49 protein-coding genes, 2 tRNA genes, 1 pseudogene and 1 riboswitch (1 of these 53 running past the window's edge) are annotated in these 55,656 nt (G+C 74.2%); of the genes and pseudogenes, 14 read left to right on the plus strand and 38 right to left on the minus strand.

Translation table 11 applies throughout. From position 1 onward, the window contains the following. Positions 1–59: riboswitch (guanidine-III (ykkC-III) riboswitch) on the minus strand (it extends 6 nt beyond the left edge of the window). Between the two features lie 14 nt (positions 60–73). From QOZ88_RS13715 to lepA, 3 genes are all read right to left on the minus strand, one after another. Further along, on the minus strand, positions 74–1,822 hold the full coding sequence (locus QOZ88_RS13715) for an MFS transporter (RefSeq protein ID WP_306000309.1): 1,749 nt from the start codon (positions 1,820–1,822) through the stop codon (positions 74–76). Further along, positions 1,791–2,495 carry an LppX_LprAFG lipoprotein gene (locus tag QOZ88_RS13720; protein ID WP_139206296.1) on the minus strand — a complete coding sequence of 235 codons (705 nt, stop codon included), beginning with the start codon at positions 2,493–2,495 and terminating at the stop codon, positions 1,791–1,793. Before QOZ88_RS13720 ends, QOZ88_RS13715 begins: the two co-directional genes overlap by 32 nt. A 139-nt stretch (positions 2,496–2,634) precedes the next feature. Continuing rightward, positions 2,635–4,485 carry a translation elongation factor 4 gene (lepA, locus tag QOZ88_RS13725; RefSeq protein WP_306000310.1) on the minus strand — a complete coding sequence of 617 codons (1,851 nt, stop codon included), beginning with the start codon at positions 4,483–4,485 and terminating at the stop codon, positions 2,635–2,637. Positions 4,486–4,695: 210 nt separating this feature from the next. On the opposite strand from lepA, the gene rpsT reads away from it, so the two are divergent. Next, positions 4,696–4,956 carry a 30S ribosomal protein S20 gene (gene rpsT / locus QOZ88_RS13730; RefSeq protein WP_306000311.1) on the plus strand — a complete coding sequence of 87 codons (261 nt, stop codon included), beginning with the start codon at positions 4,696–4,698 and terminating at the stop codon, positions 4,954–4,956. A gap of 167 nt (positions 4,957–5,123) precedes the next feature. On the opposite strand, the gene holA is transcribed toward rpsT, so the two are convergent. The 10 genes and pseudogenes from holA to QOZ88_RS13780 form a co-directional block, all read right to left on the minus strand. Next, positions 5,124–6,125: a DNA polymerase III subunit delta gene (gene holA, locus QOZ88_RS23200; protein ID WP_406568226.1), complete on the minus strand. Its 1,002-nt coding sequence runs from the start codon at positions 6,123–6,125 to the stop codon at positions 5,124–5,126. A gap of 385 nt (positions 6,126–6,510) precedes the next feature. Beyond that, positions 6,511–7,869 (minus strand): annotated as a pseudogene (locus tag QOZ88_RS23205) (ComEC/Rec2 family competence protein); the annotation flags it as partial. A 689-nt stretch (positions 7,870–8,558) separates the two neighbouring features. Further along, complete coding sequence (locus QOZ88_RS13745; protein ID WP_306000314.1) at positions 8,559–9,404, minus strand: ComEA family DNA-binding protein; 846 nt, start codon at positions 9,402–9,404, stop codon at positions 8,559–8,561. Positions 9,405–9,541: 137 nt separating this feature from the next. Continuing rightward, positions 9,542–10,435, minus strand: coding sequence for a DegV family protein (locus QOZ88_RS13750; RefSeq protein WP_306000315.1), 894 nt, complete (start codon positions 10,433–10,435; stop codon positions 9,542–9,544). A 55-nt stretch (positions 10,436–10,490) separates the two neighbouring features. Further along, the gene (locus tag QOZ88_RS13755) at positions 10,491–11,252 is read right to left on the minus strand and encodes a histidine phosphatase family protein (RefSeq protein ID WP_306000316.1); all 762 of its coding nucleotides are present in this window, start codon (positions 11,250–11,252) and stop codon (positions 10,491–10,493) included. Further along, on the minus strand, positions 11,249–11,680 hold the full coding sequence (gene rsfS, locus QOZ88_RS13760; RefSeq protein ID WP_306000317.1) for a ribosome silencing factor: 432 nt from the start codon (positions 11,678–11,680) through the stop codon (positions 11,249–11,251). Before rsfS ends, QOZ88_RS13755 begins: the two co-directional genes overlap by 4 nt. Continuing rightward, a complete protein-coding gene (gene nadD, locus QOZ88_RS13765; protein WP_306000318.1) occupies positions 11,677–12,420 on the minus strand; it encodes a nicotinate-nucleotide adenylyltransferase in 744 nt (247 codons plus the stop codon). Before nadD ends, rsfS begins: the two co-directional genes overlap by 4 nt. 261 nt (positions 12,421–12,681) lie before the next feature. Further along, positions 12,682–14,109, minus strand: a complete 1,428-nt coding sequence (locus QOZ88_RS13770; RefSeq protein WP_306000319.1) for a vWA domain-containing protein — start codon at positions 14,107–14,109, stop codon at positions 12,682–12,684. Further along, positions 14,109–14,996 carry an AAA family ATPase gene (locus QOZ88_RS13775; protein WP_091933046.1) on the minus strand — a complete coding sequence of 296 codons (888 nt, stop codon included), beginning with the start codon at positions 14,994–14,996 and terminating at the stop codon, positions 14,109–14,111. The genes QOZ88_RS13770 and QOZ88_RS13775 overlap by 1 nt, the downstream gene beginning before the upstream one ends. 24 nt (positions 14,997–15,020) lie before the next feature. Then, positions 15,021–16,274: a glutamate-5-semialdehyde dehydrogenase gene (locus tag QOZ88_RS13780; RefSeq protein ID WP_306000320.1), complete on the minus strand. Its 1,254-nt coding sequence runs from the start codon at positions 16,272–16,274 to the stop codon at positions 15,021–15,023. Between the two features lie 91 nt (positions 16,275–16,365). Here QOZ88_RS13780 and QOZ88_RS13785 point away from each other — a divergent pair, with 91 nt between their 5' ends. Genes QOZ88_RS13785 through QOZ88_RS13800 form a run of 4 tightly spaced genes read left to right on the plus strand, consistent with a single transcriptional unit; the run spans position 16,366 to position 19,604 of the window. After that, positions 16,366–17,313 carry a metal ABC transporter substrate-binding protein gene (locus QOZ88_RS13785; protein ID WP_306000321.1) on the plus strand — a complete coding sequence of 316 codons (948 nt, stop codon included), beginning with the start codon at positions 16,366–16,368 and terminating at the stop codon, positions 17,311–17,313. Continuing rightward, entirely contained in the window at positions 17,310–18,161 is an 852-nt protein-coding gene (locus QOZ88_RS13790; RefSeq protein WP_306000322.1) for a metal ABC transporter ATP-binding protein, read from the plus strand. Before QOZ88_RS13785 ends, QOZ88_RS13790 begins: the two co-directional genes overlap by 4 nt. Position 18,162: 1 nt before the next feature. Next, on the plus strand, positions 18,163–19,191 hold the full coding sequence (locus tag QOZ88_RS13795; protein WP_306000323.1) for a metal ABC transporter permease: 1,029 nt from the start codon (positions 18,163–18,165) through the stop codon (positions 19,189–19,191). Continuing rightward, complete coding sequence (locus QOZ88_RS13800) at positions 19,188–19,604, plus strand: Fur family transcriptional regulator (protein ID WP_306000324.1); 417 nt, start codon at positions 19,188–19,190, stop codon at positions 19,602–19,604. The genes QOZ88_RS13795 and QOZ88_RS13800 overlap by 4 nt, the downstream gene beginning before the upstream one ends. Positions 19,605–19,734: 130 nt before the next feature. Here QOZ88_RS13800 and QOZ88_RS13805 read toward each other — a convergent pair whose 3' ends face one another. The 8 genes from QOZ88_RS13805 to QOZ88_RS13840 form a co-directional block, all read right to left on the minus strand. Then, positions 19,735–20,217 carry a peptide deformylase gene (locus QOZ88_RS13805; protein WP_306000325.1) on the minus strand — a complete coding sequence of 161 codons (483 nt, stop codon included), beginning with the start codon at positions 20,215–20,217 and terminating at the stop codon, positions 19,735–19,737. Positions 20,218–20,247: 30 nt separating this feature from the next. Further along, complete coding sequence (proB, locus tag QOZ88_RS13810) at positions 20,248–21,372, minus strand: glutamate 5-kinase (RefSeq protein ID WP_306000326.1); 1,125 nt, start codon at positions 21,370–21,372, stop codon at positions 20,248–20,250. Further along, the gene (gene obgE / locus QOZ88_RS13815) at positions 21,369–22,904 is read right to left on the minus strand and encodes a GTPase ObgE (RefSeq protein ID WP_306000327.1); all 1,536 of its coding nucleotides are present in this window, start codon (positions 22,902–22,904) and stop codon (positions 21,369–21,371) included. Before obgE ends, proB begins: the two co-directional genes overlap by 4 nt. Before the next feature lie 86 nt (positions 22,905–22,990). Further along, complete coding sequence (gene rpmA, locus QOZ88_RS13820; RefSeq protein ID WP_091933064.1) at positions 22,991–23,248, minus strand: 50S ribosomal protein L27; 258 nt, start codon at positions 23,246–23,248, stop codon at positions 22,991–22,993. Between the two features lie 7 nt (positions 23,249–23,255). Then, positions 23,256–23,567 (minus strand): 50S ribosomal protein L21, encoded by a 312-nt coding sequence (rplU, locus tag QOZ88_RS13825; RefSeq protein WP_306000328.1) that lies wholly within the window; start codon positions 23,565–23,567, stop codon positions 23,256–23,258. Between the two features lie 260 nt (positions 23,568–23,827). Beyond that, complete coding sequence (locus QOZ88_RS13830) at positions 23,828–27,019, minus strand: Rne/Rng family ribonuclease (protein WP_306000329.1); 3,192 nt, start codon at positions 27,017–27,019, stop codon at positions 23,828–23,830. Positions 27,020–27,340: 321 nt separating this feature from the next. Then, the gene (locus QOZ88_RS13835; RefSeq protein ID WP_306000330.1) at positions 27,341–28,108 is read right to left on the minus strand and encodes a TIGR03936 family radical SAM-associated protein; all 768 of its coding nucleotides are present in this window, start codon (positions 28,106–28,108) and stop codon (positions 27,341–27,343) included. Continuing rightward, a complete protein-coding gene (locus QOZ88_RS13840; protein WP_306000331.1) occupies positions 28,108–30,030 on the minus strand; it encodes a TIGR03960 family B12-binding radical SAM protein in 1,923 nt (640 codons plus the stop codon). The genes QOZ88_RS13835 and QOZ88_RS13840 overlap by 1 nt, the downstream gene beginning before the upstream one ends. A gap of 161 nt (positions 30,031–30,191) precedes the next feature. Here QOZ88_RS13840 and QOZ88_RS13845 point away from each other — a divergent pair, with 161 nt between their 5' ends. Together QOZ88_RS13845 and QOZ88_RS13850 are read left to right on the plus strand one after the other, a co-directional pair. Then, a complete protein-coding gene (locus QOZ88_RS13845; RefSeq protein WP_306000332.1) occupies positions 30,192–30,458 on the plus strand; it encodes a helix-turn-helix transcriptional regulator in 267 nt (88 codons plus the stop codon). Continuing rightward, positions 30,455–30,958: a hypothetical protein gene (locus QOZ88_RS13850; RefSeq protein WP_306000333.1), complete on the plus strand. Its 504-nt coding sequence runs from the start codon at positions 30,455–30,457 to the stop codon at positions 30,956–30,958. The genes QOZ88_RS13845 and QOZ88_RS13850 overlap by 4 nt, the downstream gene beginning before the upstream one ends. Positions 30,959–31,067: 109 nt before the next feature. Here the strand turns inward: QOZ88_RS13850 and ndk are convergent, their stop codons facing one another. From ndk to QOZ88_RS13870, 4 genes are read right to left on the minus strand one after another with little or no spacing between them, the layout of a single operon-like run. Then, the gene (gene ndk / locus QOZ88_RS13855; protein WP_306000334.1) at positions 31,068–31,478 is read right to left on the minus strand and encodes a nucleoside-diphosphate kinase; all 411 of its coding nucleotides are present in this window, start codon (positions 31,476–31,478) and stop codon (positions 31,068–31,070) included. Between the two features lie 11 nt (positions 31,479–31,489). Then, on the minus strand, positions 31,490–31,897 hold the full coding sequence (locus QOZ88_RS13860; protein ID WP_306000335.1) for a DUF4233 domain-containing protein: 408 nt from the start codon (positions 31,895–31,897) through the stop codon (positions 31,490–31,492). Then, a complete protein-coding gene (locus QOZ88_RS13865; RefSeq protein ID WP_306000336.1) occupies positions 31,894–33,246 on the minus strand; it encodes a bifunctional folylpolyglutamate synthase/dihydrofolate synthase in 1,353 nt (450 codons plus the stop codon). The genes QOZ88_RS13860 and QOZ88_RS13865 overlap by 4 nt, the downstream gene beginning before the upstream one ends. A gap of 21 nt (positions 33,247–33,267) precedes the next feature. After that, positions 33,268–33,723, minus strand: a complete 456-nt coding sequence (locus QOZ88_RS13870; protein WP_306000337.1) for a YccF domain-containing protein — start codon at positions 33,721–33,723, stop codon at positions 33,268–33,270. A gap of 80 nt (positions 33,724–33,803) precedes the next feature. On the opposite strand from QOZ88_RS13870, the gene valS reads away from it, so the two are divergent. Continuing rightward, positions 33,804–36,389, plus strand: a complete 2,586-nt coding sequence (valS, locus tag QOZ88_RS13875; protein ID WP_306000338.1) for a valine--tRNA ligase — start codon at positions 33,804–33,806, stop codon at positions 36,387–36,389. A gap of 96 nt (positions 36,390–36,485) precedes the next feature. Here valS and QOZ88_RS13880 read toward each other — a convergent pair whose 3' ends face one another. Continuing rightward, on the minus strand, positions 36,486–37,013 hold the full coding sequence (locus tag QOZ88_RS13880) for a DUF1697 domain-containing protein (protein ID WP_306000339.1): 528 nt from the start codon (positions 37,011–37,013) through the stop codon (positions 36,486–36,488). A gap of 236 nt (positions 37,014–37,249) precedes the next feature. Between QOZ88_RS13880 and QOZ88_RS13885 the strand changes: the two genes are divergently transcribed. Then, a complete protein-coding gene (locus tag QOZ88_RS13885) occupies positions 37,250–38,176 on the plus strand; it encodes a DUF559 domain-containing protein (protein WP_306000340.1) in 927 nt (308 codons plus the stop codon). 276 nt (positions 38,177–38,452) lie between these two features. On the opposite strand, the gene clpX is transcribed toward QOZ88_RS13885, so the two are convergent. From clpX to QOZ88_RS13945, 12 genes are all read right to left on the minus strand, one after another. Next, complete coding sequence (gene clpX / locus QOZ88_RS13890) at positions 38,453–39,727, minus strand: ATP-dependent Clp protease ATP-binding subunit ClpX (protein ID WP_091935355.1); 1,275 nt, start codon at positions 39,725–39,727, stop codon at positions 38,453–38,455. Positions 39,728–40,025: 298 nt separating this feature from the next. After that, entirely contained in the window at positions 40,026–40,655 is a 630-nt protein-coding gene (locus QOZ88_RS13895; protein ID WP_306000341.1) for an ATP-dependent Clp protease proteolytic subunit, read from the minus strand. 20 nt (positions 40,656–40,675) lie between these two features. Continuing rightward, a complete protein-coding gene (locus QOZ88_RS13900) occupies positions 40,676–41,314 on the minus strand; it encodes an ATP-dependent Clp protease proteolytic subunit (RefSeq protein ID WP_374201379.1) in 639 nt (212 codons plus the stop codon). 255 nt (positions 41,315–41,569) lie between these two features. After that, positions 41,570–43,081: a trigger factor gene (gene tig / locus QOZ88_RS13905; protein ID WP_306000342.1), complete on the minus strand. Its 1,512-nt coding sequence runs from the start codon at positions 43,079–43,081 to the stop codon at positions 41,570–41,572. A gap of 133 nt (positions 43,082–43,214) precedes the next feature. After that, positions 43,215–43,288, minus strand: a tRNA-Pro gene (locus QOZ88_RS13910). A gap of 63 nt (positions 43,289–43,351) precedes the next feature. After that, on the minus strand, positions 43,352–43,657 hold the full coding sequence (locus QOZ88_RS13915; protein WP_306000343.1) for a YciI family protein: 306 nt from the start codon (positions 43,655–43,657) through the stop codon (positions 43,352–43,354). Next, entirely contained in the window at positions 43,654–45,120 is a 1,467-nt protein-coding gene (locus tag QOZ88_RS13920; protein ID WP_306000344.1) for an amidase, read from the minus strand. The genes QOZ88_RS13915 and QOZ88_RS13920 overlap by 4 nt, the downstream gene beginning before the upstream one ends. A gap of 96 nt (positions 45,121–45,216) precedes the next feature. Beyond that, positions 45,217–45,834, minus strand: coding sequence for an ABC transporter ATP-binding protein (locus tag QOZ88_RS13925; protein ID WP_306000345.1), 618 nt, complete (start codon positions 45,832–45,834; stop codon positions 45,217–45,219). Continuing rightward, entirely contained in the window at positions 45,834–46,640 is an 807-nt protein-coding gene (locus QOZ88_RS13930; protein WP_306000346.1) for an ATP-binding cassette domain-containing protein, read from the minus strand. The genes QOZ88_RS13925 and QOZ88_RS13930 overlap by 1 nt, the downstream gene beginning before the upstream one ends. Then, a complete protein-coding gene (locus tag QOZ88_RS13935; protein ID WP_306000347.1) occupies positions 46,637–47,497 on the minus strand; it encodes an ABC transporter permease in 861 nt (286 codons plus the stop codon). Before QOZ88_RS13935 ends, QOZ88_RS13930 begins: the two co-directional genes overlap by 4 nt. Next, positions 47,494–48,612, minus strand: a complete 1,119-nt coding sequence (locus QOZ88_RS13940; protein WP_306000348.1) for an ABC transporter permease — start codon at positions 48,610–48,612, stop codon at positions 47,494–47,496. The genes QOZ88_RS13935 and QOZ88_RS13940 overlap by 4 nt, the downstream gene beginning before the upstream one ends. Then, complete coding sequence (locus QOZ88_RS13945) at positions 48,600–50,219, minus strand: ABC transporter substrate-binding protein (RefSeq protein WP_306000349.1); 1,620 nt, start codon at positions 50,217–50,219, stop codon at positions 48,600–48,602. The genes QOZ88_RS13940 and QOZ88_RS13945 overlap by 13 nt, the downstream gene beginning before the upstream one ends. A gap of 241 nt (positions 50,220–50,460) precedes the next feature. Between QOZ88_RS13945 and QOZ88_RS13950 the strand changes: the two genes are divergently transcribed. The 5 genes from QOZ88_RS13950 (at position 50,461) to QOZ88_RS13970 (ending at position 55,606) form a co-directional block, all read left to right on the plus strand. Further along, positions 50,461–51,864: a hemolysin family protein gene (locus QOZ88_RS13950; protein WP_306000350.1), complete on the plus strand. Its 1,404-nt coding sequence runs from the start codon at positions 50,461–50,463 to the stop codon at positions 51,862–51,864. After that, positions 51,861–52,886 carry a hemolysin family protein gene (locus tag QOZ88_RS13955; protein ID WP_306000351.1) on the plus strand — a complete coding sequence of 342 codons (1,026 nt, stop codon included), beginning with the start codon at positions 51,861–51,863 and terminating at the stop codon, positions 52,884–52,886. The genes QOZ88_RS13950 and QOZ88_RS13955 overlap by 4 nt, the downstream gene beginning before the upstream one ends. 224 nt (positions 52,887–53,110) lie before the next feature. Continuing rightward, positions 53,111–53,184, plus strand: a tRNA-Gly gene (locus QOZ88_RS13960). A 620-nt stretch (positions 53,185–53,804) separates the two neighbouring features. Continuing rightward, positions 53,805–54,776 (plus strand): hypothetical protein, encoded by a 972-nt coding sequence (locus QOZ88_RS13965; RefSeq protein WP_306000352.1) that lies wholly within the window; start codon positions 53,805–53,807, stop codon positions 54,774–54,776. Between the two features lie 179 nt (positions 54,777–54,955). Next, positions 54,956–55,606 carry an 8-oxoguanine DNA glycosylase OGG fold protein gene (locus tag QOZ88_RS13970; protein ID WP_306000353.1) on the plus strand — a complete coding sequence of 217 codons (651 nt, stop codon included), beginning with the start codon at positions 54,956–54,958 and terminating at the stop codon, positions 55,604–55,606. Positions 55,607–55,656 lie beyond the last annotated feature (50 nt).

Genomic DNA, 55,656 nt, shown 5'->3' on the forward strand with positions numbered 1-55,656 from the left:
CCGTCTTGTCGCACACCGGGTACGGCACCGCTCGTCCGGGAGCCGGGGGGGCTCCCCTCCACCATGGCACACGTCAGCGAACGTGTGCCGTGCCCCTCACCGGAGCACCGCGCAGGAGGACCAGGGCCGCCACCGCGGCCAGCCCGGCCGTGACCGCGGCACCGGCGAACACTGTGTGCAGCTGGGTGAGCACCGCCGCCTCGGTGGCGGCGTCGTAGGCCGCGCAGTCGGCCGGGCTCGCGGGGCAGAGCTCCATGGGGGTGCCGATCGCCGCCACCTCGGCGGTGAACCGGCGCAGCGCGACGGCGGTGAGCAGCGACAGCCCGGCCAGCATGCCGACGGTGCGCGCCACGACGGCCAGCGAGCTCGCGCTCCCGTGCACCCGCGGCGGGGTGACCGCCAGCAGCACCGCGTTCACCGGCGCGATGGCGAGCCCGAACCCGAGGCCCGCCGCGACCAGGACGACGGTGGACCACGCGCCGTCCAGCGACCGCTCGTCCCACCCGGTCATCGCGACGAAGGCCGCCGCCGCCAGGGCCATCCCCGCCCCGGCCACGACCCGGGGGGCCACCACCCGGCACAGCCAGCCCCCGGCCACCGCACCCACCGGCACGGCGACCAGCAGCCGCAGGAGCACCAGCGCTGCCCCCAGCTGGTCGCCCGGCGTCGTGGTCGCCCGGGCGAACAGCGGGACGTCGACGAGCGCGGCGACCAGCGCGGCACCCACGAACAGGTTGACCAGCAGCGCCCCCCACGCCCCGACCGGCCGGAGCGCCGCCAGCGGCAGCACCGGCTCCGCGGTGCGCCGCTCGTGCAGCACGAACAGGGCACCGGCGACGACGGCCAGCGGCAGGAGCACCCACCCGTGGGCGACCACCTGGCGGGCCGGGTCGGCGGCGGCGAACGCCCACACCAGGGCGCCCAGCGAGACGACGGCCAGCAGCGAGCCGACGACGTCCACCTCCCGTGCCAGCCGGCCGGATCCGCGCAGCGGCAGCACCGCGCCCGCGGGGTGCAGCAGGCTGCGTGCGACCAGGAGCACCGCCAGCAGGACGGTGGCCAGCAGCAGGGGCGCCGTCCACGCCGCGCCGTCGAGCAGCGGCACGTAGAGCAGGCCGAGGGTGACGTCCTCGGCGAGCGCGGGCGGCTCGGCGAGCAGCAGCCCCAGCGCGGTGACGGCCAGCGCGGCGAGCACCAGTGCGGCCGGATCCGGTCGCCTGACCCGCCCGGTGACGACGACGCCGGCGGCCAGTGCCACCCCGAGCAGCAGGTTGAGCCAGAAGATCGCGCGCCAGTCAGCGACGGCGAGCACCGCCGCGCCGGCCAGCGGGCCGAGGACCGCACCCGCCTCCTGCACGGCGCCCACGACGCCGAGCGGGACCGCCCGGCGCTCGGGTGGCCACCGGTCGGCGACCAGCGCGAGCGTGGCGGGCACCAGGCCACCCGCGCCGATCCCCTGCAGCCCGCGGCCGGCCACGGCGGGGCCCAGCGTCTCCGCCGTCGCCGTCAGCAGCGAGCCGAGGGCGAACAGCAGCAGGCAGCCGATGAGCACCGGTGCCCGCCCGCGCAGGTCGGCGAGCCGGCCCAGCAGCGGCAGCGTGGCGGTGTAGCCGAGCAGGAAGCCGCCGACGATGGGGGTCGCCTTCTGCAGCTCGTCCAGCCCCACCCCGATCCCGGTGAGGATGTCGGGCAGTGCCAGGACGACGACGTAGGTGTCGGCGGCCGTGACCAGCACGGCGAGGGTGGCGAGGACGATCGCGGCGGCCCCGGGAACCGCCCGGGCGCCGGCCTCAGCCGGTGGCCGGTGCGGTGATCTCGACATCGGCCCCGAAGTCGCTGAGCTCGAGGGTGTAGGTGGCGTCGGTGCCGGCCTCGAAGAAGGGGCCGGTCAGCTCGGCGCGGCGCAGCTCACCGCCGTCGGTGGCGATGGAGAACCTGGCCTGCACGGGCTGGGACGGGTCCTGGCTGGTGAGGATCTGCTGCACCAGGTCGCCGGGCAGCTCGGCGGTCACCTCGCGGACGACCGTGCCGTCCACCCGCCGCTCCTCCCCCAGCTCGGCCGACTCCGCCTCGACGAGCAGCTGCGAGATGCCGGTCTCTGGGTCGAGCAGCGCGCCGGGGTCACCGATGCCGAACTGCGCGGGGTCGATGACGCTGAAGCCGCTGGTGAAGGGCAGCTGGGCGTAGACGGTGCCGTCGACCGAGACGACCTCGAGGTCGAGGCTCGACCCGAGCGCCAGCACCTGCAGCGTCCCGTCGAAGGACGCCGGCCGGGCGATGTCGCCCTCCCCGCCCACCAGCACGGTGCCGCTGCTCGGCGCCCCCTCGCTGCCCAGCACGAAGTGCGCGCTCTCCGCCTCGTCGAGGGTCCGCTTGGCCCGCTCGAGCAGGGCGTCCGCCGACTCGGCGGGCTCGTCGGAACCGCAGGCGGCGAGCACCGGGCCGGCGAGCAGTGCCAGCGCGAGCAGCGGCACGGCGGTCCGGCGCAGCAGCATGACGTCCTCCCGTCGCGGCGGGACTCCCCCGGCCGTCGCGGCGGACACTAGCGCGCCGATCTCCTCAGCCGGCGACGGCGCGGGCCTCGGCGCTCGCAGCGGCCTCCGGCCTGCTACTGGACGTCGCCGTCCACTCCGCTCACTTCGGCTTGGCCGACGCGGTGGACTCGTTGGTGGAGAGGGCGGCGACGAACGCCTCCTGGGGGACCTCGACGCGGCCGACCATCTTCATCCGCTTCTTGCCCTCCTTCTGCTTCTCCAGCAGCTTCCGCTTGCGGGTGATGTCACCGCCGTAACACTTGGCGAGGACGTCCTTGCGGATGGCGCGCACCGTCTCGCGGGCGATGACCCGGGAACCGACGGCGGCCTGGATCGGCACCTCGAACTGCTGCCGCGGGATCAGCTCGCGGAGCTTGCCGGCCATCATCACGCCGTAGCTGTAGGCCTTGTCCTTGTGGACGATCGCGCTGAACGCGTCGACGGCCTCGCCCTGCAGCAGGATGTCCACCTTGACCAGCGAGGACTCCTGCTCGCCGGCCTCCTGGTAGTCCAGCGAGGCGTAGCCGCGGGTGCGGGACTTCAGCGCGTCGAAGAAGTCGAAGATGATCTCGCCGAGCGGCAGCGTGTAGCGCAGCTCGACCCGGGACTCGCTCAGGTAGTCCATCCCGCCGAGCTGCCCGCGGCGGCCCTGGCAGAGCTCCATGATGGCGCCGGTGTAGTCGCTGGGCGCGATGACCGTGGCGTTGACGACCGGTTCGTAGACCTTGTCGATCTTGCCCTCGGGCCAGTCGCTGGGGTTGGTCACCGTGTGCTCGGTGCCGTCCTCCATGATCACGCGGTAGACGACATTGGGCGCCGTCGAGATCAGGCTGATGCCCGCCTCGCGCTCCAGCCGCTCGCGCACGATCTCCAGGTGGAGCAGGCCCAGGAAGCCGACGCGGAAGCCGAAGCCCAGAGCCGCCGAGGTCTCCGGCTCGTAGACCAGCGCGGCGTCGTTGAGCAGCAGCTTGTCCAGCGCCTCGCGCAGCAGCGGGTACTCGCTGCCGTCGATCGGGTAGAGGCCGGAGTAGACCATCGGCTTGGGATCGCGGTACCCACCGATGGACTCCGTCGCGGGCTTGTGCTGCAGCGTGACCGTGTCGCCGACGCGGGACTGGCGGACGTCCTTCACGCCGGTGATGAAGTAGCCGACCTCGCCGACGCCGAGGGAGCCGACCGGCTTGGGCTCGGGCGAGATGACGCCGATCTCCAGCAGCTCGTGCGTGGCGCCGGTGGACATCATCTTGATCTTCTCGCGGGCGGCGATGCGGCCGTCGACGACGCGGACGTAGGTGATGACGCCGCGGTAGATGTCGTAGACCGAGTCGAAGATCATCGCCCGCGCCGGCCCCTCGGCCTCGCCCGTCGGAGCGGGGATGTCGGTGACGATCCGGTCGAGCAGCTCGGGCACGCCCTCCCCGGTCTTGCCGCTGACCCGCATGACGTCGTCGGGGTCGCAGCCGATGATGTGCGCGATCTCCGCGGCGTACTTCTCCGGCTGGGCGGCCGGCAGGTCGATCTTGTTGAGCACCGGGATGATCGTGAGGTCGTTCTCCAGCGCCAGGTACAGGTTCGCCAGCGTCTGGGCCTCGATGCCCTGTGCCGCGTCGACCAGCAGCACCGCACCCTCGCAGGCGGCCAGCGACCGGGACACCTCGTAGGTGAAGTCGACGTGGCCCGGGGTGTCGATCATGTCGAGCACGAACTCGGTGCCGGTGTCCTCGCCGGTCCGCGGCGTCCACGGCAGACGGACGTTCTGCGCCTTGATGGTGATGCCGCGCTCGCGCTCGATGTCCATGCGATCGAGGTACTGGGCGCGCATGTTCCGGCCCTCGACGATTCCGGTGACCTCGAGCATCCGGTCGGCCAGCGTCGACTTGCCGTGGTCGATGTGGGCGATGATGCAGAAGTTCCGGATGCGGGCCGGATCGGTGGCAGCAGGAGTCGTCACAGTGCCGCCATCGTCCCACGTCCGCGCCCCGGGTCGTAGGCGGGCGCGGTCGCCGGGTCGCACGAGGTGTGCGGGACGTCGCCGGACGGCGGGTTGGGGTGGCCGACGGGACGCTGGTATCTTTGCAGGCCGGTCCTGTGGCGCACGCCGCCCGGACGCACGAACGACTGTCAGAAGTACTCCCTCCTGTCGAGACACCGAGGCTCACGCGTGGCGAACATCAAGTCCCAGATGAAGCGGATCAAGACCAACGAGAAGGCGCGCCAGCGCAACGTTGCCGTCAAGTCCGCCCTGAAGACGGCCGTCCGGCGGGTGCGCACCGCCGCCGAGTCGGGGGACGCCGCGGCTGCGACCGCTGCCTACCAGGCCGCCGCCAAGCAGCTGGACAAGGCCGCCAGCAAGGGCGTCATCCACAAGAACCAGGCCGCCAACCGCAAGTCGGGTCTGGCGAAGCTCACCGCCGATCTCTGACCGGCCCGCGCCCACCCGGGCGCGCTCGACGACGAGCCCCCTCCCCTCGCGGGGACGGGGGCTCGTCGCGTTCCAGCCCGCTGCCCTGACGGAGTGCCCGTGACCTCCCTCGGACGCCGCTTCCTCGTCCTGCACGGGGGCGCTCAGCCGGACGCGGCCGTACCGGTTCAGCGCCCGGCGCGCACCCGCCCGCGACCGGTCTCGGCGCGGATGGTGACGATGCGCCGGATGGCCCGCTCGAGCGCGTAGTCGGCGCTGGCCGCGACACCCTTGACGTCGGCGTTGAGGTCGGCGGCCACGCCGAGGGCCTGCTGCAGCCCCTCAATGCTCCAGCCGCGCGCCTGCGCCTGGGCCTTCTTGACCTTCCACGGCGGCATCTTGAGCGTGCGGGCGAGGTCACCGGGGTTGCTGGAGCTCAGCGAGGCCACCCGCGCGGCGGTGCGGACCCCGTCGGCGATCGCGTCGGCGATGAGCACGTGGGCGATGCCGCGCTCCAGGGCCCAGCGCAGCATCTCGATGGAGCCGGCACGGTCACCGGTCAGCACGCGCTCGGCCACGGTGAACCCGGTGACCTCGGCCTGGCCGCGGTGGAACCGGGCGACGTCGTCGGCGTCGATGCTGCCGCCGAAGTCGGAGACCAGCTGCCCGGCCGCGGCCGAGAGCGACCGCAGGTCGGCGCCGATCGCGTCGACGAGCGCCGTGACGGCGTCGGGGGTGATGCGACCGCCCAGCTGGCGCACCTCGTTGCGCACGAAGGCGATGCGGTCGCCGACGGAGGAGACCTTGGGGCACTCGTCGACCGCGGCACCGGCGGCCTTGAACGCCTTGACCAGCGCCTCGTTCCGCTTGCCGCCGGAGTGCACGACGACCAGCGTCAGATCGGGGTCGGGCTCCTTGGCGTAGCCGGCGAGGGCGTCGGCCAGCGCGGTGGCCGCCTCCTGCACCCCGGTGACGACGACGAGCCGGTGACCGCCGAACAGGGACGGCGCCAGCACGTCGGCCAGCTCGCCGACCGGCAGGCCCATCGCGGCCAGCTCGTGCACCTCGCCGTCGGGGTGGCGGGCGAGCACCGCCCGGCGCACGGCCGCGACGGCGCGGGAGCGCAGCAGCTCCTCCTCGCCGATCACCACCCGGAGGCGCGACGTGGGCTCGACGGGGGCGGCAGGCACCTCCGCATGGTCCCACGCGGCACCGACGGTCCGTGGCGACCGCCCGGGCTGACGGGAGCGCGTCCGGGAGTGCGTCCGGGAGCCTGGAGCCGGGCGGTGCGGCCTGGCCGCCGGGGTCCGTGCCGCGCGCGGCGATCCCCCAGTCGCCGGCCGTGCCGACCACCGCGAGGTCGCCGTCCCGGTCGGTGCGGTGCACGCGGATGCCGGCGTCAGCCAGCCAGCCGAGCAGGCGCGGTGCCGGGTGCCCGTAGCCGTTGCCGGTCCCGACGGAGATCAGCGCACTTCGGGCCCCGGTGGCTGCGAGGAAGTCCGGGTCGGCGTCGCCGCTGCCGTGGTGCGGCACCTTGAGCACGTCGGCCCGCAGGTCGGCGCCGGTGCGCAGCAGGGCGGCCTCCTCGTCGGCGCCGATGTCGCCGGTGAGCAGCAGCCGTAGCCCGCCGACGGTCACCCGGGCGACCAGGGAGATCCCGTTGGGGTCGGCCGCCGCGGTGGCCCGGCGCGGGTCCGGTGCGAGCACCTCCACGCCGACCCCGGCCACGCTGCGGCGATTCCCCGGGACGAGGACCTCGCGCGTGCCGCCGGCCCGCCGGACGAGGGCGTCGACGCCCGGGGCGCGGTCGTCGGCCGGGGACAGGGTGCCGGTGGCCACCACGCCCACCGTGCGGCCGTCGAGCGCGCCGGCGAGCCCGCCGACGTGGTCGGCGTCCAGGTGCGACAGCAGCACGAGGGGCAGCCCGTCGATGCCCAGCCGGTCGAGGCAGCGGTCGATCGGTGCCGGGTCCGGGCCGGCGTCGACGAGCACCCCCTGCCCGTCGCCGAGGGGGAGCACCAGCCCGTCGCCCTGCCCGACGTCGCAAGCCACGACCAGCGCCCCGTCCGGCGGCCAGCCGTCGAGGCCCTGGCGCAGCGGCCAGCCCACCACCACCAGCGCGACCAGGGCCGCCAGCGCGAGCGGCCGCACCCGCGGGAAGCGCCACAGCAGGCAACCGGCTCCCAGCAGGAGCACGGCGAGCAGCAGCGCCCCGACCGTGCCGGCCGGCCAGCCGGCGACGGCGTCCGGCGCCGCGGCGGCCCGCTGCGCCACGAGCACGATCCAGCGCACCGGCCACCCGGCGAGCCCGACCAGCGCGTCCCCGGCCCAGGGCAGCACCAGGCCGGCCGGGGCGGCGAGCAGCCCGAGGACCGTCGCCGCGGGCACCGCCGGCGCCGCAAGCAGGTTGGCCGGCAGCGACACCAGGCTCACCGTGCCGGTCAGACCGGCGAGCACCGGGGCGGTCGCGAGCCCGGCGGCCGCGCTCACGGCCACGGCGTCGGCCGGCCACGCGGGCCAGCCGTGGCCGCGGAGCCGGCGTGCCCACGGCGGGGCCAGCAACACGATGGCCGCCGTCGCCACCACGGACAACGTGAACCCCGGGTCCCTCGCCAGCCCGGGCTCGACCAGGAGCAGCACGGTCACCGCCGCACCGAGCGCCGGCAGCGCCGCACGCGGCCGGCCGGAGGCGAGGGCGAGCAGCGTGACCGCGCCCATGGCGGCCGCCCGGAGCACGCTCGCGCTCGGCCGGGCCAGCACCACGAAGCCGACCAGCGCCAGCCCGCCCACCAGCGCCTGGCCCCGTCGGTCGACGGCGCGGCGCCGCAGCGGGCGGAGCACCCCGGCGACCACGATCGCCACGTTGGCGCCGGAGACGGCGGTCAGGTGGGCCAGGCCGGCCCGCTGGAACTCCTCGTCCAGCACCGGGTCCATCCGGCTGGTGTCGCCGACCACCAGCCCCGGCAGCAGTCCACCCGCCCGGTCGTCGAGCACCCGCTCCGAGGCGGCACCCAGGGAGTGCCGGAGGTCGCCCGCCACGCGCTGGACCGTCCCCGGTCCGCCGACCGGTTCCGGCGGGCCGCGTGCGGACAGCACCGCCACCACGTCGTCGCCGACCCCGGGCAGCCCGAGGCCGGCGCGCACCCGCAGCTGCTGCCCGGGCAGCCGACCGGCCCAGCCCTCGGCGTCCGCGAACACCAGGACCGCGTCGTCCAGGTGGTGCACGGTGCCGCCGTCGAGGAGCTCCGTGACATCGGCCTCGAGGAGCACGCGCGGCCCACCGGCGCCGCCCGCCAGCACCCGGGGATCGCCGCGCACGGTGAGGACGACCTCCGCCTCCCGGCCCGCCTCGGCCGCCGCCTGCAGCGGGGAGGCCTCCCGGGCGGCTTCCCGCACGGCCGCGGTGCCGGAGCCGACCGCGACCCCGGCCAGGACGACGAGCGCGACGGTCGCCGCCGGGCCCCGGGTGCGCGCGAGGAGCGCCGCCGCACCGAGCGCGGCCCCCGCGATCAGCGCCAGCGCGGACCACCGCAGCAGGGGCGCCACCAGGCCCGTACCCCACACGGCACCCGCGAGCGGCCAGAGCCGCAGGTCCAGCACCCGCCGGCGGTCCGGCCCGGTGCTCACACCCGCACCAGCTCGGCGAGCTCCGCGGCCTTGGCCGGGCCGATGCCCGGCACCTCGTCGAGCTCCTCGACGCTGCCGAAGGCCCCGGTGCGCGTGCGGTGGTCGACGATCCGCTGGGCCAGGACCGGCCCGATGCCCGGGAGCGCGTCGAGCTCCGCGACCCCGGCGGTGTTCAGGTCCACGCGGCCCCCGGCACCCGCCGCACCGGGGGCCGCGGCCGTCTGCGGTCCCCCAGCCACCGCACCGGGCACCCCGACCGCGATCTGCTGCCCGTCGGAGAGGGGCGCGGCCAGGTTCACCGAGGCGGGATCGGCGTCGGGCAGCAGCCCGCCGACGGCTGCGATCGCGTCCGCGACCCGCGCGCCGGCGGGCAACGTCACCAGACCGGGCCGCGCCACCTGCCCGACCACGGCGACCACCACGGCCGAGGACGTACGGGCCGGCTCCCCCGCCGGCGGCCCGGTGGGGGCGGGAGTGCCCGGCGCGGCCGTCACGGGCGCGGGCGCCGCCGCCGGTTCCACCCGCGGCCGGTCCGCCCACGTCCAGGCCAGCAGGAGCAGGACCGCCACGACGGCAGCCGCCCAGACGGCCCGGCCGCCCATGCGGCCGGCGTCCCAGCGCGGCGTCGAGCCCGGTGCGCGGTGCCGTCCTCCCCCGGCCGGCCGGTCCCGCGGGAGATCGGGGTCCACCGGCACGGTGATCCGGTCGTCGGCCGGCCACCCGGGCCCGTCCTCGTCGTCGGGCAGCCAGCCGCCCGGGGCCGGCCGGGGCTCGGCCAGGACGGCGCGCAGCCGGGCGCGGATGACGTCGGCGTCGTCGTCGCGGCGGGCAAGGAGGCGCACCCCGGCGACGCTAGGGAGCCCCACCCCCGCCGCACCCGGTCACGGCGGATCTGTGGACGAGCGGCCCGGCTGTGGACGGACCGGGGCCCGATCCGCGGGCGGTTCGGCACCCTGTGCCGGTGCCGCCCCGTTCGCGATCAGCCCGCGCTCTCGCCCGCGTCGCCGGCCGGTGGCTCCGCCGGCTCGGGACCCGTGGAGACGACCACCCCGACAGCTCCGGGCCCCACGTGCGCGCCGATCGCGGCGCCGAGCTCGCTCACGTGCAGCTCGCGCAGCCGGGGCACGCGCGCCCGCAGCTCGGCCACCAGCCGGTCGGCGCGCTCGGCGGCGGCGAGGTGGTGCACGGCGAGGCGCACCTCCCGCTCCCCCGCGTGCTCGACGACGTGCTGCACGAGGTGGGCCAGCGCCCGCGCCGAGGTGCGCACCTTCTCCAGCGGCACCACCCGGCCGTCGACCACGTGCAGCACCGGCTTGACCGCCAGCGCCGAACCGAGGACGGCGGCCGCCGAGCCGATCCGCCCGCCGCGGCGCAGGTGCTCCAGCGTGTCGACCACGAACAGGGTGCGGGTGCGCGCGGCGGCGTCCACCGCGATCCGCCGCACCGTGTCGCCGTCGGCACCCCCGGCGGCCGCCCGGGCTGCTTCCAGCACCGCGAAGCCGGTGCCCATGGCCGCCGAGCGGGAGTCGACGACGGAGACGATGTGCTCCCCCACCTGCGAGGCGGCGACGCGGGCGGCGTCCCAGGTGCCGGAGAGCTCGGCGGACAGGTGCACCGACACGATCCGGTCGGCTCCCCCGTCCAGCGCGGCGCGGTAGGCGGCGACGAAGTCCCCCGGCGTGGGCCGCGACGTCGACACCCGCTGGCCCCGCGTCGACAGCGCCTTCGCCACGTCCTCGGAGCTGACGTCCTCGCCCTCGCGCCCCGACCGGCCGGCCAGGACGACGTAGAGCGGGACTACCCGGACGCCGAGCTCGTCCGCGAGCGCGCGCGGCAGGTAGGCCGTCGAATCGGCGAGGACGGCGACGGGCATTCGGCGAGGCTAACCGCCGCCGCGCCCCGGGGCCCTGCGCGGTGGCGCCGGCCGGTCAGCCGACCGCGTCGGCGTCCTGGGCCGGACCGTCGCCCGGCCGGTCACCGGCCGCGCCGGGAGCGCCCTGTTCGGGGTCGGCGCGGAGCCGCTCCGGGCCGGGTGCGGCCAGCCCCTCGGGGAGCGGACCGGCCGATGCGTTGTGCCGCAGCAGCCGCCACCGGCCGCTCTGCCGGGCCAGCTCGCTCCACGCGCAGTTGCCCAGCGGCCCGAACACCCGCCGGTGGTCGGGGCCCAGCTCCAGCAGCGTCTCGATCATCCGGCCGCTGGTACCACCGTGGGTCACCACCACGGCCAGGTCGGCCGGCGGCAGGTCGGCGAGCGCGGCCAGCACCCGGGCGACGACCGCCGGGGCCTCCTCACCGCCGCGGCCGCGCACCGGGCGCCCGGCCAGCCAGTCCGCGTACTGGTCGGGGTACCGGTCGGCGACCTCGTCCCTGGTCAGGCCCTCCCAGGAGCCCATGCCGTGCTCGCGCAGCCGGGAGTCCAGCCGCAGCGGCACGTCCAGCAGCGAGGTCAGGGCCCGGGCGGTGTCCGCCGCACGGCCGAGGTCGCTGGCGACCACCGCGGTGGACCGCTTCCCGAGCCCGGCGGCCGCCACGAGGTGCGGCGCGGCGTGGGCCGCCTGGGCCCGCCCGACGTCGTCCAGCGGCGGGTCGAGCTGCCCCTGGAACCGTCCGGCCGCATTCCACCCGGTCCGCCCGTGCCGCCAGACGACCAGTCGGGTCACCGGCAGCTCGGGCAGGGCCGGGGCCGTCACTGGCCGGCCGTCTCCGCGACGGACGGGGAGCCGGGGTCTGCCGCGTCACCCGTGCCGGACGCGGGACGGGCAGCGTCGGTGAAGGGGATGGCGGGGCAGTCCTTCCACAACCGCTCGAGGGCGTAGTAGGCCCGCTCCTCGGCGTGCTGCACGTGCACCACCACGTCGACGAAGTCCAGCAGCACCCAGCGGGCCTCGGCGACGCCCTCGCGGCGGACCGGCTTGACGCCGTGCTCCCGGAGCCGCTCCTCGACCTCGCCGACGATGGCCTGGACCTGCCGCTCGTTGGGTGCGGAGGCGAGGACGAACGCGTCGGTGATGGCGAGCCGATCGCTGACGTCGACGATGGTGACGTCGGTGGCCAGCTTGTCCGCGGCTGCCTGGGCGGCGCGCAGCGCGGTCTCCCGGGCCTCGGGCGAGGCGGTCATTCGGGCACCTCCTGGAGGTGGGACGTCGTGGGTGGGGTGCGCGAGCCGGACGGTCCGGGGGTGGTCCCCGGCCCGGCCGGCGGGCGATCGTAGGTGGGGCGGTCGCCCGCCGGGCGGTCGTCGCGGACGAGCCCGGTGGCCGGGCGCCGCGCGGTGCTCCGGTAGAGGCCGCGCTTCTCGATGTACTGGACGACGCCGTCGGGCACGAGGTACCAGACCGGCATCCCGCGGCCCACGCGATCGCGGCAGTCGCTGGAGCTGATCGCGAGCGCGGGGATCTCCACGAGGCTGACCCCGCCCTCGGGCAGGTGGCTGTCGGCCAGCGTGTACCCCGGCCGCGTCACGCCGATGAAGTGGGCCAGGTCGAAGCACCGGGCGCCGTCGCGCCAGGTCATGATCTGGGCCAGGGCGTCGGCGCCGGTGATGAAGAACAGCTCCGCCCCCGGGCGCTGGGCCTGGAGGTCGGTGAGGGTGTCGAAGGTGTACGTGGGACCGCCCCGGTCGATGTCGACCCGGCTCACGGAGAACCGCGGGTTGGACGCCGTCGCGATCACGGTCATGAGGTAGCGGTCCTCGGCCGGGCTGACCTGCTCGTCGCTCTTCTGCCACGGCTCGCCGGTGGGCACGAACACGACCTCGTCGAGCCCGAACAGCCCGGCCACCTCGCTGGCGGCGACCAGGTGCCCGTGGTGGATGGGATCGAAGGTCCCACCCATCACGCCGACTCGTCGCCCCGCCACCGGCCGAGCGTATCCGGGCCGCGCCGGGGGGCGCCGGGAGGACCGGCCCCGTGCGGGACCGGCCGGCTGCCGCCACGTCGACACGGCGACACGGCGACACGGCGACACGGCGACAGGTCGCCCGGTCGGCACGGCGGCACGGCGGCACGGCGACAGGTCGCCCGGTCGGCACGGCGGCACGGCGGCACGGCGACAGGTCGCCCGGTCGGCACGGTGACAGGTCGCTCTCGCGATCTCTCGACGTGCCAGCACGTCGAGAGATCAGAGCGTGGTGACGAAGTCGGCCAGCTGCGCGGCGTTGCGGCACTCGACCATGTCGATCACCTCGCCGTACCGCTCGGCCGCGGAGTCGCCGCTGCCCCACAGCCGGCGCGGCTCGGGGTTCAGCCAGTGCGCCGAGCGGGCCTTGCCCACGAGCCCGGCCAGCACCGGGACCCCGGGCTGCCGGTAGTTGGTGCGCCCGTCGCCGAGCACCAGCAGCGACGTCTTCGGCCCGATCGCCGAGGTCCAGCGGTCGGCGAACACCTCGAACGCGGTGCCGTAGTCGCTGTGCCCGTCGAAGCCCACGACCTGCGCCTCCCGGCCGATCCGCGCGATCGCGTCGGCGACGTCGACCCCCGGGCTGAAGAACCGGGTCACCTCGTCGGTGGAGTCGACGAACGCGAACGCCCGCACGCCGGTGAAGTGCTCGCGCAGCGCCTGGGTGAGCATCAGCGTGAAGTGGCTGAAGCCGGCCACCGAGCCGCTGATGTCGCAGAGCACGACCAGCTCGGGCTTGTGCACCTTGCGCGGCCGGTGGTGGGTGACGACGGGGACGCCCCCGGTGCCCAGCGAGGCGCGCACGGTCTTGCGGAAGTCCAGCCGGCCCTGGCGCCCCATCTTCCGGCGGGCCGACAGCCGGACGGCGAGCCGGCGGGCCAGCGGGGCCACCGACCGCCGCAGCTCGGCCAGATCGGCCGACTGTGCGCGCAGGAAGTCGACCTGGTCGGCGAGCGGCCGGACGGCGTTCTTCGCCACCCGGTCGCGCCCCTTCTCCGCCGCCGTGCGCCGGCGCACCTCGGCCTCGACCGCCGTCCGGAAGGCCGCCAGCCGGTCGCGCACCGTCTGCCGCGCCACCTGCTCGGCCAGCCCGCCGCGCCCGCCGTCACCGAGCAGCCCGGCGAGCAGCTGCGCCACCAGCGTGTCCGGCGAGAGCGCCCGCATCACCCGGTAGCTGAAGTAGGACTGCCCCGAGGGCGTCGGCTGCCCCTGGCCCAGCTGGTCCACGGCGTCCCGCGCGAACCGGCGCAGGGCCTCGGGGTCGCCGTCGGTCAGCAGCCGCAGCAGCTCGGCCCGCATGAGCTCGGCGAGCGCGGCGTCGTCCGGCACGTCCAGCGTGGACTCCCCCGGCTCGCCCGCGCCGTCGCCGTCTTCCGCCTCCGGCGCCGGCCGGTCGCCCAGCGGCCACCACAGGTCGAACAGGACGTCGTAGGCATCGCGCTGGGCCGCCCGCTGGAGCAGCACCGCGGCCAGCCCGTGGCGCAGCTGCTCGCGGTCGAGCAGGTCCACGACGGTGAGGATCTCCGCGGCGTCGACGGCCTGGCTGATGCCGACCGGGATGCCGGCCTCGCGGACCGCCCGCACGAACCCGTCCAGGTGCCCGACGAGCCCCCCGGGCTCCGTCGGGTTCCCCTGCGGAGCAGCGTGCATCAGTTCAGCCGCAGCTCGGCCGCGGCCCGGGTCTGGTCGCTGGCGTGCTTGAGCACGACGCCGAGCGTCGCGGCCATCGCCGGCTCGTCGAGGGTGTCCAGACCGAGCTCCAGCAGCGTCTGCGCCCAGTCGAGGGTCTCCGAGATCGACGGCGACTTCTTCAGCTCCAGCCCGCGGAGCGCCCGCACCGTCGCGACCAGCTGGTCGGCCAGCCCCGAGGCGAGGTCGGGCACGCGGGACAGCACGATCTCCCGCTCCCGCTCGGCGCTCGGGTAGTCCAGCGCCAGGTACAGGCAGCGCCGCTTGAGCGCCTCGGAGAGCTCACGCGTGGCGTTGGAGGTGAGGACGACGGTCGGCCGGCGGGTCGCGGTGACCGTGCCGAGCTCGGGGATGGTGACCTGGAAGTCGCTGAGCACCTCCAGCAGCAGGCCCTCCACCTCGACGTCGGCCTTGTCGGTCTCGTCGATGAGCAGCACGGTCGGCTCGGTGCGACGGATCGCGGTGAGCAGCGGCCGGGCGAGCAGGAACTCCTCGCCGAAGATGTCGTCGTGGACGGTGTCCCAGTCCGCGCCCCCCTCGGCCTGCGACGCCTGGATGCGCAGCAGCTGCTTCTTGTAGTTCCACTCGTACAGCGCGCGGGCCTCGTCCAGACCCTCGTAGCACTGCAGCCGGATGAGCTCGGACCCGGTGGCGGCGGCCAGCGCCTTGGCCAGCTCGGTCTTGCCCGTGCCCGCCGGCCCCTCCACCAATAGCGGCTTGCCCAGGCGGTCGGCGAGGAAGACCGTCGTCGCGATCTGGGCGTCGGGCAGGTAGCCGGCGGTGGACAGCCGCTTGCTGACGTCCGCGACCGACGAGAAGTTCGGGGACTGCGACGGCGGGCGGGGCATGCGGCTCCTCGAGAGGGGGCGGGGTCAGCGCGTGTGGCCGGACCCCGTGACGACGTAGGTGGTCGAGGTGAGCTCGGGCAGGCCGAGCGGGCCCCGGGCGTGCAGCTTCTGGGTGGAGATACCGATCTCGGCGCCGAAGCCGAACTCGCCGCCGTCGGTGAACCGGGTGGAGGCGTTGACCAGCACGGCGGCGGCGTCCACCCCGGCGGTGAACTCGGCGATGGCGCGGGCGGAGTCGGCGACGATCGCCTCGGTGTGGCCGGTGCTCCACCGCGCGATGTGGTCCAGCGCCTGCGGCAGGTCGTCGACGACCCGCACCGCCATGTCCATCGACAGGTACTCGGTGCCCCAGTCCTCGTCGGTGGCCGGGACGACCCCGTCGTGGGCCGAGCGGGCGGCGTCGTCGCCGTGCAGCGCGACCCCGGCGTCGGCGAGCGCCGCCAGCAGCCGCGGCAGGAACGGCACGTCGCGGTGCACCAGCAGCGTCTCGGCGCTGTTGCAGACGCTCACCCGGTGGGTCTTGGAGTTGAGCACGACCGCCTCGGCGATCTCCGGGTCGGCCGAGGCGTCGACGTAGACGTGGCAGTTGCCCTCGCCGGTCTCGATCACCGGCACCCGCGACTCCCGGACGACCCGCTGGATCAGCGAGGCGCCGCCGCGCGGGATGACGACGTCGACGAGGCCTCGCGCGTTCAGCAGCTCCCCCACCGACGCGCGGTCGGCCGGGAGGAGCTCGACGAAGCCGGCGGGCAGACCCGCCTTCTCCCCCGCCTCGGCGAGGACGGCGAGCAGCGCGGTGTTGGTGCCGAACGCCGAGGCCGAGCCGCGCAGCAGCGCCGCGTTACCGCTCTTGAGGCAGAGCCCGGCGGCGTCGACGGTCACGTTGGGCCGGGCCTCGTAAATGATGCCGACGACGCCGAGCGGCACGCGGACCTGCTTGAGCTCCAGGCCGTTGGCCAGCCGGGAGCCGCGGACGACGTCGCCTACCGGGTCGGGCAGCGCGACCAGCTGGCGCAGCGCCTCGGCGACCCCGGCGACCCGGCCGGCGTCCAGCCGCAGCCGGTCGACGATCGCCTCGGGCGTGCCGTCGGCCCGCGCCGCGGCGACGTCGGCCGCGTTGGCGGTCAGGATCTCGTCGGTGCGCTCCACCAGCGCCTCGGCCATCGCCGTCAGCGCGGCGTCCTTGGTGTCCGTCGGCAGGGTGCGGAGCACCCGGGAGGCAGCCTTCACGCGCAGCGCGGCGGCACCGATCAGCGGCAGGCCGGAGATGTCGGACACACCGAGATCTTACGCGCGCGCCGGGACGGGTCCTCCGGCGCGACCCGGGACCGGCCCAGCCGACCGTTGTGCGAGAATGATTCTCATGCACATGACGTCGATCCGCCGCAGCGCGGTCGTGCTCGGTTCGGCCACCTGCCTGCTGCTCACCGGGTGCGGGGACGCGGGGACCGGCGGCGGACCGGGCGAGCGACAGCTGTCCGTGCTCGCCGGCTTCTACCCGCTGCAGTGGGCCGCCGAGCGCGTCGGCGGCGAGCGCGTGTCGGTCACCTCGGCCACCCCGCCCGGCGCCGAGCCGCACGACCTCGAGCTCACGCCGCAGGACGTCGCCGCGATCTCCGAGGCGGACCTGGTCGTCCACGTCGAGGGTTTCCAGCCCGGCCTGGACGAGGCGGTCGCCTCCGAGGCCGCCGATGCCGCCTGGGACGCGGGGCAGGCGGCCGACCTGTCGCTGACGACCACCGGGGAGGACGACCACGCCCACGAGGGCGAGGAGGAGCACGCCGAGGAGGGTGCATCGGTCGACCCGCACTTCTGGCTGGACCCCACCCGCCTGGCCGACGTCGCCGACGCGCTCGCCGAGCGGCTCACCGAGCTGGACCCGGACGGCGCGGACACCTACGCGGGCAACGCCGCGGCGCTGCGCGCCGACCTGGAGGCCCTCGACGCGGAGGTGCAGGAGGCGCTCTCGGGCTGCGCGGTGGACACCCTGGTGACGAGCCACGACGCCTTCGGCTACCTCGGCGACCGCTACGGTCTGGACGTGGTCGGCATCAACGGTCTCAGCCCGACGCAGGAGCCCAGCGCGGCCCAGCTCGCCGAGATCACCGAGCTGGTGGCCGACCGCGGCATCACCACCGTCTACACCGAGACGCTCGTCGACCCGGCGGTGGCCGAGACCGTGGCCGCGGAGGCCGGCGTCGAGACCGCCGTCCTCGACCCGCTCGAGGGCCTGACCGACGAGTCGGCCGGCGAGGACTACCTCGAGGTCATGCGCGCCAACCTGGCCACCCTGCAGGAGGGTCAGAACTGCTCGTGACCGGCCGCACCCTCGCCGGGCAGCACCCGACGCAGCCCGGTCGTGATCTCGCGATCGGGCTCCGCGGCGCCAGCATCGGCTACGGCGACGTTCCCGTGGTCCAGGACGTCGACCTCACCGTGCGCCCCGGCGAGGCGATCGCCGTCCTGGGGTCCAACGGATCGGGGAAGACCACCCTCGCGCGCGGCCTGCTCGGCCTGGCCTCCGTGCTCGGCGGGGAGGTGACGGCGCTCGGCGCGCCCGTGGGGCGGCTACGCGAGCGGGGCCGGGTCGGCTACGTGCCGCAGCGGCACACGGTGAGCGGTGCCGTGCCGGCCACCGTCCGCGAGGTGGTCGGCGTCGGCCGGCTCGCCCGGCGCGGGCTGCTCGGCCGGCCGACGGCCGCCGACCGGGTGGCGGTGGCCGACGCCATCGACGCGGTGGGGCTCGGCGACCGCGCGCGCGATCCGGTGGCCTCCCTGTCGGGCGGCCAGCAGCGCCGCGTGCTCGTGGCCCGGGCGCTGGCCGCCGAGCCGGAACTGCTGATCATGGACGAGCCGACCGCCGGGGTCGACGCCGCCAGCCAGCAGACCCTCGCCCGGGTGCTGGCCGAGGTGTCCGGGCGCGGGACGACCCTGCTGGTGGTCACGCACGAGGCGGGTCCGCTCGCCGGCCTCCTGACCCGCGCCATCGTCGTCGACCACGGGCGGATCCGCTACGACGGGCCCCTCGCCGGGGCCGGCCCGCTCGCCGGCGACGCCGGGCACCACCACCCGGGCGACGCCGAGGAGCACCAGGGGACCGCCTACCGCCAGCACCAGCCGTGGACCGCGTCCCGCCCGGTGGGCGCCCGCGACGGGGAGCAGTGACGTGGAGATCCTCCAGTACGAGTTCATGCAGCGGGCGCTGCTGGCCAGCCTGATGGTGGGGCTGGCCGCGCCGGCGGTCGGCATCTTCCTGGTCCAGCGCCGGCTGTCGCTGCTGGGCGACGGCCTCGGGCACGTGGCGCTCGTCGGCGTGGGCGTCGGCGTCCTCACCTCGACCGCGCCGGTAGGCGCCGCGCTCGTGGCCGCGATCGCCGGGGCGGTGCTCATCGAGCTCGTCCGCGCCCGCGGCCGGACCAGCGGCGACGTGGCGCTCGCCGTCCTCTTCTACGGGGGCATCGCCGGCGGCGTGGTGCTGCTCAGCCTGGCGCCCCCCGGCCAGGCGACCAACCTCGACGCCTACCTGTTCGGGGCGATCACGACGACGAGCGCCGGCGACCTGGTGGCGTTCGGCGTCATCACCGTGGTGATCCTCTCGGTCGTGTGGCTGCTCGGGCAGCGGCTGTACGCGGTGAGCGACGACGAGGAGTACGCCCGCGCGGTGGGCCTGCCGGTGCTGGCGCTCAACGTGGTGCTCGCCGCGCTGGTGGCCTCGACGGTCGTGCTGTCGATGCGGGTGGTCGGCCTGCTGCTGATCAGCGCGCTGATGATCCTGCCCAGCGCCGTAGCCCAGCTGCTGGCCGGCAGCTTCCGGCAGGCGCTGCTGCTGGCCTGCGGCATCGGCCTGGTGGTCAGCGTCGCCGGCACCACGGCCTCGTACTACACGGGCACGCCGTCGGGCGGCACGATCGTGCTGCTGGCGATCGCGCTGTTCCTGCTCGTCACGCTGGCCGTCGCCGTCCGGGAGGCCACGGGCCGGCGGCGGCACCGGCGTAGGGTCGGCCTGCACGCCGCCCACCCCCACGAGCACGGGGAGGGCTGCGGCCATCGGCCGGTCCCGCACGGCGACCACGTGGACTACGACCACGACGGCCACCTGCACGCGCCGCACCGGACCGGCACGGGCGTGCACTACGACGAGCACGGCGAGCACCCGGTGCCGACACGGGTGGAGGGAAAGGCAGGCCGATCGTGAGCTCCCCCGACACCGCTCCCCCTGTCCGCCGGCAGACCCGCCAGCGCACCGCCGTCCTGGAGCTGCTCGACGAGCTCGACGGCTTCCGGAGCGCCCAGGACCTGCACGCCCTGCTGCGCGAGCGCGGCGACTCGGTGGGCCTGGCGACCGTCTACCGGGCACTGCAGGCGCTGGTCGACGACGGCCTGGTCGACGTCCTGCGCAGCGGCGAGGGCGAGGCCGCCTACCGGCGCTGCTCGCCGGTGCACCACCACCACCTGGTGTGCCGCTCCTGCGGGCGCACCGTGGAGGTCGCCGACCCGCCGGTGGAGCGGTGGGCGGCCAGGATCGCCGCCGAGCACGGCTTCGCCGACGTGCAGCACGAGCTGGAGGTGTTCGGCACCTGCGGGAGCTGCGCCGCGGCGCACGCTTGAGCATCGGATGATGTGCGCTGCCGCCCACTTCCAGGCGCCGGAAGTGGGCGTCGGTGCACTTCGTCGGCCGGTCACGGGGCTCGCGCCGGGGAGCTGCGCTGCCGCCCGCTGACGAACGCCGCGGGACGCGTCAGCGCTCGCGCAGCGCCCGCAGGGCACTCTTCCGGGCGTCACCGGTGAGCCGGTCGAGGAACACCTTGCCGTCGAGGTGGTCGACCTCGTGCTGCAGGCAGCGGGCCATGAGCCCCTCCCCCTCCAGCCGCAGCGGCTTGCCGTCGACGTCGAAGCCCTCCGCGACGCAGCGCATCGCGCGCACGGTCGGCGCCCAGATCCCCGGCACCGACAGGCAGCCCTCGTCGCCGTCCTGGATCTCCTCCGAGCGCTCGACGATGACCGGGTTGACCATGTGCCCGATGACGCCGTCGATGTTGTAGGAGAACGCGCGCACGTTGACGCCGATCTGCGGTGCCGCGACCCCGGCCCGGCCGGGGTGGTCGACGGTCTCCTCCAGGTCGCGGACCAGCGCGGCCAGCCAGCCGTCGAAGGCCCGGACCGGGTCCGAGGGGGTGCGCAGCACCGGGTCGCCGAGTTCGCGGATGGGGCGGATCGTCACCGGGTCAGTCTCTCAGCCGGGCCGGGGCGCTCAGCGCAGGCGTCCGACCAGCACCATCTCGTCGCGGTGCACCACCTCGCGGCGGTACTCGGCCGGGAGGTCGCCGGTCTTGCGGCCGAGCAGCCGGGGCATCTCCCGCGCGTCGTAGGCGACCAGCCCGCGGGCGACCACCACGCCGTCCGGTCCGACCAGCTCCACCGGGTCGTCGGCGAGGAACTCCCCCGCCACCCCGGTGATGCCGGCCGCCAGCAGCGAGGCGTGCCGCTCTCGGAGCGCGGCGACCGCGCCGTCGTCCAGGAGCAGCCGGCCCCGCGGGCGGCTGGCGTAGCGCAGCCAGAACTGGCGGGCGCTCGGCCGCTTGCCCATCGGCGCGAACAGGGTGCCCACCCGATCGCCGTCCAAGGCGCCCGCCGCCTGCGGGGTGGAGGTGACCACGACCGGCACCCCGGCGTGCGCGGCGATGAACGCCGCCTCGACCTTGGTCGCCATCCCACCGGTGCCCACGCCGTTGCGGCTGGCCGAGCCGAGGACGACCGAGGCCAGGTCCGCGGGGTCGCGCACGGTGTCGACCAGCTGCGCCGGCCCGGTGCGCGGGTCGCCGTCGTACACCCCGTCGACGTCGGAGAGCAGCACCAGGGCGTCGGCCTGCGAGACGTGGGCCACCAGGGCGGCGAGGCGGTCGTTGTCGCCGAAGCGGATCTCCTCGGTGGCGACCGTGTCGTTCTCGTTGACCACCGGCAGCACCCCGAGGTCCAGCAGCCGCTCCACCGTCCGGCGGGCGTTGCGGTAGTGGCTGCGGCGGGTGAGGTCGTCGGCGGTGAGCAGCACCTGGCCGACGGTGATCCCGTGCCGGGCGAACGCGTCGGCGTAGGTCTGCACCAGGCGCAGCTGCCCGACGCTGGCCGCGGCCTGCGCGGTCGCCAGGTCGCGGGGGCGCCCGTAGAGGCCGAGCGGTGCCAGCCCCGCGGCGATCGCGCCCGAGGAGACGAGCACGACCTGCCGGCCCGACGCCCGGACGGCGGCGAGGGCGTCGACCAGCGCGGTGAGGCGGTCGACGTCCAGGCCACCGGGCAGGGTGGTCAGCGAGGAGGAGCCGACCTTGACCACGACCCGGCCCGCCCCGGCGATGGCGGGGCGGGCGGCGGCCGGGGTCACCGGGAGCCCTCGCCGGCCCCACCGGGCAGGTCGTCGGCCAGCTCCTCGAGCTCGTCGTCGGTCCAGCCGTCCTCGGTGGCCTCGAAGGGCACCCGGCGGGCGCGCTTGGCCGCCAGCCGCTCGGACGCCCCGATGCGCTCGTTGCTCTCGAGCCGGTTGTCGGTGCCGCGCCCGCCGAGGCCCGCGGACTCCTCGGCGGTGAGGGTGCCGGCGGGCAGCGTCGGCGCCCAGTCGAAGGTGACGTCGCCGATGGTGACGGCATCGCCCTCACGGGCACCGGCCTTGGCCAGCTCCTCCTCGACGCCGAGCCGGTTGAGCCGGTCGGCGAGGTAGCCGACGGCCTCGTCGTTGCTGAAGTCGGTCTGCCGCACCCACCGCTCGGGCTTCACGCCGCGGACGACGAACGAGTCCGGGTCGTCGGGATCGCGCTCCACGGTGAAGCCGGTGTCGTCGACGGCCCGCGGGGTCAGCGTCACGCGCACCGGCTCGGGCGCCGGCAGCGCGGCCCGGTGCTCCTCCACGGCGCCGGCCAGCGCGTACCCGAAGGCGGCGAGCCCCTCCCCGGTGACGGCGCTGATCGGGAACACCTGCAGGCCGCGCGCCTCCAGGGCGCCGCGGACCAGGTCGACCAGCTCCCGGCCGTCGGGGACGTCGATCTTGTTGAGCACGGCGATGCGGAGCCGGCCGACGAGGTCCAGCTGGTCGCCGCCGGCCGCCGCACTCGAGTACAGGGCGAGTTCGTGCTCCAGCGCGTCGATGTCGGTCTCGGGGTCGCGCCCGGGCTCCATCGTCGCCATGTCGATGACGTGCACCAGGACGGCGCAGCGCTCGACGTGCCGCAGGAACTGCAGGCCCAGGCCCTTGCCGGCCGAGGCCCCGGGGATCAGGCCCGGCACGTCGGCCATCGTGTAGACGGTGTCGCCGGAGCGGACCACGCCGAGGTTGGGCACCAGGGTGGTGAAGGGGTAGTCCGCGATCTTCGGCCGGGCGGCCGACATCGCGGCGACCAGCGAGGACTTGCCGGCCGACGGGTACCCGACCAGGCCGACGTCGGCGATGCTCTTGAGCTCCAGCACCGCGTCGAAGGTCTCGCCCGGCTCACCCAGCAGCGCGAATCCGGGCGCCTTGCGGCGGTTGTTGGCGAGCGCGGCGTTGCCCAGCCCGCCCTTGCCGCCGTGGGCCAGCACCACGCGGGTGCCGGCGCCGACCAGGTCGGCGATCTGCCGGCCGTCGGGCGTGCTCACGACCGTGCCCTCGGGCACGCGGAGCACCCGCTCCTCGCCGCGCGCGCCGTGCCGGTTGCTCCCGGCGCCGGGGCGGCCGTTGGCCGCCTTCTGGTGCGGGCGGTGGTGGAAGTCCAGCAGCGTGTGCACGCTCGGATCGACCTCGAGGACGACGTCGCCGCCGTCCCCGCCGTTGCCCCCGTCGGGCCCGCCGAGCGGCTTGAACTTCTCACGGTGCACCGACGACACGCCGTGCCCACCGTTGCCGGCGGCGACGTGGATCGTCACCCGGTCGACGAAAGCGGCCATGCCCGCCGCCTCCTAGCTAGCTGACAAGCGCCACGAGCGCACGGGCCGGTCGGCCCGTGCGCTCGTGAGCGGAACGAATGTGGAGATCAGGCCTCGACCGCGGTGATGGAGACGGTCTTGCGTCCCCGTCGCGTGCCGAAGGTGACCGCGCCCGGCGCGAGCGCGAACAGCGTGTCGTCGCCGCCGCGGCCGACACCCAGGCCCGGGTGGAAATGGGTGCCGCGCTGGCGGACGATGATCTCGCCGGCCTTGACGACCTGGCCGCCGAAGCGCTTCACGCCGAGGCGCTGGGCGTTCGAGTCGCGGCCGTTCCGGGAGGACGAGGCGCCCTTCTTGTGTGCCATGTCGGCGTCAGCCCTTCGTGATGTCGCGGACCACGACGTCGGTGAGGCGCTGACGGTGCCCCTGACGCTTGTGGTAGCCGGTCTTGTTCTTGAACTTGTGGATGTGGATCTTCGGACCCTTGCCGTGGGCGAGGATCTCACCCGTCACGGTCACCTTCGCCAGGGCCGTCGCGTCGCTGGTGACGGTGTCGCCGTCGACCAGGAGGATGGCCGGCAGGGTGACGGTGTCGCCAGCCTCACCGGCGAGACGGTTGATCGTGAACGTGTCGCCCACGGCCACCTTGTGCTGGCTCCCGCCAGCCTTCACCACTGCGTACACCACTGACTCCTGTTCGCGTTTCTCACGTCGAGCTCTGTGTCCGGCGCGCACGACCGGGGGGCGCCGGGTGCTTGGACGGGCTGCGCACGCCATCCCGGCGGCGCCCGGAGGCGCCTGCGCGGTGGCGCAGCAACCCGTCCAGCGTACCCGAGCCGTCCCGGGGCGGTCGACGCACCCTGGTTGTGGCCCTGCTGACCCCGTTCCCCCGGATCGGCGACCCCGCTCGGGGGCCGCCGATCCGCGGGATGCCGGTCCGGGACCTAGCTGACCGGGGGGCCGGCCGGCCGGCTGGCCGCCCGGCGGCGCCGCGGCCGGGGAGCCGCGGCAGGTGCCTCGCCGTTCCCGGAAGCCTGCGTCTCCGGGGCCGGCGGGGCTTCATGCGTCTGCGGGACGTCGTGGGCCGGCGGGGCGTCCTTCACCTGCGCACCGGCGTCGGCGGCGTGCGCCACCCCGCCGGGGACGACGTCGGCGGCCGTCGTGGCCGGGGTGATCGGCACCGCGTCCTGCTCCGGGGCCTCCACGGCGGCGACCTCACCGGCCGGGAGGACGTCGTCGGCTCCCGTCGCCGCCTCGGCGGCGGGCACCGGCACCGGGGCCGTCCCCGGCAGCGGCGGGACCGTCGTCACCGGGGCGTCGGCCGCCTCGGGCGCGGGCGCCGCGGGGTCGACCTCCTCGACCGTCTCGGCGGAGCCGTCGGCGACGGGCTCGCCGGCCGGCGTCCCGTCGTCGGCGCGGGTGCCGGCGAGCACGGCGGCGTCCTCGGCCGCGCGCTCCTCCCCCGACTGCCCGCGGTTGCGGCGGCCCCGGCTGCGGCGACCGCCGCTGCGGCCGCCCTCGGTGGCGTCGCCGTCACCCGCGGAGGCTTCGGCGGCGACCGGCTGGGCCGTCTCCTCGACCTCCTTGGCGGCGGGGACCTCCTTGGCGGCGGGGACCTCCTTGGCGGGCGTCTCCTTGCCCGAGGTCTCCTTGCCGCCACCGCCGTTGCCGCGGTTGCGCCCGCTACCGGAGTCCTTGCCGCCGCCGGAGTCCTTCGCGGCGTCCTTCCCGCCGGAGCCGTTGCCGCCCGAGCCGCCGCCCCGGCGCTTCTCGTCCACCGGATCGGTGCTGACGACGATCCCGCGGCCGCGGCAGTGCTCGCAGGCCTCGGAGAAGACCTCCAGCAGCCCCTGGCCCACCCGCTTGCGGGTCATCTGGACCAGGCCGAGCGAGGTCACCTCGGCGACCTGGTGCTTGGTGCGGTCGCGGCCCAGGCACTCGGTCAGCCGCCGCAGCACGAGGTCGCGGTTGCTCTCGAGCACCATGTCGATGAAGTCGATGACGATGATGCCGCCGATGTCGCGCAGCCGGAGCTGGCGGACGATCTCCTCCGCGGCCTCCATGTTGTTGCGCGTCACCGTCTGCTCGAGGTTGCCGCCCGAGCCGGTGAACTTCCCGGTGTTGACGTCGACGACGGTCATCGCCTCGGTCCGGTCGATCACCAGAGAGCCGCCCGACGGCAGCCAGACCTTGCGATCCAGCGCCTTGGTGAGCTGCTCGTCGATCCGCAGGTCGCGGAAGACGTCGCCCTCGCCGGTGTAGCGGGTGAGCCGCTCGGTGAGCTCGGGCGAGACGTGCGCGACGTAGGCCTCGACGGTGTCCCAGGCGTCGTCGCCCTGGACCACGAGCTCCTTGAAGTCCTCGTTGAAGACGTCGCGGATGACCCGGATCGCGAGGTCGGGCTCGCCGTAGAGCAGCGTCGGCGCGTTCGACGTCGACTCCGACTTCTGCTTGATGACGTCCCACTGCGCCTTGAGCCGGTTGACGTCGCGCGTGAGCTCCTCCTCCGAGGCGCCCTCCGCGGCGGTCCGGATGATGACGCCGGCGTCCTCGGGGACGATCTTCTTGAGGATGTCCTTGAGCCGCTGGCGCTCGGTGTCGGGGAGCTTCCGGCTGATCCCGGTCATCGATCCGCCGGGCACGTAGACCAGGAAGCGGCCGGGCAGGTTGATCTGCTGGGTCAGCCGGGCGCCCTTGTGGCCGATCGGGTCCTTGGTGACCTGCACCAGGATCTTGTCCCCGGACTTGAACGCCTGCTCGATCGAGCGCTGCTTCCCCGAGAGCCCGGCGGCGTCCCAGTTGACCTCGCCGGCGTAGACGACGGCGTTTCGGCCCTTGCCGATGTCGACGAACGCCGCCTCCATGCTGGGGAGCACGTTCTGCACCCGGCCCAGGTAGACGTTGCCCGCGAACGACGTCGCCGAGGCCTGGGTGACGTAGTGCTCGACCAGCACGTCGTCCTCGAGGACGGCGATCTGCGTCCGCTCGCCGCGCTGGCGGATGACCATCGTGCGGTCGACCGCCTCGCGGCGGGCCAGGAACTCGGCCTCGGTGAGGATCGGCTGGCGGCGGCGGCCGGTGTCCCGGCCGTCCCGGCGGCGCTGGCGCTTGGCCTCCAGCCGGGTGGAGCCGGTGATGCCGCGGACGTCGTCGTCACTCGTCGTGCGGCCGTTGCGGCCGGCCCGCTCGGGGCGGTCGTCGTCGTCGGTGTCCTCGCCGCTGTCATCGGCGCCGGAACTGCTGCCCCGACGGCGGCGACGGCGCCGCCGGCGGGTGCCCGAGCCGGTCGAGCCCTCGTCGTCGTTGTCGTCCTCGTCGCCTTCGCCCGCGTCGCCGGACGTGTCCTCGTCCTCGGCGTCGTCGGTCTGCGGGCGCTCGTCGGCGGTGTCGTCGTCGGAGTCCGCGGAGTCCTCGCCGCTGCGGCCGCGGCCGCGGCCGCGGCGGCCACGCCGGCGGCGACGGCTCGCCGACGAGCCGCCCTCGTCGCGGTCCTCGCCGGAGTCGTCGCGGTCGTCGGCGTCCTCGGCCTGCTCGTCGTCGGTCTCGGCCTCGGCCCGCTCCGGCTGCTCCTCGGCGGCGCGGCGGCGCGAACGGCTGCGGCGGGATCGCGGCGCCTCCTCGGCGGGGGCCTCGTCGCGGTCCCGCTCCTCGGCGGTGCCCTCGGAGACGTCGGGCTCGGGCGACTCCGCGGGGCGGCGGCTGCGCCGGCGGGGCGCCGGGGGCGCGTCGTCGGGCGGCGCCACGAAGCTCACGAACGCCGGGATCGCCGCCGCGACGACCGGGCGCGCGGGCTCGACCGGCTCCGGGTCGGGCGCGGCCGCACCGGCCGGGCGGGTGGCCCGGCGGCGGGGGCGGGCGACGACCGCGGTCGGCTCCGGGGAGCTGAACTGGGCGCCGAACCGCGGCCCGGCCGGCTCGGGCTCCTCGGCCGCGGTCGCGTCCTCGGCCTCCGGCGTCGCGTCCTCGGCCTCCGGCGTCGCCTCGTCGTCCTCGTCGGCGTCGGTCTCCGCCGCCCCCTCCTCGGGGGCCGCCGGGATGCCGGTGGCCTCCGCCTCGGCGGGCTGCGGTGTGCCAGACGGGACGGCGGCGTCCGTCGTGTCGTCGGTGTCGGTGGTCGGGTGGTCGGTGTCAGCCACGAGGGCTCTCGCCTCCTGTGCTGCTCCCGGGCGCCGATCGGTGAGGACTGGCGGCCGCGCAGGAACACGGGGTTGGGCGGGGCGGGCCGCCGCGGGGGTGTGGCGGACGAACTCGCCCTGCGAAGTCTGTGGGCGGCTCCCGCGCGACGGTTGCCGCGGCAGGGAGCCGGTGTGCGGTGGTGCCCGTCCCGCGGTGACGCCGGGGGCGGTGGTGCGGGTCCTGCGGTGGTCTGGGCGTCCGGGCCGGGCTGGCCCGGGACGGGCGCGTCACGTCTGGCAGCCGTGCCGCTCGACAGCGCGCGGTCTCCGGGCGTCCGCCGGTCAGACCGTCGCGTGCTCCCCCTGGCAGCGGGTGCGCGCCGCACGGTCAGGACCGAGCGGATCGGCCACGGTCCCGGTGTCGTCGAGCCGGCCCTGCGCCTCACGCACGGCCCGGGGGGGCAACGGCGGGCGCAGGTCGGCGACGGCAGTCAGGGCGGCCAACACGTCGTCGGGTCGTACAGCGGGCGTCACCTGCCGGACGACCATGTGCAGTATGGCACAACCTGCCTCCTCCGCCGCCGAAGCGCTGGCGACGGCGGGGCGGGCGTCGACGTCCTTGAGGCCGTTCTTGGTCCGCTTGGCGACGGTGACCACGTCGGCCGCCAGGAACTTCTCCACCGCCGGGGCGAGCTCCACCAGCCGCACGCCGGGCAGCTCCACCCGCCAGACGGAGGTGTCGATCCGGTCGGCCAGCGAGCCGGTCCCCTGCACCGCCTCCACGCATTCCAGGACGGCGATGTCCTCGGGCAGCGCGGCGTCCAGCGCGGCCCGCACCGCCTCGGGGTCGCACCGTTCGGCGAGCCCGATCTCCACGTACTCCGCCTCGCTGGCCGAGCCCGTGGGCGCGGCACCGAGGTAGGAGATCTTCGGGTGCGGGCTGAAGCCGGCGGAGAACGCCATCGGCACCCGCGCCCGGCGCAGCGCCCGCTCGAGGGCACGGGCCAGGTCGCGGTGAGAGGCGAAGCGGAGCCGGCCCCGCTTGGCGTAGCGGATGCGGAGCTTCTGGACGGTCGGCGGCGGCGGTGGGCCGTCGGGCTGGCGGGCCATCAGACGACGGTGAGCGGGAGCAGGCTGCGGCCGGTGGGCCCGATCTGGATCTCGGTGCCCATCGTCGGGCAGACGCCGCAGTCGTAGCAGGGGGTCCACCGGCAGTCGGCGACCTCCTCCTCGGAGAGCGCCTCCTGCCAGTCCTCCCAGAGCCACTCCTTGTCCAGACCGGAGTCCAGGTGGTCCCAGGGCAGGATCTCGTGCTCGGTGCGCTCGCGGGTGGTGTACCAGTCCAGGTCTACGCCGAACGCCGGAAGCTCCTCGGCCGCGGCCTGCGTCCAGCGCTCGAAGGAGAAGTGCTCGCTCCAGCCGTCGAACTTCCCGCCCTCGCGCCACACCCGCTCGATGACGCGGCCGACCCGGCGGTCACCGCGGGAGAGCAAGCCCTCGATCACGCCGGGCTTGCCGTCGTGGTAACGCAGGCCGATGGAGCGGCCGATGCGGCGATCGCTGTTGATGGCCTGCCGGAGGAGCCTGAGCCGGGAGTCGATGGTGTCGGCGCTGGCCTGGGCCGCCCACTGGAAGGGCGTGTGCGGCTTGGGCACGAAGCCGCCGATGGAGACGGTGCAGCGGATGTCCTTGCGGCCGCTGGCCTCCCGGCCGGCGCGGATGACCTCGACCGCGAGCTCGGCGATCTCCAGCACGTCCTCGTCGGTCTCGGTCGGCAGCCCGCACATGAAGTAGAGCTTCACCTGCGTCCAGCCGTTGGCGTACGCCGTCGTCACCGTGCGGACGAGGTCCTCCTTGGACACCGTCTTGTTGATGACCCGGCGGATGCGCTCGCTGCCGCCCTCGGGGGCGAACGTCAGACCGCTGCGCCGCCCGTTGCGGGAGAGCTCGTTGGCCAGGGTGACGTTGAAGGCGTCGACCCGGGTGCTGGGCAGGCTGAGGCTGATGTTGGTGCCCTCGTAGCGGTCGGCGAGCTGCTTGGCGACCTGGCCGATCTCGGAGTGGTCGGCGCTGGACAGGCTGAGCAGCCCGACCTCCTCGTACCCGGTCGCCTTCAGCCCCTGCTCGACCATCGAGCCGATGCCGGTGATCGTCCGCTCGCGCACCGGGCGGGTGATCATCCCGGCCTGGCAGAAGCGGCAGCCGCGGGTGCAGCCGCGGAAGATCTCCACGCTCATCCGCTCGTGCACGCTCTCGGCCAGCGGCACCAGGGGCTGCTTCGGGTAGGGCCACTCGTCGAGGTCCATGACGGTGCGCTTGCCGACCTTGACGGGCACGTCGTCACGGGTGCGGGTGACGGCGGCGATGGTGCCGTCCGGCCCGTAGGAGAAGGCGTAGAAGCGCGGCACGTAGACGCCGTCGACCCGGGAGAGCCGGGCGAGCAGCTCCTCGCGGCCACCGGGGCGCCCCTGCGCCTTCCACGCCTTGACGACGTCGGTGATGTCGCCGACGGCCTGCTCGCCGTCGCCGAGGACCGCGCAGTCGACGAAGTCCGCGACCGGCTCGGGGTTGAAGGCGGCGTGCCCGCCGGCGACGACGACCGGGTGGGTCTCGTCGCGGTCCACCGCGTGCAGCGGGACCCCGGCGAGGTCGAGCGCCTCGAGCAGGTTGGTGTAGCCGAGCTCCGTCGCGAAGCTGACCCCCAGCAGGTCGAAGTCGCGCACCGAGCGGTGGCCGTCGACGGTGAACTGCGGGACGCCGTGCTCGCGCATGAGGGCGGCGAGGTCGGGCCAGACGGCGTAGGTGCGCTCGGCCAGGGCGTCGGGGCGCTCGTTGAGCACCTCGTACAGGATCATCAGGCCCTGGTTCGGCAGCCCCACCTCGTAGGCGTCGGGGTACATGAGCGCCCAGTGCACGGCCGCGGACTCCCACGGCTTGGTCTGGGCGTTGAGCTCGCCGCCGACGTACTGGATCGGCTTCTGGATCTGGGCCAGCAGCGGCTCGAGGCGGGGGTAGAGGGTCTCACCAGTCATGACCCGTCCAGGGTAGCCGCCGCGGCGTCCGGCCCATGGTGATCAGGTCACCTGATCGACAGGGGTCCTGGCTCAGCGTCGACGGGGAGCCAGGACCACACCAGGTGAGCCAGGATGACGGAGACTGGGCGAACTTTTGTATTAATGCTACGTTTCGTCGCATGGGGCGACAGCCGAAGTCCGAGGCGGACAAGGTCCACGACCGCATCGCAGTCCTCCGGGCCGACCGCGGCGTGAGCCGGAAGGAGCTCGCGGACGCCGTCGGGGTCCACCCCCAGACGATCGGCTACGTGGAGCGCGGCGAGTACAGCCCGTCGCTGGCCCTGGCCCTGCGCATCGCCCGCTTCTTCGACCTGCCGGTCGAGGCGGTGTTCTCGCTCGACCCGCTGCCCTCGCTCAGCGAGGAACTGCTCAGGAGGATGTCATGAGCATCTCCCCCGCCCAGACCTACCTGGCCCGCACCTTCGACGATGGCCGGTGGGCGTGGGCGCGGACCCGCCGCGTGCGCCGGCGGGCGGTCCTCGCCCAGGTCGCGCTGTTCGTCACACTGCTCGCGGCGACGCTCGCCGCGGCGGCCACCGACCAGGGGTGGACGACGACCTACTACGTCGCCTGGACGGTGGGGATGCTCGGCTTCATCCCGCTGCACTCGGTGCTCAACGCGGGCATCCGCGGGGTGTTCGACCGGAGCGCCCGGTCCCTCGACGAGCACCAGCTGCGGCTGCGCGACCGCTCGTTCACCGCGATGGCGTGGCCGGCGACGGCGATGCACTTCCTGGCGTGGAGCGGCGGCGTCACGGTGGTGGCGCTGAGCGACCACGTGGCGCTGGCGCTCTGCCTCGGCTTCCTGCTGTGGCTCGCCGCCGGGCTGCTCTCCTACTGGCACCTGGCCTGGACCGCCCCCGATGAGGGCGACGCCGACGCCTGATCCCCGCCGGTTACCCCATGATCAGCTTCCCTGATCGTGGAGCGTCCTCCCTCACGGTGCGCGGTGAGGGAGGACGCTCGATGATCAGGGGCCCTGATCCCAGCGGCGGTCAGCCGAGGTCGGGGAAGAAGAGCCGCACCTCGCGCGCGGCGGACTCGGGCGAGTCGGAGCCGTGCACGATGTTGTTCTGCACCTCGAGGGCGAAGTCGCCGCGGATGGTGCCCGGCCCCGCCTTCACCGGGTCGGTCGCGCCGGCCAGGGCGCGGAAAGCCTCGATGGCCCGCGGCCCCTCGACGACCAGCGCCATCAGCGGGCCGCCGGTGATGAACTCGACGAGGTCGGCGAAGAACGGCCGCTCGCGGTGCTCGGCGTAGTGGGTCTCGGCGGTCTCCCGGTCCAGGGTGCGCAGCTCGGCGGCGACCAGGCGCAGGCCCTTGCGCTCGAGCCGCGTGATCACCTCGCCGACCAGGCCGCGGGAGACGCCGTCGGGCTTGACGAGGACGAGGGTGCGTTCGGTCACGGGGCGGCAGCCTACGGGGTGGGCGTGGCGCTCCCGCCGCCGTCGGTGCGGTCCGGCGCCTCCACGGTGCCGAACGCGGTGCCGACCAGCTCCTTGCGCACCTGCAGGAGGTAGGCCCAGATGAGCAGGAACGCCCCCGCCACGAACCACATGACCCCGTTGATCAGCCCGGTCGCCAGCAGGGGTACCTGCAGCGCCGTGCCTATCACCAGCCCGCGCGGGCGGCGCTGGATCCCGCTGCCGAGGATCAGGACGAGGGCCAGCACGAGCAGCAGCGCGAGCAGCCCCCCGCCGAGCCCCTCGTCGGTCTGGGCGATGCCGCGGGGCACGAACAGCACCGCGATGCCCTCGAGCACCAGCACCGCGGCGGCGGCCCCGCGCAGGGCCTTGGCGGCCCGGGGCGGGTCGGCAGCGGTCACCGCGAGCCCCGCCCCATGAGCGTGCGCGCCTCACCGGCGGTGATCACGCTGCCGGTCACCAGCACGCCCGAGCCGCCGAGGGCGTCGTCCGGACCGGCCTCGGCCAGCTCGACCGCCTCGGTGAGCGCCTCGGGGAGCGCCGGTTGGACGCTCACCCGGTCGGCGCCGAAGACGTCGACGGCCAGGGCGCCGAGCGCGTCAGCCTGCATCGCGCGCGGCGAGCTGTTCTGGGTGACGACGAGCTCCGCGCAGATCTCCTCCAGCGCGGCGAGCATCCCGGCGACGTCCTTGCCGTGCACGCAGCCGACCACGCCGACGAGCCGGGTGAAGTCGAAGGACTCGCGGACCGCCTCGACCGTCGCCCGCATGCCGGCCGGGTTGTGCGCGGCGTCGACCAGCACGGTCGGGCTGGTGCGCACCCGCTCCAGCCGGCCGGGCGAGCGCACGGCGGCGAACGCGGCGCGGACGGGCTCCTGCTCGATCGGCCCGGTCGCCGCGCCCGCGCCGAGGAACGCCTCGACCGCGGCCAGCGCCGTCACCGCGTTCTGCGCCTGGTGGGCACCGAACAGCGGGAGGAAGACCTCCTCGTACTCGCCGCCGAGGCCCTGCAGGCGCACCTGCTGCCCGCCGACGGCGACCCGCCGCTCCAGCACGCCGAACTCGGTGCCCTCGCGGGCGACCACCGCCTCCACCTCCACGGCGCGGCGCACGAGTGCGTCCAGCGCACCCGGCTGCTGGTGGGCGAGGACGGCGATCGAGTCGGCGGCGATGATCCCGGCCTTCTCCCCCGCGATCGTCGCGACGTCGGGGCCCAGGTACTCCGCGTGGTCGAGGTCCACCGGGGTGACGACGGCGACGCGGGCGTCGGCCACGTTGGTGGCGTCCCAGGTGCCGCCCATGCCCACCTCGATGACGGCGACGTCGACCGGCGCGTCGGCGAACAGGGCGTAGGCCATGCCGACCATGACCTCGAAGAAGCTCATCGGGGTCTCCCCCGCGGCGTCGACCATCTGCACGTAGGGCGCGATGTCCTCGTAGGTCTCGACGAAGCGCTCGGCGCTCACCGGCTCCCCGTCGAGGACGATGCGCTCGCGGATCGACTCCAGGTGCGGGCTGGTGAACCGGCCGACGCGCAGGCCGAAGCCGCGCAGCAGCTCGTCGATCATCCGCGCCGTCGTCGTCTTGCCGTTGGTGCCCGCCACCTGCACGACCGGCATGGCGCGGTGCGGGGACCCGAGCAGGTCGACCAGCGCGCTGATGCGGATGAGCGACGGCTCCAGCCGGCTCTCCGGCCACCGGGCCAGCAGCTCGTTCTCGACCCGGGCCATGTCACCGGTGCTGCTGCTCACCCGGTCAAGGATGCCAGCCGCTCACCAGGCCCCGGCGCGCCGCGGGGGTGGGCCGCCGACCACGCCACCACCCGCGTGCCGCCAGTCGCTCGGCGACGCCGTCTCGACTACCCGCTTGCCGAGCGGGAACAGGCCGACGGCGGCCAGCTTGAACGAGGCGATACCGAAGGGGATCCCGATGATCGTGAGGCAGAACCCGATGCCCGCGACCACGTGCAGGAGGGCGAGCCACCAGCCGGCGACGAGGAACCACAGCAGGTTGCCGATCGCCGACGCGACGCCCACGCCCGGTGCGCGCACCGTCGTCCGCCCGAACGGCCAGACGACGAAGCCGGCCAGCCGGAACGAGGCGATGCCGAACGGGATGGTCACGACCAGCAGGCAGGCGATGACCCCGGCCAGCAGGTAGGCCAGCGCGAGGATCCAGCCCTGGAGGACCAGCCAGACGAGGTTGAGCAGCAGGCGCAGCGTGTCCACGTCATCTCCACGGACGACACCGGCGCAGCGTTCCCCGGCGGGGCGGAAGCCCGTTGCCCGCCCTTCCTAGGATGAGCGGCATGGTTCCCGACATCGCGACCCCGGACACGACTGCCCCGGCTGCGACCGTCGGCGTACCCGACAAGCCGACCGTCGACGGGCTCGAGGAGAAGTGGATCGGCCGCTGGGCGGCCGAGGACACCTACGGCTTCGACCGCGATGCCGCGCTGGCCGCACCGCGCGAACGGATCTGGTCGATCGACACGCCCCCGCCGACCGCCAGCGGTTCGCTGCACGTGGGGCACGTCTTCAGCTACACCCACACCGACATCGTCGCCCGCTACCAGCGGATGCGCGGCAAGCACGTCTACTACCCGATGGGCTGGGACGACAACGGCCTGCCCACCGAGCGGCGGGTGCAGAACTACTACGGCGTGCGCTGCGACCCGGGGCTGCCCTACGACCCGTCCTTCGAGCCGCCCGCGAAGCCCGGCAAGGACCAGGTCCCGATCTCGCGCCGCAACTTCGTCGAGCTGTGCATGCAGCTGACCGAGGACGACGAGGCCGAGTTCGAGAAGCTGTGGCGCCGCGTCGGCCTGTCGGTGGACTGGACCAACGTCTACCGGACGATCTCTGAGTCCTCCCGGGCCACCGCGCAGCGGATGTTCCTGCGCAACCTGGCCCGCGGTGAGGCCTACGCGCAGGAGGCGCCGACCCTCTGGGACGTCACCTTCCGCACCGCCGTCGCCCAGGCCGAGCTGGAGGACCGCGAGCGCCCCGGCGCCTACCACCGAATCGGGTTCTCGGGCCCCGACGGCCCGGTCTTCATCGAGACCACCCGGCCCGAGCTGATCCCGGCGTGCGTCGCCCTGGTCGCCCACCCCGACGACGAGCGCTACCAGCCGCTGTTCGGGACGACGGTCCGGACGCCGCTGTTCGACGTCGAGGTGCCGGTGGTCGCGCACCGCCTCGCCGAGCCGGACAAGGGCTCGGGCATCGCGATGATCTGCACCTTCGGCGACCTCAACGACGTCACCTGGTGGCGCGAGCTGCAGCTGCCGACCCGGGCGATCGTGGGCTGGGACGGCCGGCTCCTGGCCGACCCGCCGGCCGACGTCCCCGCCGGGCCGTACGCGGAGCTCGCCGGGAAGACCGTCTTCAGCGCCCAGCAGCGGATCGTGGAGATGCTGCGCGAGTCCGGCGACCTCGAGGGCGACCCCCGGCCGATCACCCACCCGGTGAAGTTCTTCGAGAAGGGCGAGCGCCCGCTGGAGATCGTCACCACCCGCCAGTGGTACATCCGCAACGGCGGCCGGGACGCCGACCTGCGCGACGCCCTGGTCGCCCGCGGCCGGGAGATCCAGTGGGTGCCCGAGCACATGCGGCACCGCTACGACAACTGGGTGGAGGGCCTCAACGGCGACTGGCTGATCAGCCGCCAGCGCTTCTTCGGCGTCCCCTTCCCGGTCTGGTACCGCCTCGACGAGGCCGGCGAGCCGGACTTCGAGAACCCGATCCTGGCCGCCGCGGAGTCGCTGCCGGTCGACCCGTCGTCCGACGTGCCGCCGGGCTTCGAGGAGTCGCAGCGCGGGAACCCGGGCGGGTTCATGGCCGACCCGGACGTCATGGACACCTGGGCGACGTCGTCGCTCTCGCCGCAGGTGGCCTCGGGCTGGGACACCGACCCGGAGCTGTTCGCCAAGGTCTTCCCGATGGACCAGCGGCCGCAGGCGCACGACATCATCCGGACCTGGCTGTTCTCCACCGTCGTGCGGGCGCACTTCGAGCACGGCACCGTGCCCTGGACGCACGCCACCATCTCCGGCTTCGTGGTCGACCCCGACCGCAAGAAGATGTCGAAGTCCAAGGGCAACGCGACGACGCCGATCGACGTCCTGGAGCGGTACGGCACCGACGCGGTGCGATGGCGGGCCGCCGGGGCGCGGCCGGGTGCGGACTCGCCGTTCGACGAGGCGCAGATGAAGGTGGGCCGGCGCCTGGCGATGAAGATCCTCAACGTCGGCAAGTTCGTGCTGGGCCTGGGCGCCTCGGCCTCGCTGACCGCCGACCAGGTGACCCAGCCGATCGACCGCGCGCTGCTCACCGGGCTGGCCGCCGTGGTGGAGGACGCCACGGCGGCGCTGGAGTCCTACAACTACACGCGCGCGCTCGAGGTCACCGAGGCGTTCTTCTGGTCGTTCTGCGACGACTACGTGGAGCTGGTGAAGTCCCGCGCCTACGGCTCGGGCGACGCGGCGACCTCCGCCCAGGCGGCGCTGGCGGTCGCGCTCGACGTCCAGCTGCGGCTGTTCGCACCGGTGCTGCCGTTCGCCACCGAGGAGGTCTGGTCCTGGTGGCAGACCGGCTCGGTGCACCGCGCGGCGTGGCCGGCCGCGTCCGAGCTGCCGGCCGACGGCGACCCGGCGATCGTCGCGGTGACGGCGGCGGCGCTGGCCGCGGTGCGCAAGGCGAAGTCCGACGCCAAGCAGTCGATGCGGGCCGAGGTGGAGACGGCGACGGTCACGGTGGCGTCCGACCGGCTGCCCCTGGTCGAGGCCGGGCAGTCGGACCTCGTCGACGCCGGGCGCATCCGCACGCTGACCGTGCGCCCGGGCGAGGGCGAGCTCACCGTCGACGTCGTCCTCGCCGAGGTCGCCGAGGGCTGATCTCCCTGCATGCGGGGCCTGCCCCCCGAGTGAAGTGCGCCGAGGGCGCGTTCTCCCGCTGGGAACGCGCCCTCGGCGTACATCGCCTCGGATCGTTCAGCGGGTGAGCTCGACGAGCTTGCGCACCGTGTTCCAGTTGCGGTTGGTGCCCGCGGCGCCGAGCAGCTGGGCCCAGGTTCGCTCGGTCCTGCGATCGCTCTCCAAGCCATCGGGCCGCCAGACGTACACCTCGCGGCCTCGTGGCACGTACTGCCAGCCGTCGGTCGGCGGAAGTGCCGCCACGCGCTCAAGGTCGAGCGGCTGGGCGTAGAAGGTGACCGAGTAGCGCGCCGGGTTGGTAGCGATGTGTCCGAGCGGATCGGCGGCGCGCACCCCGGCCAGCTCCTCCGCCGTCCGGACGACGACGGGGACGTCGAGCGCGAAGTGCTCCGCGATCGCCACGGACACATCGGCGGCGAGCTCGGCCTCGGGCAACGGGCTCTCGAGCAGCACGTTCCCGCTGGCGAGGTGGGTGCGGACGGCGCCGTACCCGCGCGCGGTCAGGACCTCCCGCAGCCTGGGCATGGAGACGCGGCGGGTGGCGCCCAGGTTCACCGCCCGCAGCAGGACCACGTACCGCGTCACCCCGTGGACGCTAGCGCCGCGTCGCGCCGATCCCCACCCGTCGCCATCTTCGCCCCCGCCACCCGCGCCACCCGCGCCACCCGCGCCACCGGCACCACCGGCACTCGCTGGACGTTGTCCCTCAGCGCGACATCCGGTCCCCCGGAATGTCCGCTGTCCGGACAACGCCGCGGGGGTTGTCCACAGCTGAAGGCGCTGGACACGGACGTGGGCCTGCCATCCCCCACGCTGTGGCCGTGCACGAAGTCCTCGAGCTGCTCGGGCCGACCCGCATGTCGTCGACGGCGACCCTGTCGCGGTTCGTGGCACCGCGCACCATCGGGCGCTGGCTGGCCGGCGGCCGCCTCGTGCAGCTGCACCCCGGGTGGGTCACCGTGCCGGACCTGGTCGACGACTGGACGGTGCGCGCTCACGCAGCCGCCTCCTACTGCGGAGGGCCGCTCAGCCACTGGAGCGCACTGGCCGTCCACGGCCTCGTGGAGGAGTACACCCGGTTGCACGTCACGGTGCCGCCGGGATCGAGGGTGCGCTCGGCACCGTGGCTGCGCGTGCACCGGAGCCGGTTGCCGTGCGGGCTGACCACCGCGCGAGGGCTGGTGACGACACCGGCGAGCCGGGCGCTGGTGGACACCTGGGGTGACGCCCACCGCACCACGGCGATGCGGGCCTCCCCCGGCCTGGCCCGGGCAGCGGTGCTGCGTGCGGTGCAGCGACGAAGCGTGCAGCCGACCCAGGTGGCGGCCGAGCTGGACCGCCGTCCCAACCTGCCCGGGCGGGCGGCGCTGCACGAGTTGCTTCGGCTCGTCGCCGGCGGGAGCCGCAGCGAGCTGGAGATCTTCGGCCTCCAGCACATCCTCGCCGTCCCCGGGCTGCCGGAGTGCCGGCGTCAGCACCGGGTGCACCTACCCGACGGGCCCGTCCTCCTCGATGCCGCCTGGCCCGAGGTCCTGCTGGCGGTCGAACTGGACGGTGCTGCCTTCCACGGCTCCGAGGAGGCACGGAAACGCGACCTGCGCCGGGACGCCACCCTGGCCGTCCTCGGCTGGCAGACCTTGCGTTTCAGCTACCGACGGGCCACCTCGGATCCGACGGGTTGCCGCGCCCAGATCGCCGAGATCTACCGCCATCGCCTGGGCAATGCCCCTCAGACGGACATTCGATGAGCGCGAATGTCGCGTCCGGGGTCATCGCTCCACCGGCAGCCACGGCCTGGGCCGCGCTGCTGGCACTCGGGAGACCGCGGCCGGGGCGGGAACGCGGCAATCCCGCGACCGGGCCGGCAACGCGGGATGCCGGCGACCGGGCCGGCGACGCGGCGAGCCCGCCCCCCGGGGCCGGGGCCGGGCTCGCCGTCGTCCGGCGCCGGCTGGTGGAGCGCTGAACGCCAGAGGCCCAGAACCCGGTGGATTCTGGGCCTCTGGCGTTCACTCAGCTGCGGATCAGGCCGACTTCTCGCGGGGGGCGCGGGTGGGCTTGCGCGGCACGATCGTCGGGTTGACGTGCTCCAGCACGACCTCCTTGGTGATCACCACGGAGGCGACGTCCTCGCGGCTGGGGATGTCGTACATCACCGACTGGAGCACCTCCTCCATGATCGCGCGGAGCCCGCGGGCGCCGGTGCCGCGGAGGATCGCCTGGTCGGCGACGGCCTCGAGCGCGTCGTCGGTGAACTCCAGCTCCACGCCGTCGAGCTCGAACAGCTTCCGGTACTGGCGCACCAGGGCGTTCTTCGGCTGGGTCAGGATGTTGATCAGCGCCTGGCGGTCCAGCTTGCGGACGCTGGTGATCACCGGGAGCCGGCCGATGAACTCGGGGATCATGCCGAACTTCAGCAGGTCCTCGGGCATGACCTCGGCGAAGGCGTTGGCGTCCTCGATCTCCTGCTTGCCGCGGATCTCCCCGGCGAAGCCGATGCCCTGCTTGCCCGCGCGGGCCTCGATGACTTGCTCCAGGCCGGCGAACGCGCCACCCACGATGAACAGCACGTTGGTGGTGTCGATCTGGATGAACTCCTGGTGCGGGTGCTTGCGGCCACCCTGCGGCGGCACCGACGCCGTCGTCCCCTCGAGGATCTTCAGCAGCGCCTGCTGCACGCCCTCGCCGGAGACGTCGCGGGTGATCGACGGGTTCTCGCTCTTGCGGGCGATCTTGTCGACCTCGTCGATGTAGATGATGCCGGTCTCGGCGCGCTTGACGTCGTAGTCGGCGGCCTGGATCAGCTTCAGCAGGATGTTCTCGACGTCCTCACCCACGTAGCCGGCCTCGGTGAGGGCCGTGGCGTCGGCGATGGCGAACGGGACGTTCAGCATCCGGGCCAGGGTCTGCGCGAGGTGCGTCTTGCCGCAGCCGGTGGGACCGATCAGCAGGATGTTGGACTTCGCCAGCTCGACGGCGTCCTCGCGGGAGGCGCGGTCACCGCCGGCCTGGATCCGCTTGTAGTGGTTGTAGACCGCGACCGAGAGCGTCTTCTTGGCCTTGTCCTGGCCGATGACGTACTGGTCGAGGAAGTCGTGGATCTCCTTGGGCTTGGGCAGCTCGTCGAACTTCAGGTCCGACGACTCCGAGAGCTCTTCCTCGATGATCTCGTTGCAGAGGTCGATGCACTCGTCGCAGATGTAGACCCCGGGGCCAGCGATGAGCTTCTTGACCTGCTTCTGGCTCTTGCCGCAGAACGAGCACTTGAGCAGATCACCGCTCTCACCGATTCGTGCCACCTGCTGACCTCCACCTCGACAGTCGCCGGTCCTGGTGTCAGGTACCCGCGGGTTGGACCCTGCTTGCTTGTCTTCTGCCCCTGCTCGGCCTCGCTGACAGGCTGCCCCGCGAAGCTCTCCTCCCGGCGGTGCAGGCCGGGGATCGGGCGTCCGCCGAACGTACCCGCCGCCTCCGGTCGGTCCGGGCAATGACTCACCCGGATCGCCCGAGGCCGTTCCTCTTCTGTCCCGTCGTGCCCTCGGACCCCCGACGGTACGGGCCGAACACGCGTCCCGCGCGTCCCCGGCCCGTACCGGATCAGGAGGTGGGGAGGGCGTTCAGCTTCCGGCTCTGGATCACCTGGTCGACGATCCCGTACTCCTTGGCCTCCGGAGCGGTCAGGATCTTGTCGCGGTCGATGTCGGCGCGGACCTGGTCGGCGGTCCGGCCGGTGTGCCGCGCCAGGATCTCCTCCATCTGCGTGCGGACCCGCTGGATCTCGGCGGCGTGGATCTCCAGGTCGGAGACCTGACCGCCGGCCTCGCCCGAGGGCTGGTGGATCAGCACGCGGGAGTACGGCAGCGCGAGCCGCTTGCCCGGCGTCCCGGCCGCGAGCAGGACGGCGGCGGCCGAGGCGGCCTGGCCCATGCAGACGGTCTGGATGTCGGGCCGGACGAACATCATCGTGTCGTAGATGGCCATCAGCGAGGTGAAGGAGCCACCGGGCGAGTTGATGTAGATGGTGATGTCGCGGTCCGGGTCGGCCGACTCGAGCGTGATCAGCTGCGCCATCACGTCGTTGGCCGACGCGTCGTCGATCTGCACGCCGAGGAAGATGATGCGCTCCTCGAAGAGCTTGTTGTAGGGGTTGGACTCCTTCATGCCGTAGCTCGTGCGCTCCACGAAGGAGGGCAGGATGTACCGGCTGGAGGGCATCTGGAAGCTCATCTGTCTGTGTCCTCGGGCGCTCAGTTGTCGGAGACCGGGTTGGCGCTGTCGGTCATCGCGGCACGGCTGACGACGTGGTCGACGAAGCCGTACTCGAGCGCCTCCTGCGCGGTGAACCAGCGGTCGCGGTCGGCGTCCTTCTCGATCTGTTCGACGCTCTGACCGGTGTGGAATGACTGCAGCTCGTTGAGCTCCCGCTTGGTGCGGCGGAACAGGTCGGCCTGGATGGCGATGTCGGCCGCGGTGCCGCCGACGCCGGCCGAGGGCTGGTGCATCATGATCCGCGCGTGCGGCAGGGCGTAGCGCTTGCCCTTGGTGCCGGCGGTGAGCAGGAACTGGCCCATCGAGGCGGCCAGGCCCATGCCGTAGGTGGCGACGTCGCAGTCGATGAACTGCATCGTGTCGTAGATGGCCATACCGGCGCTGACCGAGCCGCCGGGCGAGTTGATGTAGAGGTGGATGTCCCGCTTCGGGTCCTCCGCGGACAGCAGGAGCATCTGGGCGGCCAGCTGGTTGGCGATGACGTCGTCGACCTGGGTGCCCAGGAAGATGATGCGCTCGCGCAGCAGGCGCTCGTAGACCGAGTCGCCGAGGTTCATCCCCCCGCCGTTGGCGCGCAGCAGCGGCGCACTGGCCAGGTTCGGGTCGGTGGTGCTCACGGGTGCGGTGACCTCCGTAGGACGCGTGTCGTGGCAGTCGGTCTCGGTGTGGTGCAGGCCCGGAACGGCCCGCCGGGGAGCGGTACCCCCCGGCGATCGCCTGAGTCCTGTCGACCCTAACGCGCACCTGCGACGGGACGGTCCCCGTGGCGGCGGTGTTCGCCGTCGGCGCAGCGGCCGCCCCGGAACGGCGACGACGCCGCCCCACCTGCGGAAGGTGGGACGGCGTCGTCGGTGTCGCGCGGGCCTGACGGCTCAGGCCTTGTTGACGTCCTCGGTGTCCTCGGTCGCCCCTTCGGCGGCCTCGGTGGCGACGGCCTGGACGCCGATCTCCTCGGCCTCGGCGGGGGCCTCCTCGGTCTCCTCGGCGGGGGTCTCCTCGGTCTCCTCGGCGGGGGTCTCCTCGGTCTCCTCGGCGGGGGTCTCCTCGGCGGCCGCCTGGACGGTCTTCGGCCGCAGGGCCTCGAGGTCGACGGTCCGGCCCGACTCGTCGGTGATCGTCGTCTGCTCGAGCAGCTGGGCGAGCGTCTTTGTGCGGCGGACGTCCGCGACGAACTCGGCGATGTTGCCGCTCTGCTGCAGCTGCTGGGCGAACTGCTCCGGGCTCATCCGGTTGCGCTGGGCCTGCGCCATGATCTGCGCCGAGAGGTCGTCGTTGGCGACGGTGACCTCACGGGCGTCGGCGATGGCGTCGAGGATGAACTGCGTCTTCACCGCCTGCTCGACGTTCTTGCGCTGGTCGGCCTCGTAGTCCTCGCGGCTGTCCACGCCCGACATCTGCAGGAACGCATCCCAGTCCATGCCGGCCTGGGCGAGCTCGCGCTCGAAGGCCTGGTTGCGCCACTGCACCTCGCGCTCGACCAGGTTCTCGGGGATCGGCACCTCGACGGTCTCGATGAGGTGCTCGACCAGCTTGTCGCGGGCCTGGGCGCCCTGCTGGATCACCTTGGTGCGGGCCAGCCGGGTGCGGGCGTCCTCCCGCAGCTCCTCGAGGGTGTCGAACTCGCTGGCGGTCTGCGCGAAGTCGTCGTCCAGCTCCGGCAGCTCCTTCTCCTTCACCGAGCGGACGGTGACGGTGACGTCGGCCAGCTGGCCGGCGTCGGGGCCCGAGAGGAGCGCGGTCTGGAAGGTCTTCGACTCGTCGGCGGACAGCCCGCGGACGGCGTCGTCGAGGCCCTCCATGAGGTTGCCCGAGCCGACCTCGTAGGACATGCCCGTGGTCGAGCCGTCCTCGAGGACCTCGCCGTCGAGCGTGGCCTCGAGGTCGATGGAGACGAAGTCGCCGTCCTGCGCGGCGCGCTCGACACCGGTGAGCATGCCGAAGCGCTCGCGCATGACGGAGATCTGCTGGTCGACCTCCTCGTCGGTGACCTCGACGTCGTCGACGGTCACGGCCAGGGAGTCGAGGGCCGGCAGCTCGAGCTGCGGGGCGACGTCGACCTCGGCGGTGAAGGCGAGGGTGTCGTTGTCGTCGAGGCGGGTCACCTCGATGTCGGGCTGGCCCAGGACGCGGACCTGGTTCTCGCGGATGACCTCGGAGTAGATCTCCGGGACCGCGTGCTGGACGACCTGCTCCAGGACCACGGGGCGGCCGAGGCGCTGGTCGAGCACGCGGTTGGGCACCTTGCCGGGGCGGAACCCGGGGACGCGGACCTGCTTGCCCAGCTCCTTGTAGACCTCACCGAAGGCGTGGTCCAGGTCCCCCCACGGCACCTCGATCGCCATCCGGACCCGCGTGGGGCCCAGTTCCTCGATGGTGCTCTTCACAGCGGCAGTGCTCCTCGGTGAGACAGTGGTGTGCAGGCGTCCGCACGAACTCGTGACGCCGGGTCGACCCCCGAGTCTAGAGACGTCGGGGGCACGCGCGCGGTGGCGGGATGCGGGCCTCGCGCTCGCCCGGTCGGGGTGACAGGATTTGAACCTGCGGCCCCCTGCTCCCAAAGCAGGTGCGCTACCAAGCTGCGCCACACCCCGTGGCCGCACGAGTCTAGGCGGACCGGCGGCCGGCCGGGCGGGCGCGGTCGGGCGGCCCGCCGGTCACCCGTCGTCGACGACCAGATCGGGGTCCACCAGCCGCAGGTCCACGCCGACGAGGTCCCAGGGCGTCACGGCCGCGGCGCAGGCGCCGGAGGTCACCAGCGGGTCCGCCGCGACGACGTCGCGCGCCTCGGCCAGGGAGCCGCAGCGGAGGACGTAGGCGGCGTCGCCCTCCCCCAGCGGGCCGCCCAGCAGCACCAGCTGCCGGTCGACGAGCGAGTCGACGAAGGTCTCGTGGTCGGGGCGGCGGGGTCCCGCGCCCGGTGCCGCGGTGAGCAGCACCAGGAAGTACGAGCCCCCGTTCACGCCGACACCGGCGGCCGGTGGTCGGCCCACGGCGCCGCCTGCTCCAGCGCGGCCGCCACGCGGACCAGCAGATCCTCCCGCCCGACGGCGGCGACGAGCTGGACGCCGACGGGCAGCCCCTGTCCGGTCCGGTGCAGCGGCAGGCTGACCGCCGGCTGACCGGTGACGTTGAACTGGGAGGTGTAGGGCATGAGGCTGTTGATCCGCCGCCCCTCCTCCTTCTCGCCGGCCGCGGTGAACCAGCCGAGCTCCGGCGGTGGCGCGGCGATCGTGGGGGTGACGAGCAGGTCGAAGCCCTCGCCGCCGTGCTCCCGCGGTGCCCACCACTGCGCCATCCGGCGGCTCCAGGAGCCGAGCCACGTGCGGGCGCCCAGGTAGCGCTCGGCGGAGAGCTTGCGGCCCACGGCCCGGTACATCTGGTTGCGCGGCTCCAGCTCCGCGTCCTCGATCGGCCGGCCGAGCGACCGCTCGAACGCGGAGAGGGTCAGCGCGACGTCCGCCGCGATGGTGCTGGTGAACCAGCGGGGGAACTCGGGGTCGAACATCGCGCCCGGCGTCCCGGGCTCCACGTCGCACCCGAGGTCGGCGAGCAGCCGGCCGGTGCGCTCCACCGCGGCCCGGCAGGCGGGATCGCGGAGGTACTGCTCCCCCGGCTCGGCGTCCAGCAGCCCGACGCGGAGCCGGCCCACCGGCGCCCCGACCTCCTCGGCGAGCGGTCGAAGCAGCGGCGGGGCGGCGTACGGGTCACCGGGCATGGGGCCGCTGATGGCGTCGAGGACGGCGGCGGTGTCGCGCACCGTGCGGGTGACGACGCCGTCGATGGTGGCGCCGGCCCAGCTCTCCCCCACCTCCGGCCCCTGGCTGACCCGAGCCCGTGTGGGCTTGAGCCCGACCAGGCCGCACTCCGCCGCGGGGATGCGGATCGAGCCGCCGCCGTCGGTGGCGTGGGCGACCGGCACCAGCCCGGCGGCGACCGCGGCCGCCGACCCTCCGCTGGAGCCGCCGGTGGAGCGGTCGGTGTCGTACGGGTTGCGTGCCGGGGGGTTGGCGGCCGGCTCCGTGGTGATCGTCGTCCCGAACTCCGGCACGTTCGTGCGGCCGAGGACGACGAACCCCGCGGCGCGGAAGCGGGCGGCGAGGTGGCTGTCGACGGGCCAGCGGACGTCGGCGTCGCGCAGGAACGACGTGCCGTAGTGCGTCGCCTCACCGGCCACGTGGCAGCCGAGGTCCTTGAGCAGGATCGGCACGCCGCGGAACGGCCCGTCGGGCAGGTCGCCCGCGGCCTCCGCGCGGGCGGCGTCGAACCGCTCGCGGATCACCGAATCCAGCCGCGGGTTCACCCGCTCGATCCGCTCGATCGCGGCGTCGACGAGCTCCGCGGGCGTGGCCCGGCCGGTGCGGACCAGCTCGGCCTGTGCGGTGGCGTCCAGCCAGGTCGTGTCGAGCGAGGTGGCGTCGGTCACACCGCGGACCGTAGCAACGGGCTCCGACGACGGCGCTCAGCGCACGGTGACGACCGGTTCTCCGCGCGCGTGGGAGCACGAGTGCGCCCGCGGAGGTCAGGCGTCCACCGGCTCCCAGTCGACGACGCGGGACGCCACCGCGTCGAGCAGCGGCCGGTCGTGCGAGATCGCCAGCAGGCCGATGCCGGCCGCGTGGCAGTGCTGCAGCAGCAGGTCCCAGATGGCGGCCTGGGTGACGGCGTCGACGCTCGCGGTGATCTCGTCGGCGACGAGGTAGCGCGGCCGGGCCAGCAGCGCCCGCGCCAGGTTGACCCGCTGCAGCTCCCCGCCGCTGATCTCGTGCGGGTGGCGGTCCAGCCAGGCGGGGTCGACCAGCCGCCGGTCCAGCGCGGCGACGTCGTCGTGCGAGGCGCCGGTGGCCGCGAGCACCCGCCGCACCGTCCAGCGCGGGTCCATCGCCCGCTCGGGGTGCTGGAGCACCAGCTGGACCGGGTGCGGAGCACGCCGGGCCCGCGGGACGGCGCCGTCGACGGTCACCCGGCCCCGGACGGGTCCGGCGAACCCGGCCAGCACCCGGCCGAGCGTGCTCTTGCCCCCGCCGCTCGGGCCGCACAGCCCGACCACCTCCCCTGCCTCGACGCGCAGGTCGACCCCGGCGAGGACCCAGGGGTGCGCGGCGCCGTAGCGGAACCAGACGTCGTCGGCGTGCAGCATCAGGCCTCCGCCGTCGTCGGCACCCGGAACCCGTTGGCGGGCAGCGCCTGCCAGAGGGACCGCGTGTACGGGTGCCGCAGGGACGACCCGTCGCCGGTGAAGGCGCGCGGATCGGCGACGTCGACGGTGCGGCCGTCGCGGCAGATGACCACCCGGTCGGCGACCGCCAGCGCCGCCACCAGCTCGTGGGTGATCAGCACGACCGCGCACCCCTCGTCGGCCATCACGCGGAACTCGGCGAGCGTGGTCGCGACGGTGGCGGCCGGCAGGCCGGTGGTTGGCTCGTCGGCGACGAGGACCCGCGGCCGGCTCATCGTCGCCATCGCGACCAGCACCCGCCGCGCCATGCCGCCGGAGAGCTCGTGGGGGTGGAGCCGCAGCACCTCGGGCCCCAGCCCCCGGCGGGCCAGCGCCTCCTCGGCGGCCCGCCGCGGATCGGGGTGCCCGGCCAGCCGCGCCGAGCGCCGCACCTGCCGGCCCACCCGGCTCAGCGGGTCGAGGAAACCCACCGACTGCGGCAGCAGCGCGATGCCCCGTCCGGCCAGCCGGCGCCGGCTCTCCGGGTCGAGGTCCACGCCGTCGTAGGCCACGGTCCCGCGCTCGACCGCGTTGGGCGGCAGCAACCCGAGGACGGCGTGGGCGAGCAGCGACTTGCCGGCCCCGCTGGCGCCGACGAGGGCGACCACCTCCCCCGCCGCCGCGGTCAGGTCCATGCCGGCCAGCGCCCTCACCGTGCGGCGGCGCAGCCCGCGCTCGTACTGGACGAAGTCCACCTCGAGGCCGCGCACCTCCAGCAGCGCGCTCACAGGTGGGCGCTCCGCGGGTCCAGCAGCGCCCGGGTGTTCTCGCCGATGGTGTCGACCAGCTTCACCACGACCAGGAGGCACAGCCCGGGCAGCACCGCGAGCCACCAGGCGCCGGCGCTGAGGTAGCGCATCGACTCGGCCAGCAGCACCCCGATCGAGGGCTCGCCCGGGTCCACGCCCAGGCCGAGGAAGGAGAGCGCCGCCTCGTGCAGGATCGCGTGCGGGAACAGCAGGACGGCGCCGACGAGGAAGTGGCCGGTCAGGTGCCCGGCGAGGTGGTGGCGGGCGATCCAGCCGCGACCGTGCCCGAGCTGCCGGGAGACGGTGACGTGGTCGGAGGTGACGATCTCCCGCGCCCGGCCGCGCAGCACCCGGGTGAGCGTCGGCCAGTGCGTGAGGGCGACGGCGAGCACCGCGGCCTGCGTGCCCCCGCCGAAGACGAACGCCAGCAGGATGAGCAGCACCAGGTGCGGCAGCGCGAGGAAGAGGTCGACCAGCCAGCTCACGACCCGGTCGACGACGCCGCCGAACACCGCCGCGGCGGAGGCGAGCACCAGCGCGATGACGGCGGAGACCAGCGCCGCCGTCGTCCCGACCACGAGGCTGAGCCGCAGCCCCGCCAGCACCCGGGCCAGCAGGTCGCGGCCCAGCGGATCGGTGCCGAACGGGTGGCCGGCCGACGGGCCGAGGTTGCGATCGGCGAGCGCCGTGGTCGAGGCGGCGTCGCCCGCGACCCCGCCGGCGACGAAGACGCCGAGCACGACCAGCAGCGAGACCCCGACCCAGGCGAGGGTCCGGCGGCGCCGGTCCCCCAGGGACCGGGTACGGACGGCGGGATGGGCGGCGGCGGTGCTCATCGCACCCCCTGCCCCGCCGGGGACGGCGCGACCGGCTCGCGCGCGGGCGGCGCGTCGGGTGCCGGCGGGGGTGCGCCGAGCGGGCCGCGCAGACCGCGCCGCGCCCGGCGGGCCGCGGCCAGGTCGGCCGACACCCGGGGGTCGAGCCGGGCGTGCACGAGGTCGCCGACCTGGTTGCCGACGAAGACGAACACGGTGGTGAACAGGACGATCCCCAGCAGCAGCGGGACGTCCTGACCGAGGGCGGCGGCGGTGGTCGCGGCGCCGAGGCCCGGGTAGGAGAAGACCTGCTCGGCCAGGACCGCGCCGCCGAAGAGCTCCCCGAGCGAGCTGAACTGCAGCAGCACGGCCGGGGCGGCGGCGTTGCGCAGCACCCGGTGGAGCACGACCCCGGTCGCCGACTCCCCCTGCGCGCGGGCGAAGGCGACGTAGTCGCTGGCCAGCGCCTCGACCACGGCGTGCCGGGTGTGCAGCACGACCGGGGCGACGCCCACGATCGACAGGGTCAGCGCCGGCAGCACCAGGTGGTGCAGTCGGTCGAGCAGGGTGACGTCCTCGGCCAGGATGCCGACCGGGACCGCGCAGCACACCGGCGCCCAGCCCAGCTGCACCGAGAAGACGTAGAGCAGCAGCAGCCCGACCCAGAACGTCGGCGCCGAGGCCAGCGTGTAGGCCCACCAGCAGATCGCCCGGTCGGTGACGCGTCCCTGCCGGGCGCCGGCGAGCACCCCGAGCGCGAACCCGAACAGCCCGGAGAGCAGCCACGCGGTGGCCATGAGCGCAAGGCTGGCGAGGAATCGCTCGCCGATGACCTCGGCGACCGGCTGGTCGAACGTCAGCGACCGGCCCAGGTCACCCTGCGCGAGCTGCCCCGCCCAGGCGAGGAACCGTTCGACCGGTGGCTCGTCGAGCCCCCAGCGCTCGGCGATGAGCGCCCGCTGCTCGGGCCCGACGGCGGCGATGTCCCCGCCGACGTAGGCGTCCACCGGGTCGACCGGCGAGCTGACCAGCAGCGCGAAGGAGGCGGTGGCGACCGCGGCGAGCAGCAGGGCCAGCCGGACCAGCCGGCCGGCCACCCAGCGCGCGGCCGTCGCGACCCGGCTCAGCAGCTCCACTGCCAGTCCGCGATCCCCGCGGTGATCGGCCAGCCGTGCCCGTGCGGCTCGATCCGCGGGGCGCCGAGGTCGAGGCACTCGTCGACGAAGTAGGTGTGCTCCAGGTTGACCAGCCAGGCCCAGGCGGCGTCACCCGACGGCCCGAAGCCGGTGCCCTCGCCGTCGAACTGGGCGGCCTGCCAGTGCGGGATCGCCGCCTCCTGGTCGGTCGCGGTCATCGCCGCCTCGAGGTGCTCGTCGACCTCGGGGTCCGCGTAGTAGCCGGGATTCCAGTACTCGACGCCGGCCTGCCTGGACGAGTAGAGGTTGTACATCTCGGTCGGGTCGAGGCTGCCCCAGCCGAAGAGCACGGCGTCGGCGTGCAGCCGCTCGTCGAGGACGTCCCAGCTCGCGCCGTCCGGGGTCACCTCGATGCCCACGGGGGCGAGCATGTCGGTGACGGCGAGGGCGAGCGCCTGCCGCAACGAGTCGTCGGCCGGGTAGAGCAGGGTGAACGCGGCCGGGACGCCGTCGCGCTCGCGCACGCCGTCGCCGTCCGCGTCGACCCAGCCGGCGTCCTCCAGCAGCCGCTCGGCCTCGGCGGTGTCGGCGTCGGGAATCGCCGCCGCGGGCTCGTCCCAGGGCAGCCCGTCGACCGGCCCGGTCGCCGGCGTGCCGTAGCCCTCCAGGATGCCGTCGACGAGGGCGGCGCGGTCCACCGCGACGTTGACCGCCTGGCGCACGGCGCGGTCCGAGGTGACGTCGTTGCCGATCGGCTGCCCGTCGTCGGTGGTCCGCCCCTCGTCGGGCAGGTAGGGGAACATGATCCCGCGGTTGTCGACCGACGGGACGGCGACCAGCCGCATGCCCGGCACCTGGGTCGTGGCCAGCTGCGAGGGGACGGCGGCCATGTCGACCTGCCCGGCCGTCGCGGCGGCCAGCGAGGTGTCCTCGCCGGTGAACTGGAAGACGAGCCGCTCGAAGGCCGGCTGCTCGCCGTAGTAGTCGTCGTTGCGCTCGACGATGAGCTGCTGCCCCTCGTCCCACTGCACGAAGGTGTACGGCCCCGAGCCCACCGGGTTGCGCGCGTAGTCCGGGCCGTGCGCGTGCTCGGGCACGATGCCGAGGGAGGCCAGCCGGTTGACGAAGGTGCTCTGCGGCCGCTCCAGCAAGAGCTCGACGGTGTCCTCGTCGACGGCGACCGCCTCGGCCAGCGCGGTGACGTCGGTCAGGCCGCCGCTCTCGCTGGCGGTGGTGAAGGTGTAGGCGACGTCGTCGGCGGTGACCGGCTCGCCGTCGGTGAAGCGGGCGTCGGTGCGGAGGTCGACGGTCCACACCAGGCCGTCGTCGCTGACCGACCAGGCGGTGGCCAGGTCGGGGACGACGTCGAGGTCCGCGTCACGGGTGAGCAGCGTCGACTGGAACAGCGGCGAGCCGTAGCGCCCCCAGCCGAGCGTGGGATCGTAGCCGTCGTCCGGCTCGCCGCCGATCGCCAACCGCAGCTCGGTCGGCGCGGTCGGGCCGGCCACCGCCCCCGGCCCGGCGACGGCACCGCCGCAGCCGGCGACCAGCACCGCCGACGCGCCGATGACCACCGCGTTCCGGATCGCTCCTCGTCGTGCGCGCACGCGACGCCCTCCCGCTCCGACGGCGTGCCGCACCGGGTGCGCGCCATGCCGCCGCCGAGGTTATTGCAAAGTAGTCGCAACAGGCCATCCGGGTTGCGCACCGCAACCGGAACCCCGACTGCGCCTGCCTCGTTGGGTCGCAGGGCAGCCGTGCCCCGATCCCTCCTCCGAAGAGAGCCATGAGCCCCTATCACAGTCCCCAGGCCGCGACCTCCCGCCTCGGGAAGGGGGTGCGCGGCCGGTGACCGAAGTGCTCTCGCTGCTGCTCGGAGTGCTCGTCGTGCTGGCGATCACGGTCGTCACCGGGTACTTCGTGGCCCAGGAGTTCGCCTACATGGCGGTCGACCGGGCGACCCTCGCCGCGCGGGCGGAGGCCGGTGACGCCGCGGCGAGACGCGCCCTGAGCGTCACCCGGCGGACGTCGTTCATGCTCTCGGGCGCCCAACTGGGCATCACCGTCACCGGGCTGCTCGTCGGCTACGTCGCCGAGCCGCTGATCGGCGACTCGCTGGGTGCGCTGCTCGGCGGCGTCGGGGTGCCGACGGCGGTCGGCGTCGGCATCGGCGCGGTGCTCGCGCTGCTGTTCTCCACGGTCGTGCAGATGCTGTTCGGGGAGCTGTTCCCGAAGAACCTCGCCATCGCCCGCCCGGAGCCGGTCGCCCTCCGGCTCGGCGCCTCCACCGCCGTCTACCTGACCGTCTTCGGCTGGTTGATCCGGGTGTTCGACCAGGCGTCGAACCTGCTGCTGCGGGCGCTGCGGATCGAGCCCGTCCACGACGTGGAGCACGCCGCCACCGCCCGGGACCTGGAGCACATCGTCGAGGAGTCCCGCGACAGCGGGAATCTGCCGGCGGAGCTCTCGATGCTGGTCGACCGCATCCTCGACTTCCCCGACCGCGACGTCGAGCACGCGATGATCCCGCGCCCGCGGGTGGACACCGTGCAGGACACCGACACCCTCGGCCACCTGCGCGCCCTCATGACCCACGGCCACTCGCGCTACCCGGTGCTCGAGGCCGGGACCGGCGACGTCGTCGGCGCGGTGCACCTGGCCGACCTGCTGGCCACCCCTGAGCCGGACACCGCCGGGGTGACGACGATCGCGCGGGAGTGCCCCGTCGTCTCCACGTTCACGCCGCTGCCCGAGGCGCTGCGCCAGCTCGCGGAGGCCGGCGAGAAGATGGCCTGCGCCATCGACGAGTACGGCGGCTTCGCCGGCATCCTCACCCTGGAGGACCTCGCCGAGGAGCTGGTCGGCGAGATCACCGACGAGCACGACGAGGAGCGCCCGGAGTACGTGCCGGTCGTGGGCGACGGCGTGTGGGAGATGGCCGGGGACGTGCACGTCGACGAGGTCGAGCGGGCCCTCGGCGTGGACCTGCCGCGCGGGCACCACGAGACGATCGCCGGGCTGGTCATCGCCGCGGCCGGCGCCCTGCCCGGGCCCGGCGACCGGCTGACCATCGAGCTGCCGCCGGACCCGGCCGACCTGGTGCACGCCGACGAACCCGCCCCGCGGCACCTGCACGTTCAAGTGCTCGACGTCGAGCGGCACGTGCCCGCGCGCGTCCGCCTGGAGCTGCCCGACCGGGCGGGTGCGACCAACGGACAGGACCGCACGACCGACCAGGAGGGAACCCGATGAGCGAGAACCCGTGGGTGGTCCTGGCCGCGACCGTGGTCATCGTGGCGCTGTCGGCCTTCTTCGTCGCGGTGGAGTTCGCCGCGCTAGCGGCCAAGCGGCACCGGCTGGAGGAGGCGGCGCCCGGCAGCCGCTCGGCCCGCGCGGCGCTGCGCAACTCCTCGGAGCTGACCCTGCTGCTGGCCGGCTCGCAGCTGGGCATCACCGCGGCCACCCTGGCGCTGGGTGCGGTCAGCAAGCCGGCGGTGCACCACTGGCTCACCCCGCTGTTCGAGTCGTGGGGGCTGCCGCTGGTCGCCGCCGACGTCGCCGGGTTCGTGCTGGCGCTGCTGGTGATCACGTTCATCCACCTCGTGGTCGGCGAGATGGCCCCCAAGTCGTGGGCGATCGCCCACCCGGAGCGCTCGGCGACCCTGCTGGCGGCGCCGATGCGGGTCTTCATGGCGGTGTTCCGGCCGCTGCTGCGCGTGCTGAACACCGCCGCCAACCGGCTCGTCCGCGCGGTCGGGGTGGAGCCGGCCGACGAACTCGCCGTCGGTCACAGCCCCGACACGCTGCGCCACCTGGTCGAGCACTCGGCCAACGTCGGGGCGCTGGACGCCGGCTTCTCCGCGCAGATCTCCGGCGCCCTGGAGCTGGAGCGCATGACCGTCCGGGACCTCGTCACCGCGGACGCGCCGCTCGTCGCCGTGCCGGGTGACGCGACGGTGGAGGCGGTGCGGGAGGCCACCCGGCGGAGCGGGCACCTGCGCATCCTGCTCGGGACCCGGGCTGCACTGACCGGTGTGGTGCACGTCCGCGACACCTTGGGCTCGGCTGCCGACGTGGCGGCGGTCGAGTTCGCGCGCCCGGTCTTCAGCCTGGACGCCGGCACCACGGTGTGGGCGGCGCTGGCGGCGATGCGCGAGACGCGGAACCACCTGGCCGTCGTCAGCGAGGGCGGTTCGGTGCTCGGGGTGGTCACCATGGCCGACGTGCTGCACCGGCTGCTCCCCCAGCCGGCGGCCGCCGAGCCGGCCGGCTGACCCGAGGTCACCGGACGCTCTGCCTCTGATCACCATCGGGAGCAGAGGCAGAGCGTCGCCGACGTGGCCCTGGGGGGCTTCGTGTGGTGGTTGGCCCCGCCGATCGGGCCGGCGCCACGCCCTCGGGCGGCGGCGCGCTACGCTCGTCGCGGCTCGGCAGCCCGGTGGATCTCGGTCCCCGGGCGACTCCGATGTCGAGGGAGCCCGCCCCCTCGCGCCGCCACGCGGGTGTAGCTCAATGGTAGAGCCCCAGCCTTCCAAGCTGGCCATGCCGGTTCGATCCCGGTCACCCGCTCCACGTCCTGACCAGGCCGGATGCCCGTTCGCGCAGCTCAACCGGGCAGCGCCGCTCCTGCCGTGCCTTAACGGTGCTGACTCCTGTTCGCCCCTGAACACCGGCTTTGGCCGGTGCTTAAGGCACGGATAAGGCACGACCTCAAGGGTTCGAGGGGGACGTCCCACCGGAGCACCGGCGCCGGCAGGCCGCGGATGAGACGAGACCGGCCGCCCCTTGCGCTGAGCGGTAGGGGCCGGTCCGGAACTGCGGTATCGCAGATCCGCGTAGTAGCGGGGGGACCGGCCGAACCACCGCTCTCGCTGTTCGCCGTCGTCGGTTTCCGCAGGTCAGAGCGTTCTGCATAGGCATCTGCACACCCCTGTCCGGTCCGTTTCCCGAGCAGCCAGCTACGCGTGTCGGGACGAAAGTGATCTTGGCACGAACCCCGGACAGCCTTGATCTTCAGGACGATCGCTACGTCCTCCGGGGTATCACCGCGTGCCGCGAGTCCTTTCACGTCAGGCACGCCCACCTGATCGGCGACTCGGTGGACGGCCTGGTCGGCGAGGGCCCACCGGAGGACTGAGCCTGTCGGTGCGCCCCGCTACCGTCCGATCCCCCGAGGACCCCGGAGGTGGTTCATGCGACGCAGTCCCCGCTCGCCCACCGAGATGCTCGAGGTCGTCGCCACGTGGGACCTCGTCCCGCTGGAGGACTACCCAGGTCCGCACAAACCGTGGCGGTGCCGGTGCCTCCGCTGCGGCACCGAGGTCACCCCCACCTACGCCGGGATGACGGACGCCCGCAAGAAGAACGCCTGCAGGGAGTGCGACAAGCGGCACCGGCGCGCGCTCTTCCTGGCCTCCCACGAGGAGATGGCCGCGATCTACCGCTCCCACGGGTTCGAGCCGCTCGGGGAGTACTCGGGCAACCACCAGCCGTGGCCGTCGGTGCACCTGGTGTGCGGGGAGCTGTGCGCGCCCTACCCGGCCAACGTGAAGTCACGTGGCGGCGGGTGCGACGTCTGCGCACGCGAGGTGCGCGGCAGCAAGCGCCGCGTCGACGAGGCGGTGGCCGTCGCCATCATGCGCGCGGCAGGGCTGGTCCCTCTGGTTCCCTACCCGACCTCGGGAGAGCCCTGGGCCTGCCGGTGTGACACCTGTCAGTCCGAGGTCTCACCGACCTACGACAACGTGCGCGCCGGGACGGGGGGCTGCCGGCCGTGTGGCAGATACGGGCTGGACTGGGACGGGCCGGCGATCGTCTACGTGCTCACTCAGGCAGCCCACCTGGCGGTAAAGGTCGGCATCGCGAAGGCCCGGCCGACGCCGGGCAGCCCGTCGCGCGTCGACTCGCTGTCCCGGCGGTTCGGGTGGGCGCACTACGCGCGGCTGCAGGTGCCCACCGGCCGGGAGGCGTACCGCATCGAGCAGGCCGTGCTGCGCGTATGGCGGAAGGACCTGCGGCTGCCGCCGCACCTGGGACCGCACGAGACCGAGGGGCACACGGAGACCGTCAGCCTCGACGCCATCTCGGAGGAACAGGCGTGGCAGTACGTCCTGACCGCGGCGCGCCCGCCCAGTGGGGGGACCCCGCCTGCCGCCTGCCTGTGAAATCCAGCGGCAGTGTCGCGTCGTCCAGGAAGCGACACGGGATCCAGAGGGCGACACTCCCGCCGGCAGGGCGGCCTTCGGCGCAGCCGTGACGCCGCAGTACGTCTCCGCTCTCGGCTCAAGGACGCCGGATCGGCGGCCGAGACCTTCCGAGACCTGGGTCCGCAAAGGAGAACCAGATGTTCGAGCCGCTGCCGGGCTATCCGGCCTGCCCGTTCCGCGGAACGCCCCCAGAACGCGACAAAGCCGTTCTGGAGCACCGCACCCGGGTCACGCTCGCCCCCTGGCAGGCCGCCATCCCGTCGGACTGGCTCCCCGCCGTGATGCGCGGCGAGGCCGAACCGAAGATCTGGCTCCGCCGTCGGGACGTCCTTTCGGTCGCCGAGGCCGCGCACACGCCGGTCGGGGCCTTTCAGACCTATGTCGCTGCCGCGGCCTGGGGCAGCCGGCCCGGGCGCGAGGTCGGCCGCAGGCTGCTCACGTTCGCTGGCCTGACCGAGGACGAGCGGGTCCAGATCGGCACGAAGCTCGCCGCGGTCACGGACACACTGGTCGCAAGGGGAGCCGAAGCGGGGTACGAGGACCTGATCCACGGCGACCACCACGTCTCCGGCATCAGAACCTCGTTCGGCACCAAGTACCTCTACTTCGCCGGCTATTGCCGGGTCACCACCAAGCTGCGGCCGCTGATTCTGGACAAGAACACCGCCCTCGCCGTCACGTACCTCACCGGGCGAACGTGCGCGCACAACCTGAACCGCCCTGGGTCTGATGGAGGCTCGTTCTATTGGATTCCCACCCCGGCGGGGTCGGTCCGTTGGGCAGCGTAGAACGCTGCTTCGTACTCCGCGGGCGGGACGTTCTGGCAGTGCCCGTGGAG

Origin of the sequence: Blastococcus carthaginiensis, assembly GCF_030731085.1 — a bacterium.
GTDB classification, from domain to species: Bacteria; Actinomycetota; Actinomycetes; order Mycobacteriales; family Geodermatophilaceae; genus Blastococcus; species Blastococcus carthaginiensis.

Excerpts from the sequence above, each read along its gene's own strand:
- QOZ88_RS13935 (WP_306000347.1), bottom strand. The coding sequence starts at position 47,497 with ATGAGCACCGCCGCCGCCCATCCCGCCGTCCGTACCCGGTCCCTGGGG.
- QOZ88_RS13770 (WP_306000319.1), bottom strand. The coding sequence starts at position 14,109 with ATGCACGCTGCTCCGCAGGGGAACCCGACGGAGCCCGGGGGGCTCGTC.
- QOZ88_RS13850 (WP_306000333.1), top strand. The coding sequence starts at position 30,455 with ATGAGCATCTCCCCCGCCCAGACCTACCTGGCCCGCACCTTCGACGAT.
- QOZ88_RS13835 (WP_306000330.1), bottom strand. The coding sequence starts at position 28,108 with ATGGCCCGCCAGCCCGACGGCCCACCGCCGCCGCCGACCGTCCAGAAG.
- QOZ88_RS13955 (WP_306000351.1), top strand. The coding sequence starts at position 51,861 with ATGAGCGAGAACCCGTGGGTGGTCCTGGCCGCGACCGTGGTCATCGTG.
- QOZ88_RS13720 (WP_139206296.1), bottom strand. The coding sequence starts at position 2,495 with ATGCTGCTGCGCCGGACCGCCGTGCCGCTGCTCGCGCTGGCACTGCTC.
- QOZ88_RS13715 (WP_306000309.1), bottom strand. The coding sequence starts at position 1,822 with ATGTCGAGATCACCGCACCGGCCACCGGCTGAGGCCGGCGCCCGGGCG.
- QOZ88_RS13750 (WP_306000315.1), bottom strand. The coding sequence starts at position 10,435 with ATGCCCGTCGCCGTCCTCGCCGATTCGACGGCCTACCTGCCGCGCGCG.
- rsfS (WP_306000317.1), bottom strand. The coding sequence starts at position 11,680 with ATGACCGCCTCGCCCGAGGCCCGGGAGACCGCGCTGCGCGCCGCCCAG.
- rpmA (WP_091933064.1), bottom strand. The coding sequence starts at position 23,248 with ATGGCACACAAGAAGGGCGCCTCGTCCTCCCGGAACGGCCGCGACTCG.
- QOZ88_RS13775 (WP_091933046.1), bottom strand. The coding sequence starts at position 14,996 with ATGCCCCGCCCGCCGTCGCAGTCCCCGAACTTCTCGTCGGTCGCGGAC.
- QOZ88_RS13840 (WP_306000331.1), bottom strand. The coding sequence starts at position 30,030 with ATGACTGGTGAGACCCTCTACCCCCGCCTCGAGCCGCTGCTGGCCCAG.
- QOZ88_RS13785 (WP_306000321.1), top strand. The coding sequence starts at position 16,366 with ATGACGTCGATCCGCCGCAGCGCGGTCGTGCTCGGTTCGGCCACCTGC.
- QOZ88_RS13845 (WP_306000332.1), top strand. The coding sequence starts at position 30,192 with ATGGGGCGACAGCCGAAGTCCGAGGCGGACAAGGTCCACGACCGCATC.
- QOZ88_RS13965 (WP_306000352.1), top strand. The coding sequence starts at position 53,805 with ATGCGACGCAGTCCCCGCTCGCCCACCGAGATGCTCGAGGTCGTCGCC.
- valS (WP_306000338.1), top strand. The coding sequence starts at position 33,804 with ATGGTTCCCGACATCGCGACCCCGGACACGACTGCCCCGGCTGCGACC.
- QOZ88_RS13925 (WP_306000345.1), bottom strand. The coding sequence starts at position 45,834 with ATGCTGCACGCCGACGACGTCTGGTTCCGCTACGGCGCCGCGCACCCC.
- QOZ88_RS13895 (WP_306000341.1), bottom strand. The coding sequence starts at position 40,655 with ATGAGCTTCCAGATGCCCTCCAGCCGGTACATCCTGCCCTCCTTCGTG.
- obgE (WP_306000327.1), bottom strand. The coding sequence starts at position 22,904 with ATGGCCGCTTTCGTCGACCGGGTGACGATCCACGTCGCCGCCGGCAAC.
- QOZ88_RS13970 (WP_306000353.1), top strand. The coding sequence starts at position 54,956 with ATGTTCGAGCCGCTGCCGGGCTATCCGGCCTGCCCGTTCCGCGGAACG.